The organism is Aeromonas veronii (assembly GCF_040215105.1).
GTDB lineage: Bacteria > Pseudomonadota > Gammaproteobacteria > Enterobacterales > Aeromonadaceae > Aeromonas > Aeromonas veronii_G.
Genome location: NZ_CP157875.1, coordinates 4,376,379 through 4,432,672, shown reverse-complemented (window position 1 = coordinate 4,432,672; position 56,294 = coordinate 4,376,379). Strand labels below are relative to the sequence as shown.

Here is a 56,294-nt window from a genome sequence, read left to right as displayed (position 1 = left end):
CTCTCCACCGTCTGCTGACGGAGTGGGGGCTGGGGCTCTGCTACAGCGAGCAGGTCTGCACCCTCGGCAATCTGGAGCGGGATCCCCGTGGCTGGTCCACCACCCTGGTTTATCTGTGCCTGGTGGAGCCCGAGGTGGAAGTGGTGCGTGGTCGCTGGCACCCGCTCTCTGCCCTGCCGGGGCTGGGTCTCGCCTTCGACCATGTCCAGCTCATCGCCAAGGGGGTGGAGCGACTGCGGATCAAGAGCCGCTACAGCACCCTGCCGCTGCAACTGCTGGGGAGCGAGTTCACCCTCTCCGAGGTGCAGCGTGCCTTCGAAATCATCCTGCAGACGCCCATGAACACGGCGGCCTTTCGCAAGCGGATCCACCGGGCCGACGTGCTGGTGGATACCGGCCGCAAGCGCACCGGCAAGCAACGCCCCGCCATCCTCTACCGGCTGGAGAATCCTTGCTGCGTGATGTTCGATCAGGTGATGCACGGAGCGGAAGCATGAGTGAAGCCGGAGTGCAGAAAGTGCAGAAAGTGCTGGTGAGTGCCTGCCTGCTGGGGCAGCCGGTGCGTTACGACGGCCAGAGCAAGGGGATCCTCAGCGACTGGTTGACGGCCCTGGGGGCCGAGGGGCGAGTGCTGTCGTTTTGCCCCGAGGTGGCGGGCGGCCTGCCGACCCCGCGTCCTCCTGCCGAGCGGCAGGGAGAGCGGGTGGTGACCGCGAGCGGGCTGGATGTGACGGCCGAGTTCGATGCAGGCGCCGAGCTCGCGCTGCGGCTCTGCCAGGCCCAGGGCATTCGCTTCGCCCTGCTCAAAGAGGGGAGCCCCTCCTGCGGCAGTGGCCGCATCTACAACGGCCGCTTCGAGGGCATTTCCGTGACGGGGGAGGGCAAGACCACGGCCCTGCTGCGCCGCCACGGGATCCGGGTTTTCAGTGAGGATCAACTGCCCGAGTTGGCCTCTGCGCTCTTGTCTGACGCCGCCTCGATGACGGGAACCGGTTCGGCCTGAGCCGCCTCTGCCCCCTGCCACTGGGCCAGCACCTGATCTTTTTCCTGCCAGCGCTGATTCAGCCATTGCTGGAAGCCACGCTTGAACTGCTTGTCGTTGAAGTAATCCCCCACCAGCTCCTCGTCCACCGGCAGCTCCTCGATGCGCACCCGGATACGCTTCATCCGGCCCATCAGGAAGTCCTTGAACGGCGTCTCCATGTTGTCCGGGTAGCTGATGGTGACATTGATCAGGCTGTCGAACTGATCCCCCATGGCCGCCAGCGTGAAGGCAAGCCCCGCCGCCTTGGGGGGCATCAGGTGGTGGTAGGGGGAGCGCGCCGCATCCCGCTTGGGTTCGGTAAAGCGGGTTCCCTCCACGAAGTTGATGACGGTGGTGGGAATATGGCGGAATTTTTCACAGGCGCTGCGGGTTGTCTCGATATCTTTTCCTCTCAAATGAGGATTTTTCAGCAGGAATGACCGTGAATAGCGGCGCATGAAGGGCATGTCCAGCCCCCAGCAGGCGAGCCCCAGCAGCGGTATGTAGATGAGCTCGTGCTTCATGAAGAACTTGGGCACCGGCAGCCTGTCCCGGAACAGGTGGCCCAGCACCACGATGTCGGTCCAGCTCATGTGGTTGCTGACGATGAGATACCAGCCATCCTTGCGCAGGTGGGTGTCGTCCTCCACCTGCCACTCGATGCGGGTGGTGAGGCGGATCACCAGGGCGTTGCAGGCCAGCCACAGACGCATGAAGCGGTTGTTGAGGCGGCTGCAGGCGCGGCCGAAGGCCGGGATGGGCAGCAGCAGCTTCGCCAGGGAGACCAGCAGGATCAGGCTGGCGCACAGGGCGGTGAAGAGGATGGTCAGGCCGGCGCTGATGAGCAGCACCAGCGGGCCGGGGAGCAGGCTTAGCATGGCGTCCTTGAGGGCGTCTCGTTCGCCAGCAGCTGGTTCAGGGTCTGATCCTTCTCGTGCCAGATCCCGTTCAACCACTGCTGAAACTCTTGTTGGAACTCGGGGTCATTGAAGTAATCCCCCACCAGATTGCGTTCGATCGGCAAGAAGCGGACCCGAACCTTGACCTCCCTGACTCGACCGCACATGAAATCCCAGTAACTGGGGACGCCGCCCGGGTAGGCGATGGTGACATCCACCAGCTTGTGCAGCTGATCCCCCATGGCGGCCAGGGTAAAGGCGACGCCGCCAGCCCTCGGGTGCAACAGATGACGGTAGGGGGCGGCCTGCTTGTCATGCTTGCGGGGGGTGAAGCGGGTGCCCTCCACGAAGTTCATCACACTCACCGGAATGTGGCGGAACTTGGCACAGGCCTTGCGGGTTGTCTCTATGTCTTTTCCCTTCAGATGGGGGTGCTTTTCCAGAAATTTACGGGAATAACGCCGCATGAAGGGAAAATCCAGCGCCCACCATGCCAGACCGAGAAAAGGTACCCAAATCAGTTCTTTCTTGAGGAAAAACTTCAGGAAGGGGATTTTTTGATTAAAAATCCGCTGCAATACCAGTATGTCGACCCAGGATTGATGGTTGGCGATGACCATATACCACTCATTCCGGCTCCCTTTGTCCACTCCGACCACCTCAAAAGGGGTTCGGATGATGACTTTCTGGATCAGATTGTTGAAACCTATCCAGCAGCTGGCGCTGCCGTCCAGCAGTGCATTGCACAGGGTGCGCCACCCCTTGAGCGGCAGCAGCAGCTTGAGCAGACCGAGCAGCAGGATGGGGACAAACCAGAACAGGGTGTTGAGGAAATAGAGCAGGGTCGAGAGGCTGCCGCGCAGCCCCTCAATCAGCTTGTTGGCCATGAGTCGGGTCCGTTTCTTGTCGGTGGAAGACCAGCAAGTGGTCAGATCTGTGCCCATATTATCAGCCGTCGACCTGTTAAACCATGGAGAGGCACCTCCCGAACGGAGCCCTCGTCGCCGTCTCCTGCCTGGTTCAGCCGCTGCGCAGGCGGGACAGCAGCCTGTCCATGGCCCGGTAGCCGAGCGCCTCGATCAGGTGCTCCTTGCCGATATCGGGCTGGCCGGCCAGGTCGGCAATGGTGCGGGACACCCGCAGGATGCGGTGCCAGGCCCGGATGCTGAGGCCGAGCCGCTGGATGGCATTCTCCAAAAACTCGGCATCTTGCGCCGATAATCGACAAACGACTTCGATTTCACGACTATCCAGCAGGTGGTTGAGCTTCCCGCCGCGAGCCAGCATGCGCCCTCTCGCCCCCAATACCCGCTCTCGGATCTGCCGGCTCGATTCGCCGCGCTCCGCCTTGCCGGTGAGGCTCCCCTTGGGCAGCAGCGGCACCTCCACCGTCAGGTCAAAGCGATCGAGGAAGGGGCCGGAGAGCTTGCCGAGGTAGCGCAGGATCTGATCCGGGCTGGCGCGGGTCTGGCCGTCCCCATAGTGGCCGCAAGGGCTGGGGTTCATGGCGCCAATCAGCTGGAAACGGGCGGGAAAATCCACCTGTCGCGCCGCCCGGCTGATGGTGATGTGGCCGGTCTCCAGCGGCTCGCGCAGGGCATCGAGCACCTTGCGCTCGAACTCCGGCAGTTCGTCCAGAAACAGCACTCCGTTGTGGGCGAGGGAAATTTCCCCCGGTCTCGGGTGACTGCCACCGCCGACCAGGGCCACGGCGGAGGCGCTGTGATGAGGGGTTCGATAGGGCCTGTGGTGCCAGTGACCGGCCCGCGGGGTCAGGCCGCCGATGGAGTGGATGGCGGCGGTCTGCTGCGCCTCCTGCTCGCTCAGCGGTGGCAAGATACCGGGCAAGCGGCTCGCCAGCATGCTCTTGCCGGTGCCGGGTGGCCCGATAAACAGCAGATTGTGGCTGCCGGCGGCGGCGATCTCCAGCGCCCGCTTGGCCTGGGACTGGCCGATCACATCCTGCAGATCCGGGATATCGGGCAAGCTCTCCGTACTCTGGGGCTCGGGCAGGGGCAGCTCGTACTGGCCTGCCAGCCAGGCGGTGACCGCCAGCAGCTGGTGGGCGGTGCGCACCTCGGCATCCTGGATGAGGGAGGCCTCTTGGCCGTTTTCCCGCGGCACCAGCAGGGTGCGACCCGCATCCCGGCAGGCCAGCACCGCGGGCAACACTCCCAGCACGGGGCGGATCTCGCCGGTCAGGGCCAGCTCCCCCAAAAATTCATGATCAAGAAGGTATTTAGCAGGTATCTGCTTGGAAGCGGCAAGAATACCGATGGCGATGGCCAGATCGAAACGCCCTCCCTCCTTGGGCAGGTCGGCGGGGGCCAGGTTGACCGTGATGTGCTTGGAGGGAAACTCGAAGTTGCCGTTGAGCAGAGCGCTGCGCACCCGATCCCGCGACTCCTTCACCGAAGTTTCCGGCAGCCCCACCATGTTGAAGGCGGGCAGGCCGTTGGAGAGGTGGACTTCCACCGTTACCTGAGGGGCAGAAATACCCAGGCTGGCACGGCTATAAACCACAGCTAATGACATAAATACCGTCCTTGGTTTGATGTATATGCTGGCCAACCGTTTTTTATTAGTTTTTTGTTCCAACCCGGGCGCGGTGACCAGCTGGAAATCAGAGTCTTGTCAGGTAAAAAGTGCTTGCCCAATAAAAATCACCGTGCTAGTTCTAATAGCCATTCGCGGTAAGCACCGCTCCGATTTCACAGGATTTCCGGTTGTAACTATGAACATGGCCTCCCGTTTCGTCAGCATTATTGTGGTCCTAGTGGTGATTATTATCTCACCGCTCGGGGCTCGTTTGGCTGCACGGAACAAGGGATAGACCCAACACCGGACAGAACGAAACAAAGCGACCCCCGAGCCTCACGGCCCGGGGGTTTTTTTTCGACCAAAGGACAGGATTTTCCACATGAACGGCGCGCAGTTTTTGGTACAGGCTCTCAAGAAACAGGGTGTGACCCAGGTGTTTGGCTACCCGGGCGGGGCCATCATGCCGGTCTACGATGCCTTGTATGACGGCGGCCTGGCCCATCAGCTGTGCCGCCACGAACAGGGGGCCGCCATGGCCGCCGTGGGTTATGCCCGCGCCTCCGGCCAGGTGGGGGTCTGTATCGCCACCTCGGGCCCGGGGGCCACCAACCTGGTGACAGGTCTGGCGGAGGCGCTGCTCGATTCCGTCCCCCTGGTCGCCATCAGCGGCCAGGTGCCCTGCGCCGCCGTGGGCACCGACGCCTTCCAGGAGGTGGACGTACTCGGCATGTCGCTCTCCTGCACCAAGCACTCCTTCATGGTCACGGATGCAGCCGAGCTGGGGCAGGTGTTGGCAGAAGCCTTCGCCATCGCCACCTCCGGTCGCCCCGGCCCCGTGCTCATCGATTTTCCCAAGGATATCCAGCTGGCGGCCGTGCCGAAACAGAGCCCGCTGTTTGCGGTGGAAGAGCCAGGTGCCCTGGTTCTGGCCGAGATCAACGCCGCCCGCGCGCTGCTGGCCGCCGCCGAGCGCCCCGTGCTCTACGTCGGCGGCGGGGTGGGCATGGCGAATGCCGAACGTCAGCTGCGCGACTTTGCGGCTGCCACCGGCATGCCGGCGGTCACCACCCTCAAGGGCATAGGGGCGCTGGATCCCGACAGCGACGTTTACCTCGGCATGCTCGGCATGCACGGCACCAAGCCCGCGAATCTGGCGGTACAGCAGTGCGATCTGCTGGTGGTGGCCGGGGCCCGTTTCGATGATCGGGTGACTGGCAAGCTGGACGAGTTCGCCCCCCACGCCAAGGTGATCCATCTCGATGTAGACGCCGCCGAGTTTGGCAAGCGCCGCGCCGCCGAGGTGGGGATCACCACGGATCTGACCCTGGTGCTGCCGGCGCTCGCCATGGACCTCGACATCACCCCCTGGCGCGAGCACTGCGCCGCCATGGCCCGGGAATACGCGTTTCGCTACGACCACCCGGGCCAGCCCATCTATGCCCCGGCCTTGCTCAAAGAGCTCTCAAACCGCCTGCCAGAGAGCAGCGTGGTGGCCTGCGACGTGGGTCAGCACCAGATGTGGGTGGCCCAGCACATGCGCTTCACCAGCCCGCGCAATCACCTCTCCAGTGCCGGTCTCGGCACCATGGGCTTCGGTCTGCCCGCCGCCATCGGCGCCAAGATGTCGCGCCCGGAGGATGAGGTGGTGCTGGTGAGCGGGGATGGCTCCTTCATGATGAACGTGCAGGAACTCGGCACCATTCGCCGTGCCCAGCTCAAGGTGAAGATGGTGCTGCTGGACAACCAGCGCCTCGGCATGGTGCGCCAGTGGCAGGAGCTGTTCTTCGACGGCCGCTACAGCGAGACCATCCTCTCCGACAACCCCGATTTTGTCGCCCTGGCTGCCGCCTTTGGCATCCCTGGCGAGAGCATCACATGCAAGGAACAGATAGCACCGGCCCTGGATCGCCTGCTGGCGAGCGAGAGCGCCTACCTGCTGCATGTGGCGATTTCAGAGGAAGAAAACGTCTGGCCCCTGGTGCCCCCGGGAGTCGCGAACCACAAGATGATGGAGCAACGCCCATGAACCAGCACAATCAGCACCAGCACACCCTGCATATCCACGCCCAGCCCAGGCCCGAAGTGATGGAACGGGTGCTGCGGGTGGTGCGCCACCGCGGCTTCGCCCTCAATGCCCTGCACATGGAGCAGGATTGCCAACAGCTGCGGATCACGGTTACTGTCGAGTCGGAGCGTCCCATCCAGCAGTTGTGGAGCCAGCTGGTCAAGCTGGTGGATGTCTCCCGGGTCGATGCACTGGAACAGCAACCCCGGATCAGCGCTTAAAGGAGCCAAGCCAATGTCACAGCCTTCTCATCCTCAATACATCTGGTTCAACGGCAAGATGGTGCCCTGGCAGGATGCCCAGGTCCACGTCATGAGCCATGCCCTGCACTACGGCTCCTCCGTGTTTGAGGGGGTCCGAGCCTACGACACCCCCAAGGGGACCTGCATCTTCCGTCTGCAGGAGCACACTCGCCGCCTGTTCGACTCCGCCAAGATCTATTGGATGGACGTGCCCTATAGTGAAGCCGAGGTGAACGAGGCCTGCCGCGCCGTGGTGCGTGAGAACGGCCTGAAGAGCGGCTATCTGCGCCCGCTCGCCTTCATCGGCAACGTGGGGCTGGGGCTGCATCCGCCGCTCGATGCCAAGGCCGACCTCATGGTCGCCGCCCTGCCCTGGGGCGCCTATCTGGGGGAAGAGGGGCTGAAAAACGGGGTGGATGTGTGCGTCACCTCCTGGAACCGGCTCGCGCCGAACACCATTCCCACCGGCGCCAAGGCTGGCGGCAACTATCTGTCGTCCCAGCTCATCAGCCGGGAGGCCAAGCGCAACGGCTTCGCCGAAGGGCTAGCGCTGGACGTGAATGGTTATCTTAGCGAGGGGGCGGGGGAGAACCTGTTCCTGGTGAAGAACGGCGTGCTGTTCACCCCGCCCGCCACCGCCGCCATCCTGCCCGGCATCACCCGCGACACCATCATGACCCTCGCCCGGGATCTCGGCTATGAGGTGCGCGAACAGGCGCTGCCGCGCGAAGCCCTCTATGTGGCGGACGAGATCTTCATGACCGGCACGGCGGCCGAGGTGACCCCGGTGCGCTCGGTGGATCGGATGCAGATAGGTGCTGGTCGTCGTGGCCCGGTGACCGAGCAGTTGCAGAACGCCTTCTTCGGCCTGTTCAATGGCCAGACTGAGGACAAGTGGGGCTGGCTCACCCCGGTCAAGGATTGATGACGACGGGGAGGCCAGGCCTCCCCGAGTCGCTTCTGCTCAATGGCGCCAGCGTGCATTGAGCAGAGTCGATTGCCGACTCGCGAGTCACACATTCATGTTTCAAAGATAATGAGCCCCATGGGCATTCAGGGAGTAGAGACAATGCCGAAGTTGAGATCCGCCACCACCACCCACGGACGTAACATGGCCGGGGCCCGCGCCCTGTGGCGTGCCACCGGAATGACCGATCAGGATTTCGGCAAGCCCATCATCGCCGTGGTCAACTCCTTCACCCAGTTCGTGCCCGGTCACGTCCACCTCAAGGATCTGGGCCAGCTGGTCGCCCGCGAAATTGAGGCCGCCGGCGGGGTCGCCAAGGAATTCAACACCATCGCCGTGGATGACGGCATCGCCATGGGCCACGGCGGCATGCTCTATTCCCTGCCGTCCCGGGAGCTCATCGCCGATTCCGTGGAGTACATGGTCAACGCCCACTGCGCCGACGCCATGGTCTGCATCTCCAACTGCGACAAGATCACCCCGGGGATGCTGATGGCTGCCCTGCGCATCAACATTCCGGTGATCTTCGTCTCCGGCGGTCCCATGGAGGCGGGCAAGACCAAGCTCTCCGATCAGATCATCAAGCTGGATCTGGTGGATGCCATGATCCAGGGGGCCGACCCCAAGGTCTCCGACGCCCAGAGCGAACAGGTCGAGCGTAGCGCCTGCCCCACCTGCGGCTCTTGCTCCGGCATGTTCACCGCCAACTCCATGAACTGCCTGACCGAGGCGCTCGGCCTCTCCCAGCCGGGCAACGGCTCCATGCTGGCGACCCACGCGGATCGCGAACAGTTGTTCAAGCTGGCCGGTCAGCGCATCGTGGCCCTGGCCAATCGCTACTACCAGCAGGACGACGAGAGCGCCCTGCCGCGTAACATCGCCACCAAGGCGGCCTTCGAGAACGCCATGGCGCTGGACATCGCCATGGGCGGCTCCACCAATACCGTGCTGCACCTGCTGGCGGCCGCCCAGGAGGCGGGAGTCGACTTCACCATGGCCGACATCGACCGTATGTCCCGCAAGGTGCCCCAGCTGTGCAAGGTCGCCCCGTCCACTCAGAAATACCACATGGAAGACGTGCACCGCGCCGGTGGCGTGGTCGCCATCCTGGGCCAGCTGGAGAAGGCCGGTCTGGTGCACGGGGACACCCGCAACGTGCTCGGCACGTCGCTGGTCGAGCTGCTGGCGCAATACGACGTGAGCCGCTGCGACGACAAGGCGGTGCACGACTTCTATCGCGCCGGTCCGGCGGGCATCCGTACCACTAAGGCATTCAGTCAGGACTGCCGCTGGCCCGAGCTGGATCTGGACCGTGCGCAGGGTTGCATCCGCTCCCTGGACAACGCCTACAGCCTGGAAGGGGGCCTGGCCGTGCTCTCCGGCAACCTCGCCATCAACGGTGCCATCGTCAAGACAGCAGGGGTGGATGAAGAGAACCTCTGCTTCCGCGGCCCGGCCCGGGTGTTCGAGAGCCAGGACACGGCGGTCGCCGGCATTCTGGACGGCACGGTCAAGGCCGGTGAAGTGGTGGTGATCCGCTACGAGGGCCCGAAAGGCGGCCCCGGCATGCAGGAGATGCTCTACCCCACCACCTATCTCAAGTCCATGGGGCTCGGCAAGGCCTGCGCCCTCATCACCGATGGCCGTTTCTCCGGCGGTACCTCCGGGCTCTCCATCGGTCACGTCTCTCCGGAGGCGGCGTCCGGCGGCACCATAGGGCTGGTGGAAGACGGGGACATCATCAACATCGACATCCCGGCTCGCAGCATGGTGCTGGAAGTGGCCGACAGCGTGCTGGCTACCCGCCGCACCGCCGTGGAAGCCCGTGGCTGGAAGCCGCTCAACCGTCAGCGTCAGGTCTCCTACGCCCTGCGTGCCTACGCCATGCTGGCCACCAGTGCCGACAAAGGTGCGGTGCGCGATCTCAGCAAGCTGGAGGAGTGAGTCATGGTCTCTGCGGCGGATTATCTACGCAAGGTGTTGCTCTCCCCCGTTTATGAGGCGGCGCGAGTGACACCGCTGCAAACCCTCAAGAAGTTGTCCGAGCGTCTCGGCAATCAGGTTTCCCTCAAGCGGGAGGATCTGCAGCCGGTTCACTCCTTCAAGTTGCGGGGGGCCTATCACAAGATCGCGACCTTGAGCGCCGAGCAGAAGGCGCGCGGTGTGGTGGCGGCCTCTGCCGGCAACCATGCCCAGGGGGTCGCCCTATCGGCGGCCAAGCTTGGTATCAAGGCCATCATCGTCATGCCCACCACCACGCCAGACATCAAGATCGATGCGGTGCGCCGCCAGGGCGGCAATGTGCTGCTGTTTGGCAACAGCTTCGACGAGGCCTATGGCGAGAGTCGCCGTCTGGCCCAAACCGAGGGCTACACCCTGATCCCGCCCTTTGACGATGTCGAGGTGATCGCGGGCCAGGGCACCATCGGCAAGGAGCTGCTGGAGCAGGACACCCACCTCACTCACGTGTTCGTGCCGGTGGGGGGCGGTGGTCTGGCTGCCGGGGTGGCGGTCTATATCAAGCAACTGCTGCCGGACGTGAAGGTGATCGGGGTGGAGGCGGAGGGCTCCGCCTGCCTCAAGGCGGCTCTGGCGGCCGGCGAGCCGGTCAACCTGGAGCGGGTCTCCCTGTTTGCGGACGGGGTGGCGGTCAAGCGCATCGGCGAGGAGACCTTCCGCCTGTGCAACCAGTATCTGGACGAGGTGGTGACCGTCTCCAACGACCAGATCTGCGCCGCGCTCAAGGACATCTTCGACGACTGCCGTGCCATCGCCGAGCCGTCAGGGGCTTTGTCACTCGCGGGCCTCAAGGCCTACAGCGAGCGCGAACAAATCAAGGGCGGCCGGATGGCGGCCATCTTGTCCGGCGCCAACGTCAATTTCCACAGCCTGCGCTACGTGTCGGAGCGCTGCGAGATCGGCGAGAAGCGCGAGGGCATGCTGGCGGTGACCATCCCCGAGCGCAAGGGCGCCTTCCTGGACTTCTGCCGCCAGCTCGGGCCGCGCATGGTGACCGAGTTCAACTACCGCTACGCCGATGCCGAGCAGGCCTCCCTGTTCGTCTCGGTGCGCCTGAGCGGTGGTGACGAGGAGCTCGGCCAGATCATCGATCAACTCGGTGGCAACGGCTACCCCGTGGTCAACATGACCGAGAGCGAGCTGGCCAAGAATCACGTGCGCTACATGATTGGTGGCCGTCCGGCCCGGCCCCTCGGCGAGCGGCTCTACAGCTTCAAGTTCCCGGAGCAGCCGGGGGCCCTGATGCGCTTCCTGGAGACGCTCGGCTGTCGCTGGAACATCAGCCTGTTCCACTACCGCAACCATGGCGCCGACTATGGCCGGGTGCTGTGTGCCTTCGAGCTGCCGGACGAGGACGTGGCCGCCTTCCACGACTACCTGCACGAGCTGGGCTACGGCTGGAAAGAGGTGAGCGAGGATCCCGCCTACAGGTTGTTCCTGGCAAGCCAGAGTCGAAGGGACTGAACGCTCGACCTTGGTCCACGACCGGAGAGCCTCGCTCTCCGGTTTTTTTATGGCACGTTGCACGAGGCCTGCGATGGCTGGCAGGAGATTAGCGAGGATCCCATCTACACGGTTGTTCCTGGCGAGCTAGACTAGGTTGCTGGCAACCGTCTGAAAACGAAGGGCTTTGCCCTTCTTTTTTATGGGCGGTGCGGGGAAAGGGCTATGTCTGTCGATAATGTCGCCAACATCACACTCCTGAGTCCCTGGTCATTTGAGGCTGGTCACAGATGGGATAATCTGGGCACGGGGCTTGCGTTCAGGGCCCCGTCAGGGAAGAGAGGCGCATCCAGCGCCATAACAATTCATTGCAGGGGCTCATCATGAACAAGTCTATGCTCGCCGCCCTCATCGGCGGCCTGATGGCATCGGGGGCGGTGCAGGCTACCGCCCAGGACAACACCTGGTATGTCGGCGGCAAGGCCGGCTGGTCCAATTTCTATGGGGTGGATTACAACGCTCAGGTGGAAGAGCTGTTTGACGCGACCAAGGTCAACGAGAACAGCGACGACCTGGGGCTGGGGGCCTTCGCGGGCTATCAGATCAATCGCAACCTGGCCGTCGAACTCGGCTATGACTGGCTCGGCAAGTACCAGGTCGACAAGCATTACTCGGGTAATGGCGTTGATTTCGGGTTGGAGGGCGAGGCCAAAGCCCAGATGGTGCAAGCCACCATGAGGATCATCCTGCCCGCGACTTCGGCCCTGGATATCTATGGCCGTCTGGGAGGGGCTTACGCCTGGACCGAGAGTTCTCTCAACGTCAGAGCCAGCGATGGCACCAACTATCTTTCCGAGTCCCATGATGGCAACAAATACCACGGCGCCGCCTTTGTGGGCGCACTCGGGGTGGAGTATGCCATCGACAAGGATTGGGCTGCCCGCCTCGAGTATCAGTACACCACGCCGCTTGGCAAAACCTCCCTCGACGAGTCCGGTATCGAGATGGACAACGGCCTGCTGTCGGTGGGCATGCTCTACCGCTTCGGCCAGGTCGGTGACGAACCGGTGGCGCCGACCCCGGCCCCGGAACCCGCCCCGGCTCCCGTGCTGGTGGAGAAGCAGTTCAGCCTGGATTCCGACGTGCTGTTCGAGTTCAACAAGGCGACCCTGAAACCGGCCGCGAGCCAGGCGCTGGACAACCTGTTCGCCCAGATCCTGGCCGCCAATCCCAAAGACGGGGTGGCGACCGTCATCGGTCACACCGACCGTCTGGGGTCTGACGCCTACAACCAGTCTCTGTCCGAGCAGCGCGCCCGCACGGTGGCGGATTATCTCATCGCCAAGGGACTGTTTGCCGACAAGGTACGGGCAGAAGGGCGAGGCGAGTCTTCCCCGGTGACCGGCGGCACTTGCCCGGACGGCGCCAAGGCGCAGATGATCGCCTGCCTGGCCCCGGATCGCCGGGTCGAGGTGCGGCTGAGCGGGGTCTCCCAGGCCGCCGAATAAGCCATGTTTTCCTGGCGATCAAACAACGAGGGGGCCAAGGCCCCCTCGTTGTTTTCTGACTATTCCCTCATCCCCAACCCTTCTCCCGCGAGGGGAGAAGGGAGCAAACCCACCATGGCGGGTGTCCACTATCGCTAGTTCAACTCCGTGGGGTCGATATCCAGGCTCCAGCGCACTTTTTTGGTTTCGGGCCAGCCGTCCAGCTCCTTGACCGCCCAGTCCAGCAGTTGGGAGAGCGGGGCCCGGTTTGGCCCCTGCACCAGCAACTGCATGCGGAACTTGCCCGCCTTGCGCTCCATGAAGCCGCTGATGGGCCCCAGCACCTGTACTTGGGGGTAGCGGGCACTGCGCAGGGTGTCGGCGAGGCGGCCGAGGAACAGCTGCACCTCGTCGCGGCCGTTGGCCTCGGCCCGGAACAGCCCCTGGTAACTGAAGGGGGGCAGCCCCAGCAGGCTACGCTCCTTGAGCGCCGTGTCGGCGAAGTGGCCATAGCCGTTCTGAGTCAGATCCTGTAGCAGGGCGTGTTCCGGGTGGTGGCTCTGCAGCACCACCAGACCCGGCTTGCTGGCGCGCCCGGCGCGACCCGCCACCTGGGTGTAGAGCTGGGCCAGCTTCTCGGCGGCGCGAAAATCGGCGGAAAACAGGGCCCCATCCACATCCAGCAGGCCCACCAGGGTCACATCCGGGAAGTGGTGTCCCTTGGCCAGCATCTGGGTGCCGATGAGGATCTTGTACTTGCCCGCCTTGATATCGCCGAGATGGGTCTCCAGCTCCCCCTTGCGGCGGGTGTTGTCCCGGTCGATTCTCACCACAGGATATTGCGGGAAAACGGTGGTCAGCAGTTGTTCCAGCTGCTCCGTGCCCACGCCGGAGCCGATCAGTTCGCTGCTGCCGCATTCCGGGCAGTGGTGGGGCAGGGGCCGCACGCTGTCGCAGTGGTGGCAGTGCAGCCGTCGCCCGGCCTGATGCCAGGTGTACCAGGCGTCGCAGCGCTCGCAGGCGGCGCTCCAGCCGCACTGGTGGCAGATGAGGGCCGGCGCATAGCCGCGCCGGTTGAGAAACAGCATCACCTGATTGCCCGCGGCCAGGTGTTCCGCCATCAGCTGTTCCAGCTGGGGGGAGAGACCGGCCTGCAGCCGCACGTTCTTGATGTCCAGGATCACCTGGCGGGCGGTCTGGGCGTTGCCGGCACGCCGGGTCAGGTGCAGGTGGTGATACTTGCCGCTGCGGGCGTTGTGCAGGGTCTCCAGGGAGGGGGTGGCCGAGCCCAGTAGTATGGGGATGCCGGCACGATGGGCCCGCATCACCGCGAGATCCCGGGCGTGGTAGCGGAAGCCGTCCTGCTGCTTGAAGGAGCCATCGTGCTCCTCGTCGATGATGATGATGCCGAGATCCTTGAACGGGGTGAACACGGCGGAGCGGGTGCCGATGAGGATGGCGGCGCCGCCATCGCGGCAGGCGAGCCAGGCATCGAGCCGCTCCCTGTCGTTCATGGCGGAGTTCATGGCCACCACCGGCACCTGGAAGCGGCGCCGGAAGCGGTTGATGGTCTGGGGGGTGAGGCCGATTTCCGGCACCATCACCAGGGCCTGCTTGCCCGCCTTGAGCAGGGGCTCGAGGATGCTCAAGTACACCTCCGTCTTGCCCGAGCCCGTGATGCCGTCCAGCAGGAAGGCGCCGAATTTGTCGCTCTGGCTGGTGACGGCGGCCACCGCCAGCGCCTGCTCGCCGTTGAGGCGCAAGCCTTCACCCGCATCGAAACGGGTCGCCCAGTCCCCCTGCACGCTCGGCTCCAGGCTGCGCTTCTCCAGCAAGCCTTTCTTTTTCAGGGCGGTGAGGGTCGCGTTCGAAATCTCTTCCAGTTTTAGGGCGGAGGGGGTCTGGGGCCCCTTGCGCAGGAAGGCGAGGGCCTGCTGCTGCTTGGCGGCGCGCTTGAGTTCGTTGAGATCGATTTCCATCCCGGCGTCTGTGGCAAACCAGAACTCCAACTCCCGATAGGCGGCGGGTTCCCCCTTGCGCACCAGCACCGGCAGGGCGTGGGGCAGCACTTCCCCCAGCGGATGCTGGTAGTAATTCGCACTCCAGGCCATCAGCGCCAGTATGTCCGGGCCGAGCACGGGCTCGGCATCCAGCACTCGCTTCAAGGGCTTCAACTTGTTGCGCGGCACCTGGCTTTCGGTGGGGTGGGCCACCACCAGGCCGACCAGGGTCTGGGGGCCGAAGGGGATCTCGACCCGGCAACCGGGGGCAGGCAAGGGCAGGGGGGAGAGATAGTCGAAATGACGGCGCAAGGGCACCGGCACAGCGACACGAACCAGATCCAGGGTTTGGGAAGAATTCACCAGAGATTGCCTATTTTTTCTGCGAAGCCACTTGCCTGAACTCAGGCATTTCCTATATTATTCGCAGCCTTTGAAACTGTGTTCAACAATCGTGTGGTGTCCGACAAGAGATCGGATGGCGACACGGCCTATTATCGAGGTTGTCCATGAAAGCTGGTATCCATCCTGACTACGTAGCCATCACCGCCAAGTGCTCTTGCGGTAACGTCATCAACACCTTCTCTACCCTGGGTAAAGATCTGAACCTGGACGTGTGCTCCGAGTGCCACCCGTTCTATACCGGCAAGCAGAAAGAAGTTTCTAGCGGCGGCCGCGTAGACAAGTTCAACAAGCGTTTCGGTGCGATGACCACCAAGAAGTAATCATACTTCTAAAGCATTCTGAAAAAGGTGCCCAATGGGCGCCTTTTTTGTTGCTCGGCGTTCTGTATTGCCTCGCTTTGCCCTATGGTGGACGTTCCCTTCTCCGCGTGCCGTGAAGGGGTGGCCAATGGGAAATAGGGAGTGTGTACATGCGTGATTGTCTGGTGATGGGAGCTGCGGGTTACCGTATGGATTCTTACCTGGTGCCCGGTTTGCCGGTAGTGGGTTTCTAATGCTTGGCTCGAATAAAACAGGGAAAATACCGATGAGAAACTGTCTGGTGATGGGGGCGGCGGGTTATATCGGTTCTTACCTGGTGCCTCACCTGCAGGGGTTGGGTTATCGGGTGATCGCCGGGGCCCGGCGCCCCTGCCGCCTGCCACAGGGGGTGGAGTTTCGCCTCGCCGACAGCCTCAAACCCATCACCCTGCTGCCCGCCCTGGCCGGGATCGATACCGTCTTCTACCTGGTGCATGCCATGGGGGCCGGCGCCGGTTTTCACCGGTTGGAACAGCAGGGGGTGAAGAACTTCGCCGCCGCCGCCCGTGCCGCCGGGGTGCGGCGCATCATCTACCTCGGTGCCATCCAGCCCGAGCCCTGCAACAGCCGTCACCTCAACTCCCGCCGTCACTGTGGTGAACTGTTTCGCGAGGCGGGGGTGCCCACGGTGGAATTGCGGGCCGGCATCATCATAGGCCCGGGCTCGGCGGCCTTCGAGGTGATGCGGGATCTGGTGTTCAACCTGCCCATGATGGTGACGCCCAAGTGGGTGCGCTCCCGCACGCCGCCGATTGCGCTGTCCAACCTGCTGCACTACCTGGCGGGGCTGGTGGAGGCCGACGGGGTGGATGGTCAGGTGTTCAACGCCGCCGGCCCCGAGCTGCTCAGCTACCAGCAGCAGTTGCAGAAGTTTGCCGCCCACATCGGCAAGCGCTGCCCCATCGTTCCCATCCCCTTCCTGAGTCCGCGCCTGTCGGCCTGGTGGTTGCAGTTCGCGACCTCGGTGCCCCAACCCATCGCCAAGGCGCTGGTGGGGGGGCTCAAGCACGACATTCCGGCGGATGACGGCCCGCTGCGTGCCTTGCTGCCCCAGCATCTGCTCAGCTTCGACGAGGCGCTGAGCGAGAGCCTGGCTCTGGAGCAGAAACTGGGTGCCGAGCAGCAGGGAGAGGAGACGCCGCTCGGCCTGCGCTGGCGCCATCCGGAATACGGCTTCTACGATCGCACCGCGAGCGGGGAGGCGGTGTGTCTCGCCACCCCCGAGGTGGTGTGGCAGGTGTTGCAACAGCTCGGGGGGGAGCAGCGCTACTTCTACATGAACGAGCTCTGGGCGGTGCGCGAATGGATGGATCACCTGATAGGCGGCCCGGCCCTGACCCGGGGACGCACCAATCCGGCCCGGTTTGTGAAGGGCGACATGCTGGACTCCTGGCAGATCCTGGGGGTGGACGAGGGGCGCAGGCTGGATCTCTTGTTCAACATGAAGGCCCCCGGAGTGGGGCGGCTCGAATTCAACATACAGCCGCTGGAGTCCGGCCTGACCCGGCTGAGGGTCACGGCCCACTGGCATCCGCAGGGCGCCTGGGGGCTGGCCTACTGGCTCGCCATGCTGCCATTCCATCTGTTCATATTCCAGGGGATGACGGAGGCGATCGCTCGCCAGGCGGAGGTGCGGGCGGGCATACCCGTGATGGATTGAAACCATATCTATAACTAAATAGGTATGGTTGGGTGGTGTGACATGCTGCCAATCTCTTTGTCAGTAGTGAAAGGCGATAGTTTATGCTGTGAAAGCCAGATGGTTTTCTTTATGATCCCGAGCCCTCGTCCCTGGCGAGTCACGCACCACTCAATTCACTTCCGTATCGGGGTCCCCCATGTCCGATCTGCGTCAACAAGCGCTCGATTATCACGCCCAACCCATTCCCGGCAAGATTGCCATCGCCCTCACCAAGCCCGCCGAGACCGCCCGCGATCTGGCGCTGGCCTACAGTCCTGGGGTGGCCGAGCCGGTGCGCGAGATAGCCGCGGATCCGGACAACGCCTACCGCTATACCGGCAAGGGCAACCTGGTGGCCGTCATCTCCAACGGCACCGCGATTCTGGGGCTGGGCAACCTGGGGCCGCTGGCCTCCAAGCCGGTGATGGAGGGCAAGGCCCTGCTGTTCAAGCGCTTCGCCGGCATCGACGCCATCGACATCGAGGTGAAGCATGAGACCAGCGCCCAGTTCATCGACACGGTGGCCGCCATCGCCGACACCTTCGGCGGCATCAACCTGGAAGACATCAAGGCGCCGGAGTGCTTCGAGATAGAGCAGGCGCTGATCGAACGCTGCGACATCCCGGTGTTCCACGATGATCAGCACGGCACCGCCATCGTCACCGCCGCCGGCCTGCTCAACGCCCTGGAAGTGCAGGGCAAGACGCTGGCCACCAGCCGCATCGTCTGCATGGGCGCCGGCGCCGCCGCCACCGCCTGCATGGACTTGCTGATCACCTGTGGCGCCGCGCCGCAGAACATCTTCATGCTGGACCGCCAGGGGGTGATCCACACGGGGCGCACCGACCTGAACCAGTACAAGCAGCGCTTCGCCAACGACACCCCGTTGCGTACCCTGATGGAGGTGATCGAAGGGGCGGACGTGTTCGTCGGCGTCTCCGGCCCTGACGTGCTGCCCGCCGAGGCGGTGGCCCTGATGGCGCCCAACCCGGTGATCTTCGCCTGCTCCAACCCGGATCCCGAGATCAAGCCCGCCCTGGCCCACGCCGTGCGCGGCGATCTCATCATGGGCACCGGTCGCTCCGACTACCCGAACCAGATCAACAACGTCATCTGCTTCCCCTTCATCTTCCGCGGCGCCCTGGACGCCCGCGCCAGCCGTATCAACGATGCCATGAAGGTGGCGGCGGTGGAGGCCATCCGCGCCCTGGCCAAGGAACCCGTGCCCGCCGAGGTGTTGACCGCCGCCGGGGTGAGTGAACTGAGCTTTGGCAAGGATTACGTCATTCCCAAGCCGATGGATGCCCGTCTGCTGCCGCGGGTGGCCCGCGCCGTGGCGCTGGCTGCCGTGACATCCGGGGTGGCCCGCATCGCCCTGCCGGCGGACTACATGCAAGGCTGAGCCCGGGTTTGACGATGAGCCGATGAAAACAGAAGGGGCCCCGTGATGGGGCCCCTTTTTCATGGCTGACGCGGATCAGGCGCTCTTGGGGGTGACCTTCTTGGCGTTGGGCGCCACCTTGGCGTGGGCCGCCTGGTGGTGTTTCTTCACCACCTTGGTCTGGGTGGCGTGAGGGGCGGCGGCCTGGGTCGGAGTGGCGGCCAGGGTGAAGCCGGAGGTCAGGGCGAAGACGGCGGCAAGGCTCAGGGGGATCAGCTTGTTCATATTCACTACCTCGTGGAAGTCATGGAGCGCTTCTCCATGACTTCATTCTGGGGGGAAAGCCGATGGACTTCAGTGAGCAGTGGGTGACGGCTTGTATCCGTATGTACGACCAGCGGGCCTGTCTGGCGAGGGGCAAAAACAAAGGGGCCCTGTCGGGCCCCTTGGCAGTGAAATCTCAACGCGCTTACTTGGTTTTGGGGGCGACCTTGACGGCCGGCGCCTTGGCGGTCTTGTGATGTTTCTTCACGACCTTGGTCTGGGTAGCCTTGGGAGCGGCACCCTTGGTGGGGGTGGCAGCCATGGTGAAGCCGGAGGTCAGGGCGAAGACAGCGGCCAGGCTCAGGGGGATCAGCTTGTTCATATTCCAGTTCCTCATTCGGGTTGATGTTATGGAGTTCAGCTCCATGACCTTCATCCTAGGGGGATCCGGCCCCGGCTTCAGTGAGTGGCTGGTGACGGCTTGTATCCAAATGTACGGGCAGGGTCAGGCAGAAACGGGCCCCCGTTTCGCCAGGCAGCAGCTGCACCTCGCCGCCGTGGTGACGGGCGATGCTGCGCACGATGGCGAGCCCGAGACCGGCACCGCCGGTACGCCGGTCCCGGCTCTGGTCGAGGCGCACGAAGGGCTCGAAGATCTGGGGGGCCAACGCCGGATCGATGCCGGGGCCGTCGTCGCTCACCGTCAGCAGATAGTGTTCCCCCGCTCGTGCCATGGTCAGGGTCACCCTGTGCTGCGCATGGCGCAGGGCGTTGCCGATGAGATTCTCCAGTGCCCGCGCCAGCAGCCGGGCATCCCCGCGCCAGGGCAGGGGCTCGACGGGGGGCGTGAAGCTGAGGGACTTCTGTGGCTGCAGGGCCTGCCAATCGCTCAGGTGCGCGTCGGCCCAGCGCCCGAGCTCCAGGTCGCTGCACTGCAGCGGCAGTTCGGGTCTATCGAGCCGGGCATAGGTCAGCATCTCCTCGATGAGGGAATCCAGCGCTCCGAGGTCGCGCTCAATCCCCTGTCTGTCCGCCTCTGCGGGTTGCGGCTCCAGCATGGCGAGCCGGTAGCGCAACCTGACGAGGGGGGTGCGCAGCTCGTGGGCGATGGCGTCGGTCAGCTGTTTGCGGCTGGCCAGCATGGCCTGCAACTGCTCGGCCATCAGATCGAAGGTGCGGCCGACCCGGGCCAGGCTGCTGCCGGGGGACAGGCCGGTGCGGCTGGAGAGATCCCCGTCCCCGACGCGGCGGGCGGTCTGTTCGAGTTGTTGCAGGCCGCGCCAATGGGGCCGGAGCCAGAGCAGTATGGGCAGGCCGAGGGAGAGACCGATGAGCAGCAGCAACCCCACATCCACCCAGTGCAGCTCGTGCAGGTAGGAGAGGTAGGGGACGGGGCCGACGATCAGCACCTGATCGGTAGCGGGGATACGCTGCAGGAAGGTGTCGTCCTCCTCGACGATGACGATGTTGCCCGCCGCGAGGAAGGCCTGGTCCTCCCGGGCAAGAGGCTGGCTGCTGAGGGCGCCGATCTGCAGCGGCAGGTTGAGCTGACGGCTCTGCTCCCCCATGCGGGCGGGCCAGTGCTCCGGTGGCAGGCGCGCCAGCTCGCCGGTGAGCAGGCCGAGGGAGCCTTGCATCATGTGTTCGAGATAGCGATCCCCCGCCCGTTCGGCGCTGACCTGATAGACCAGGCCGATCAGCAGAATGGCGAGGCCGAAGCAGCCGATGAGCAACAGGTAGAACTGGATAAACAGGCGGCGCACGATGGCCCTCCTTGCGAGATGATGAGACCCCTATTCCCAGGCCAGGGAGACCGGCAGGCAGCCTTCCTGGCGCACCGCCATGAGTCTGCCGGGGTGGTCGGGGAACATCGCCCGGGATGCGGGTGTGCAGGCGGGCGAATGGGGATTCATTCCCAGGCCTGGGGCACCAGCAGGTAGCCTTTCTGGCGTACTGTCTTGATCCGGCTCGGGTTGTTGGGATCATCGCCCAGCTTGCGGCGCAGGCGGGAGATGGCCACGTCCATGCTGCGATCCTGGCCGTCGTAGTCCCGTCCCCGCAGGCTGCGAAACAGCGCCTCCCGCCCCTGGATGTGGCCGGCGTGGCAGGCGAGCTCCCACAAGAGATCGAAGTCGGCGGTGGAGAGGGGAATGCTGCTGCCATCGAGGCGCACGTCCCGCGCCGGGCCGTCTATCTGCAGACGGCCGAACTGCAGACGCTGGGGCGGCGGGCTGGCCGGGGCGGCCTGCGACGCCTGACCCTGCTGGCGGAACTGGACCCGCAGCCGGGCCAGCAGCACGGAGGGCGGCGTGGTCTTGAGGATGTAGTCGTTGGCACCGAGCTCCAGACTCAGGATCTGGTTCATGTCGCTGTCGAGGGAGGTGAGCATGACGATGGGGCCGGCAAAGCGTGGGCGCAGATCCCGGCACAGGGAGAGGCCATCCTGACCCGGCAGCATGATGTCCAGCAGCACCAGATCCGGCTGTTCGGCCTCGACCCGGGCCAGGGCTTTGTCCCCCCGGGTCTCCAGCAGGACCTCGATATCGTGGCGGCCGAGCCAGCTGCTGATGAGCTGGCCAATCTCGGGATCATCTTCAACAAAGAGAACGCGTGGCATGGTGACATGGCACCCCGGCAATGGCGCGAATGCGCGTCCCGCCAGCATAACGGCTCCCGCCACGACCTGCACAGCGATAAATAATCAGACGGGGCCCTGGGCCCCGTCGTCATGTTGCTTTGAATATTGTTCGGTTTAGCTCGCCTTGCGTTTCAGATAGACCCCGGCTTCCATGTGGTGGGTCCAGGGGAACTGGTCGAACAGGGCGAAGCGGGCGATCTCGTGGGTCTCGCCGAGCACCGCCATGTTGGCCTGCAGGGTCTGTGGGTTGCAGGAGATGTAGAGGATGTTGTCGTACTCCTGCACCAGCTTGACGGTGGCATCATCGAGGCCGGCGCGGGGCGGATCCACGAAGATGGTGTTGCATTGGTAGCTCTGCAAGTCGACGCCCTTGAGGCGATTGAACGCCCGCTCGCCGCGCATCGCCATGGTGAACTCCTCGGCGGACATGCGCAGTATGATGAGGTTGTCCACCCCGTTGGCGGCGATGTTGTACTGGGCGGAGTCCACGCTCGGCTTGGCGATCTCGGTGGCCAGCACCTTGCGGAAGTTCTGGGCCAGGGCGATGGAGAAGTTGCCGTTGCCGCAGTAGAGCTCCAGCAGATCTCCCTCGCTCCCCTGGGTCACGTCCAGTGCCCAGCCCAGCATCTGTTCGTTGATGGCGGCATTGGGCTGGGTGAAGCTGTTCTCCACCTGCTTGTAGATGAGCTCGCGCCCTTGCACGTTGAGTCGCTCGATGACGAACTCCTCCCCCAGACAGATCTTCTGCTTGTGAGCGCGGCCAATCAGTTGCAGATCGAAGCCCTGGGCACGCAGATCAGCCTGCAGGGCCTCGGCGGCCTGCTGCCACTCGGCTTCCAGCTTGCGGTGATAGAGCAGGCTCACACAGATCTGGCCGGACTGGGTGGAGAGGTAGTCAATCTGGAACAGTTTGCGGCGCAGCACCGGGTGCGGACGCAGCCCCTCGACCAGCACCGGCATCAGGCGATTGATGAGCAGGCTGGCGGTGGGGAACTGATCGACCCGGATGATCTCCTTGGTGGCCGGGGCATACATGCAGTGGAAGAGATCATCCCCCTCGTGCCAGATGCGAAACTCGGCGCGCATCCGGTAGTGCTCGGCGGGGGAGGCATGCACTTCCAGGGCCGGCGGGTTGAAGCCGGCGAACAGCTCGGTGAGCCGAGAGTTCTTCTCGTCGAGCTGGGCCTGGTAGTCAGCAGGAGTTCGCTGGGATTGAGTCATGGATACCTCGCATGCGCCGGGCTGAGCCGGGTAAAAACCGGGGGAGGCCGAACAGCCAACCAAAGGGGCAAGATTGTAAAAGGGCGGCGCAGATTCTCCAAACTTTTATGGTCAAGAAGTGTTCACTCGGGCCGATAACCGATCTACCACCATTGGCGGGAGGAAGAGAGATGCAAATTGACGGCGTGGGCGCGGCCCAACCCAAGGGAGCGGGTGCCTCCCCCAAGGCAGTCCAGACCAGCGCGCAGAAACCGGCGCAGGAGGGGGATCAGGTCTCCCTCAATCAGCCACCGAAATGGGCGCAGCGGCTGATCCAGCAGGCGCTGCAGTTCTCCCTGGCGATCAACGGCCAGCATTATCAGGCGCCCAGGAGCCAGGAGTTCAAGCTGGAACCGGTAGAGGAGATTACCCCGGAGACCCTGTTCGACTACCAGTCGGTGGCGGACAACGTGTTGCAGTTCGTCACCGGGCGGTTGGGGGCGGCGCGGGCGGACGGCAAGAGCGACGAGGATCTGGCCGAGATGATGGCCCAGGCCCGCAAGGGGGTCGACATGGGCTTCGGCGGCGCCAGGGAGCAGCTCGGCAGCTGGGCGGACAACGAAGACATCAAGACCGGCATGGATCAGAGTTACAAGCTGATCCAGGAAGGGCTCGAGTCCTTCGAGAAGGAGTTCTTCGGCCAGCTCTCTCCCACCGAGCTCGGGGATGCCGAGATGGCGAGCCGCCGACAGGGGGCCCTCGAGATCGAGACCCGCGACGGGGACAAGGTGATCCTGCGCTTCAGCGACAGCTGGCAGTTCAAGTCCCGCCACGGGGAGGAGGGCAACCAGTTCAGCCTGGCGTCGAGCCAGGGGGTTGATCTGTCGGTGGAAGGGGAGTTCGGTGGCAGCGAGATCGACGCCATCATCAAGCTGGTGAAGGGGCTGGATGATCTGGCCAGCCACTTCTTCAACGGCGATGGCTCCACCCTGGCAGACAAGCTGAGCGGCTTGCCGCTGGATGACAGCCAGCTCGCTGCCTACTCCCTCAAGCTCAGGCAGTCGAGCCGGCTGAGCCAGACCTATCAGGGAGCCCACTCGCTGCAGGAGAGCCTCAAGCCCCTGGCGGACTACCTGCCGAGGCTCAGTCAGTGGCAGCAGCAGGCCGATGCCCTGCTGCCCGCCTCCCAGCAGCAGGCGCTCACCCCGGTCGTGCTGGCGGCGCGGGGCCAGAACGATGCCGCCCTGGGTGCCGGTTTCATGGGCTTCAACCAGCGGATGCTGGAGGCATCGCACCTGCTCGGCCAGCAGATGGCGGCCGGCTAGACGGCGTGGTCGCAGCCCCGCGAGCCGGGGCCGCGTGGATGGTTTGCCAGTCCTGTTTGCTCGGCAGTGACAGGGCTGGCACACTGCCCTTTTCCCCAAGACAGATGCGGCCATGAACCCCAAGAAGCCAAGAGACAAGCGCGAGCTCTGCTACCCCTTCATCTTCGAGACCCAGTTCCAGTGCGATTACGAGATCGCCACCGACGAGCTTTGCTGTCAGGTGGGGGCCGTGCTCGCCGCGCTGCCTGCCGAGGCCGAGACCCGCGAGATGGCGGCAGATCTGGCGACCCTGCAACGACTCATCTACAACCTCAACGGCTCGGTGCGCGGCAGGCTCGGCATCTTCGAGGAGGATCTGGAGTGGCTGAAGGGACGTTACGATCACTACAACGAGGCGAGCCGCGGCCGGGTGACCGGCTTCGTGCTGCCCCAGGGGCCCCAGCCCATCCCCACCCTGCACCTGTGCCGCTGCGGCAGCAAGAAGGTGGTGCGGCTGCTGGTGCGCCTCGAGGAGAGCGGGGTGCGTTTTGATCCCATTCTCTACCGCTTCGCCAACCTGCTGGCGAACTTCTTCTTCGTGCTGACCGTCTTCCTCAAGCTGCACTGGGACGTGCCGGAAGTGCCCTATGTCAGCATCAACTACTGACTGATCTGGTCGTAAAAGGCTTTTCATTATGCTGGTTTGCACAGGTCAGGGTGATGACGCAGTAAAGTGATGAAATGGCAGCGTTATCCACTGATGGCGATGCCAGATAAAAAAACCGGAGCCCAGGCTCCGGTTTTTTTATGGTCGCGACACTCAGCTCGACAGCAGCACCCTGGCCGAGTTGGCCGGGATGGTGAGCTGCACCTCCCCCTGCACCACTTCGAACTTGTCGCCGTTGAAGGCGTCGGTGAAACGGCTCGCCGGGCTTGCGGTCTGCCACAGGGGCAGGCTGATGGTGCGCGGCTCCGTGGGGTGGCGGTTGCAGGCGACCACCACCTGGTCGCTTTGCAGGGTGCGGGCGAACACATAGCTGTGGGGGCCGGCGTAGAGGGTCTGGATGTCCCCCCGGCGCAGGGCCGGGCGCTGGCGGCGCAGCTGGATCAGGCGGCGGTAGTGATCGTGCAGCACGTGATCCCAGTTCGTGGTCTCCCAGGGGAAGCAGCGGCGGCAGTCCGGATCGTTGCCACCGGAGAGCCCCACCTCGTCACCGTAGTAGATGGAGGGCACGCCGATGTAGGTGATGAGCAGGGTGGCGGCGAGGCGCATGCGCTGCTTGTCCTCCCCCAGCAGGTGCAGGAAGCGGGCGGTGTCGTGGCTGTCCAGCAGGTTGAACTGGGCCAGCTGGTTCTTGAACGGGATATGGGCCCGCGCCAGCTTGAGCCAGCGATCCAGCTCCTCGGCGCTGATCTTGATGGGGTGATAGGCGATGTCCAGCCCCGCCAGGAAGGCGCGGATGGGGTGGGCGAAGCCATAGTAGTTCATGGCGCCGTCCTCCTGATCCCCCTGCAGCCACTGGCTCGCCTCGAAGAAGTGTTCACCGAGCACGTAGGCGTCCGGGTTCTCCTGCTTCACGGCGCCGCGAATGGCGCGCACATGGCCGCTGTTGCCGATGGCCGAGCCCCGCTCCCCCAGCATGTGGATGACGTCGAAGCGCCAGCCGTCGATCTGATACGGCGCCCGCATCCAGTAGCGCAGGATGGCGTTATCAGCGCGGTAGACAGCGTCTTGCACCTGCTCGCTGGAGAAATCCAGCTTGGGCAAACTGCGGATCCCCTTCCAGCTGACATAATCCCCTTCCTTGTCGAAGGTGTAGAAGCTGCGCCAGGGAGAGTCCGGATTGCTCTGGGCACCCAGTGGCGGGCAGAACCAGGGGTGTTCGGTGGAGGTGTGGTTGACCACGGCATCCAGGATGATCTTCATGCCACGCTGGTGCAGGTTGCGGGTCAGCTCGGCGAACTGTTCGTTGGTGCCGAGGTGGGCGTCCACCTTGAAGTAGTCCTGGGTGTCGTACTTGTGGTTGCTCGGCGAGTCGAAGATGGGGTTGAGGTAGAGCGCCGTGATGCCGAGGGATTGCAGGTAGTGCAGCTTGGCGTCGATCCCCGCCAGATCCCCGCCGTAGAACTCGCAGGCACCGTGCCCCTCCTCGTGGCGGCTGACCGGCTCGCCCCAGGCCTTGCTGATGACCGCCTTGCCCTTGTACTCGTATTCATGATGACGAACGCTCAAGGACGGGTCGCCGTTGCAGAAGCGGTCGGGGAAGATCTGGTAGAACACCTGATCCTGTACCCAGGTCGGCGGCTGATGGCGGCTGTTGAAGCGAAAATGCTGCTCCCGCGGCGGCATGGCGGCACTGACGCCGGCCCCGTGCAGCCACCACTGCTCTTCGTCCGTGATGCACTTGAAGCAGTAGAGGTGGATCTCCTGGCCCCGGATGAGGGGCAGCTCGACCTGCCACACCTGCAGCCTGTCCCGGGTGGAAACGGGGCGCATGGCCAGCAGGTACTCTTCGTTGTCCGGTTCGTGGCGCAGCCACACCTCCCGAATGGGGGCGTCCAGCTCGCTGAACAGGGTGAGTTGCAGGGCGTCGGCACTCTCTTTGAACCAGGGTGCCACCTGGGGGTGAAACAGGAAGGGATGGGTCATGGTCTCTACTGCGTCAAAGGTCGGCCAGGGCAATATTACCCCGTTCGTTTTCTTGTGTATGTGCGGGTTGACCAGAATGGGACGCGGATCCTGTCCGTTCTGGCCACGCCGGTGTGAGTCTATTGGGTGAGCAGATCGGCAAGGGCATTGCCCTGCTCATGGAGCTGCTCGAGCTGGGAACCCAGGGTGGCGGGATCCAGTCCCAGTTCGTCCGCCAGCGGCTTGGGGAAGCGGCTGATGATGGCCTGGGCCGGTACCCTGGCATGCCAGGCGAAGGAGACGAAGACGGCGAGGCGGATCAGCACCGCCTCCTTGCTGACCGGCCGATAGGAGAGGGGATCCAGCTGCTGGGCGATGGCATCGACGAAGGATTCCGCCAGGTTCCAGCGCCGCGCCAGCTCGGCGCCGAGCTGGGCATAGTCGTACCCCAGCATCTCCCGCTGGGCATCGACCCGGCTGCTGCCCTTCTCCATGGCCAGATTGATGAGCTCGGCCTCTTCCGGCAGGGTGCTCTGGATCAGCAGTTCGCCGATGTTGTGGATGAGGGCGCAGGTGAAGGCGGTCTCCGCATCCACGACCCTGGTCTGCTGGGCCAGGGTGCGGGCTATGGTGGCGACCTGGAAGGTCTGGGTCCAGAAGTGGTGCTTGTCGAAACTGGGGGGAGCCTTGAAGCTGCTGATGATGCCGGAGGCCACCACCACGGAACGCAACCGGTTGAAGCCAAGCCGGATCACCGCCTGCTCGATGGAGGTGACCTCGTTGCCCCGGCGCAGGGCGGCCGAATTGGCCATGCGCAGCACCTTGACGCTGATCACCTGGTCCATGGCGATCTTGGCCGCGATCTCGTCGATGCGCGCATTCTCGTCGCTGAAGCTCTGCATCAGCTCGTGCAGCAGCTTGGGAATAGTGGGCAGTTGTTTGATCTTGTCAAACAGGCGATCCATCGACATGGCTGAGGCAGCCTCCATTGCGAACAGTGCCTCATATTGTGCCACAGCCTGGTCAGTTGTTCCTGTGAGGGGCTCAGATTTCGTGAGTGCGAAAGGCGGTTAGAACACCCAGTCCCGCAGCTTGTATTCCAAACGGTGCCGTTTTCCCTGCAGGATCAGAGCCTCCTGAGAACCGTCCAGGGTGGCCCCTTCTATCAGGGTGGCGAGGACGGCCTGCTCGATCAGATCGAGCTGGGGCTGGCAGGCCATGGCGGTGCTGCCGAGGCTGCTGACCCAGAACCTGTTGCCTTCGAGGTTGCCCTGGCCAAAGTAGCGGTTGCAACCGGCGATGCCGTTGACGGTGAAGTGCTCGCCAATCTCGATGTCGGGACGGTTGTCCGGGCCGCTGGCAACGGGTTGACCATCCAGCCTGTCGAGCACCCAGTGATGGTGCTGCAAGTCTTGCTGGGCGAAGCGAGGCGTACTGCTGCAGGCGCTGAGCAGGAGCAGGGCGAGCAGGAGTAACAACATTCTGGGCATTGCTGGGGCTCCGGTGATGGGAGTGACAAGCATACCTACACCCCGGGCCCCGGGGCAGGGCGGGCAGGGGGAGCACCGACCGCTTCTGTCGCCCCCTGTGCGGGAGGGGTGTCGGTAAATGGCAACACCCGCCCCGGCCGAGCCTCGTCGGACGAAAAAGGGGCCACAATGTGGCCCCTTTTGCTCTCATATCGCGCTTAGGCGCCGGCGAACAGCCGCTCGGCATAACGGGCCAGGCCAGATGCCACCGAGCCGAAGTCATCGCCCCCTTCCAGCGGGGTCTCGGGAAGCTTGTGGCGAATGAACGCCTTGATGAGGGGCGACTTGGCGCTGCCGCCGGTGATGAAGATCCGGTCCGGTTGCACGCCGGCGGCGGTGATGGCCTCATCCATCAACTCGCCAATCTTCTCCAGCAGCGGGGCAGAGGCAGAGGCCAGCTGATTACGGCTGAGTTCCGCTGCTAACCCTTTCTCCAGCTCGCTCAGGGATTGCTGATTGAGCTCGTGGTCGGAGAGGGCGATCTTGCCCTGCTCGGCACGCCACACCAGCTGGTGGCTCAGCTTGTGGGCCCGCAGGCTGGCGAGACGGGCGAGCTTGGTGCCGGGCTGGCTGTCGAGTTGCAGGTCTTGGAGCTGGCGAGCGGTATCCAGGCTGTAGAAGCGGTTCTGGGCGCTGACGTCGTTGATGGCGGCCGCGTCCCAGAACAGGGGGTGGGGCAGGGGCTTGCCGGTCTTGAGGGTCTCGTGCATGCCGAGCAGCGGCATCATGCCCTCCACCGTCAGCCGGATGTCGAAGTCGTTGCCGCCGATGCGCTGGCCACTGTGGCTGAGCAGATCGCCGCTGCGATCCAGCCGATCGCGATGGCTCGGGCCCATGCGCAGCATGGAGCAGTCGGTGGTACCGCCGCCGATGTCCACCACCAGCACCACGGCATCCTCGTCGAGGCGGGCCTCGAATTCGAAACCGGCCGCCACCGGTTCATAGAGGAACTCCACCTGCTCGAACCCGGCGAGGCGGGCCGCCTCGGTCAGGATGGCGATGGCCTGGCGGTTGCTCTCCTCCCCCGCCAGTCCCTGGAAGTTGACCGGACGGCCGATGACGGCGCTGCGCACCGGCTGGCCCAGCTGCTGCTCCGCCTCTTCGCGCACCTGCAGCATCATGGCGCAGACGATGTCCTCGAACAGGGCGATCTGGGGGGCCTTGAGACCGTAGGCGCCGAGGAAGGATTTCGGCGACTTGATGTAGTAGCCGTCGTCCGGCTCCTCCAGATAGCGCTCGAGGGCCGCGTTGCCGAAGCTGAGCTCGTCGTTCAGGCCCTCTTCGCGCATCTGGCGACGCACCGCCTGGGCCCGGGTGACCACGGGGCCACGCAGCTTGAGATATTCGCTCTGCCGGGCAGGGGTCAGCCGCTCCGCCAAGAGGCCTGCGATGGCATCTCTGTGGGGGGCATGCAGGGTGGAGGGGAGGTAGCGGGAGCCTGACAGGGTCAGCAGCCGGGGGCTGCCTTGCTCCATCACGGCAACGGCGCAGTTGGAGGTACCGTAATCAAATCCGATAAACATGGGCGGCCAGGCTCCTGTTCAAAAAAGGGCTGGTAGCCTACCCGAAGGCGCCGGGTCTCACAACCCGGCGCGGCTGAATGGCGGGTGGTTTATTCCACTTCGTTGTCGCAGTGGCCCTGGCGCTCGATGGCCTGGATGTTGCTGAGGGTGGTGTCGGCGATGGCGTGCAGCGCCTCCCGGGTCAGGAAGGCCTGGTGGCCGGTGAACAGCACGTTGTGGCAGGCGGACAGTCGGCGGAAGACGTCGTCGGTGATCACCTCGTTGGACTTGTCGGAGAAGAAGAGATCTTCCTCCTCCTCGTAGACGTCCAGCCCCAGGGCGCCGATGCGGGCGGTCTTGAGGGCCTCGATGGCGGCGTTGGAGTCGAGCAGGCCGCCGCGGCTGGTGTTGATGATCATCACCCCGTCCTTCATCTTGGCGAAGGCCTCCTTGTTCAGCAGGTGGTAGTTCTCCTTGAACAGGGGGCAGTGCAGGCTGATGACGTCGGACTGGCGGAACAGGGTGTCGAGATCCACGTATTCGGCACCGAGATCGATGGCTGCCTGGTTCGGATAGGGATCGCTCACCAGCAGGCGCATGCCGAAGCCCTTGAGGATGCGCAGGGTGGCGATGCCGATCTTGCCGGTGCCGATGATGCCGGCGGTACGGCCGTGCATGTTGAAGCCCACCAGCCCTTCCAGGGAGAAGTTGGCGTCGCGGGTACGCTGATAGGCCTTATGGATGCGGCGGTTGAGGGTCATCATCAGCCCCACCGCGTGCTCGGCCACCGCCTCCGGGGAGTAGGCGGGCACGCGCACCACTTTCAGCCCCAGCTCCTTGGCGGCGACCAGATCCACGTTGTTGTAACCGGCGCAGCGCAAGGCGATCACTTTGGTGCCGTTGGCGGCCAGATCGGTCAGCACCTCCCGGTCGGCATCGTCGTTGACGAACAGGCAGACCACGGGGAAGTGGTGGGCAAGACGGGCGGTCTTGGCCTCCAGCCGCACGTCGAAGAACTCCAGCTCGAAGCCGTACTGGCTGTTGGCCTGATGGAAGTGTTCCTTGTCATAGCTCTTGGTACTGAAAACGGCGACTTTCATGGTGCGCTCTCCGCAGATATCGATGTGGTTAAATTACAACAACCGTCGGCCTTCATCACGGGATAAATCGTGGGGAATTAGCCCCAGGGCATGATGGGAACCGCGCTCACCGCACTCTTGTAAGAACCATCCACTAGCTTGGTGCTGTAAGTCAGATAAACCAGGGCGTTGCGTTTTTCGTCGTAAAAGCGCACCACTTTCTGCTCCTTGAACACCAGGGAGGTGTTGACGTCGAACACCTCCTCCCCGGCTTTCAGCTTGGCGGGCAGGGTGATGGGGCCTGTCTGGTGGCAGGAGAGAGACGCGTGAGAGGGATCTTCCGCCAGCCCGAGCCCGCCCTTGACGCCCCCGGTCTTGGGCCGCGCCAGATAGCAGGCGATGCCGGCAATCTTGGGGTCGTCGAATGCCTCGATCACTATCTTGTGATTGGGGCCCACCAGCTTGAAGGCGGTGCTCACCTCGCCGATGGGGTCGGCCTTGTCCGCGAGGGCGGGACCGGTGATCAGCAGGGTCAGCAGCAGGGACAGGATGCGGTAGGACATGTGATTTCTCCTGGCCTCAATAGGGGAGGCCCAAGCGGCGATAGAGGCTGGCCAGCACCCAGGCGGGGCCGATCAGCAGAAATTGCAGGTCGGCGAGGAAGGAGGGCCGCTTGCCCTCGATCTGATGGCCGACAAACTGGGAGATCCAGAGTACCACGAAGCCGATGAGCGCCGGCAGCAAAAGAGGCCCTTGCCACCACTGGCAGGCCAGCAGACCGAGGCCGGTGAGGACCGCCATGCCGAAGAACAACGGAAGTGAGAGACGCAGGTAGAACAGCAGCACCGGGATGGCCGCCACCATGGCCCAGTTGATGCCAAAAGGCAGTGGGCCAACGGGCAGGCACCAGAGCAGGGCCAGCCCGCACAGATAGATGCCGGGCACCGCCACCTTGTGGATGGCGATGTTGACCGGATGGCGGTGGCTCTGACCGTAGTCGCTGAACCATTGTTCGAGTCGTTTCATGGCACCTCCCTGGTGCTGTGGTGACGCGGGTCTGCCATCCATCCTGGATGGCTCTGGTTCCCTGAGCCGCCCCGAGCCCGGGTGTGCGGCAGGGGGGCGGTCATGGCTGTCAGGGTGCGGGCGAAGGTGACTGCACCGGTGGATAATCCCAGTACTGGGCCGGAATGCTTCGGAGTAGCGGCGTCATGTCCGGGTTGGTCAGAGGGATGGTGAGGCGACCCTCCAGGTTCGCGCTGGCCAGGGCCTCGCGGATCTTGGGATTCTCGCGGAAGAACTTCATGAAGCTGCCATCGGCATAGGCGCGCTCAAGGCCGGTCTGGATCGCCTTGGCCAGCTTGGGGCTCTCTGGACTGACGAAGAAGAATTCGGCGAAGGGGTAGCGCAGCAGCAGGTGTTGCTCGACGGCGAGGTTGGGGTACTGGGCGCTCAGTTCGGCCCGCTCGGCGAAGATCTCCACCACATTGCGGGGGAAGAAATCGAGCTTGTCACCGTCATTGATGAGGCGGAATAGATTGTTGTAGCGGCCGGCATAGGTGGGGATCCCCGCCAGTTCCAGGATCTTGTTGTCGGCCCAGCCGACCCCCTGCGCCGCCTTCAGCTTCTTGAGGTCGGCGAGGCTGTTGACCTGGTTGAACTTCTCCTGGGCATCGGCGTGGATGAAGGAGAGCCGCAACCCCTCCAGCCCGCGAAACAGCGGGATGGGGACCGGAATGAGGGAGGATTCGAGGGCACTGGAGGTTCCCATCCAGTACACATTGATGTTTTTGCCCTTGCTGAGTTCCTGCTGCAGGCTGAACTGGTTGAGATTGAGCTCGACCTGCTCAAGTTTGAACGGCTGGTCGGCACGGGTGAGCGCCAGCTCCAGCAGCTTGAGCTGATAGTCGTTATCGAGTTGATTGACGGGCCGGCTGGGGACCTTGACGGTGAGGGTCTGTGCTTGTGCCAGCAGTGGCAGGCACAAACACAGCCTGATGAGCCATTTCACTCTCTGCGCTCCTGTGAGATTCCAAGACTTGCCCGGAGTCTAACAGAACTTGCCACGCTCTGGCTGTGATGCCGTGAGTGAACTGCTGGCGCCGCCCGCATCCTGATACGCCTGCATGCACACCGGTCGCTCGGCGTCTTGGCGATGCAGGGATGCTCCGGGCGGCATCAGGCCGAGTCAGGCGACCCGGCGGAACACGTGGGTATCGTTGAATTCCTTGGTGCTCTGACACTCGACGCAGAAGCGGGATTCAGGGCGAGCCTGCAACCGCTTCAGGGAGATCTCGTCACCGCAGGATTCGCAGTAGCCAAAGTCCCCTTCGTTGATGCGTTTCAACGCCCCTTTCAGTTTGCGCAGGTGCAACTTGTCGTGCTCGATGCGGTTCAGCTCCAGACGGCGGGCCTCCTCGACGCTGGCACGGTCAATTTCATCGGCCATCTCGTTGGTATCGGTGGCGATGGCCTGGCTGGCTTGAGAGTTGAGACGCTCCTCGAGCTCGATGATTTGGCGCTCGATCTGACCCTTGTAGAAGGTCAGCTGGTCTTCAGTCATGAAATCACACATATGGTTTTCTACCAGTCAGTTTCCCAATTTTTCCCATTTATGGGGGCTGTCTGTCTGCAGACCAAGCCCTTGTATCCCGTTTTGCACCAATTCCATGCAGGAGAGTGCAAATCAGGGCGGGCCTTGTACCAAAAAAATGCAGGCATGCAAAGTAAATCGGATAAAGAGTGTGCGTCCCTACAAAGAAATGGTCCTCATCTGACAAGGTATGACTGAGAAGCCGGGCTGTAGCGGCGGTCGTTGGCATCGCCTTTGCAGTAAGCTGATCGCGACACAAGGTGTTTAGTATTTGGTGTCGACATGGTCATTATATAGGCCATTGTTTATAGTTTTTTAAACACCATCGCTTGACAAAGGGCTTTGTCACGGGCTTTTATGGTGTTACTGATTACATTTTCTTAACAAGGGTGTTCCTTATATTAGACACCCTTGCCAATGGCAACCGTAGAGTCGGGGTTTAACATGGACAGTATCAAGGGCTGGATGGAGAGCAATCGCATCACCGAGGTGGAGTGTTTGTTTCCGGATTTCACCGGCAATGCCCGAGGCAAGATCATCCCAGCCAACAAATTTCTGCGCGAAGGGGGCATGCGGCTACCCGAGGTCATCTTCACCCAGACGGTGACCGGGGAGTATCCGGATGACGACAGCATGATTGACCCGCTGGAGCGGGACATGCAGCTCTACCCCGATCCCAATACCATTCGTTTCGTGCCCTGGGCCCTTGAGCCGACTGCTCAGGTGATCCACGACTGTTTCGACATCAATGGCAAGCTCATCGACATCGCGCCGCGCTCCGTGCTGCGCCGGGTCCTGTCATTCTATGAGAAGCAGGGCTGGAAGCCGGTGGTCGCTCCCGAGCTCGAATTCTACCTGGTCAAGCGCAACGAAGACCCCGACTATCCCCTGGTACCGCCGGTGGGCCGCAATGGTCGTCCGGAAACGGCCCGCCAGTCCTTCAGCATCGATGCGGTCAACGAATTCGATCCCATCTTCGAGGACATGTACGACTACTGCGAGGCCCAGGAGCTGGAGGTGGACACCCTGATCCACGAGTCCGGTGCCGCCCAGATGGAGATCAACTTCCTGCACGGCGATGCCATCGACCTCGCCGACCAGGTGTTTCTGTTCAAGCGCACCATGCGGGAAGCCGCCCATCGCCATGGCATCTATGCCACCTTCATGGCCAAGCCCATGAGCGACGAGCCGGGCTCCGCCATGCACATCCACCAGAGCCTGGAGGACATGGACGGTCACAACCTGTTCGGTACCAGCGAGGGGGGCAACTCCGCCCTGTTCATGCACTTCATCGCCGGTCTGCAGAAATACACCCCGGCGGTGACCGCGCTGCTGGCGCCGAACGTCAACTCCTACCGCCGTCTCACCTTCGGTGAGAGCGCTCCGCGCAACGTGCAGTGGGGAGTGGAGAACCGGACCTGCGGCCTGCGGGTACCCTTCTCCGAGCCGAGCGCGCGACGGGTGGAGAACCGCTTCGCCGGGGCGGACGCCAACCCCTATCTGGCGCTGGCGGCCACCCTGGCTTGCGGCTACCTCGGCATGCTGGAGAAGCTCGAGCCCATGCAGGAGATGAAGGCGAGTGCCTATGACCTGCCCTACAGCCTGCCCCGCTCCCTGGAGGAATCCCTGAGCCATCTGGAGCAGTGCGAGCCCATCAAGGACATGCTGGGGGAGCGTTTCATCCGCGCCTTCGTCGCGGTCAAACGCAAGGAGTACGAGACCTACTTCGGGGTGATCAGCCGCTGGGAACGGGAATTCCTGTTGCTGAACGTGTGACCCCGCCTCAGGGGAAGCCGGCGCCGGCTTCCCCTGTCAATCACCAGCCGTCAAGGCTGACGCCGTGACCCGTGTGCGAAAGCGCCATCGCCCCGTCACAGCAGCACAATAATATATCGCTTCAGAATGATGGAACCGGGGTGCCGTCAGCGCAGCCGAGCGCCTGTGCTTTGCTGCCCACCTCATTGATCCATAACGAACATCGTCTAAATCGCTAAATCGAAGGAACCGAGGAGCAAGCAATGCAGCACAGTACCCGTGAGTGGCAACAACTGGACGCCAGCCACCATCTGCACCCCTTTACCGATTTTCAGGCCCTGAACAAGAAGGGCAGTCGCATCATCACCAAGGCTGAGGGGGTCTATCTGGAAGACTCCGACGGGCGCCGCATCCTGGACGGGATGGCGGGCCTGTGGTGCGTCAACATGGGCTATGGCCGCCAGGAGCTGGTGGATGCCGCCACCCGGCAGATGCAGCAACTGCCCTATTACAACCTCTTCTTCCAGACCAGCCATCCGCCCGCAGCCGAGCTGGCGACCCTGCTGGCCGAGGTGGCCCCGGCCCATCTCAACCACGTCTTCTTCACCGGCTCGGGTTCCGAATGCAACGATACCGTGCTGCGCATGGTGCGCCATTACTGGGCCAGCAAGGGCCAGCCGGACAAGCAGGTGATCATCAGCCGCCACAATGCCTACCACGGCTCCACCGTGGCCGGTGCCAGCCTCGGCGGCATGAAGGGCATGCATGCCCAGGGCGGCCTGCCCATCCCCGGCATAGTCCACATCGATCAGCCCTATCACTTCGGTGAGGGGGAGGGGATGAGTGCCGAGGCATTCGGATTGGAGCGTGCCGGCCAGCTGGAGAAGAAGATCCTCGAACTGGGCGTGGACAAGGTGGCCGCCTTCATCGGTGAGCCCATCCAGGGCGCCGGTGGTGTCATCATCCCCCCCGCCAGCTACTGGCCCGAGATCCAGCGCATTTGCGACAAGTACGGCATCCTGCTCATCGCGGACGAGGTGATCTGCGGCTTCGGGCGCACCGGTCACTGGTTTGCGAGCGAAGGCTTTGGCATCAAACCGGACCTGATGTGTCTGGCCAAGGGCATCACCTCGGGCTATCTGCCGATGGGTGCCGTGATGGTGGGAGACAGGGTCGCCAAGGTACTGGTGGAAGAAGGGGGAGAGTTCAATCACGGCTTCACCTACTCCGGTCATCCGGTGGCCTGTGCCGTGGCCATTGCCAATATCCAGCTTATGCAAAGTGAGAGCATAGTTAAGCGCGTTCATGATAACATCGGCCCCTATTTGCAGCGCCGCTGGAGCGAGTTGGCCGATCACCCGCTGGTGGGGGAAACCCGTGGCAAGGGTCTGGTCGCCGCGTTGGAAATAGTGCAGGACAAACAGACGAAACGCCGTTTCCCGGCTGAGCTTCAAGCCGGGATGACCTGTCGGGAGTTCTGCTTTAACAATGGCTTGGTGATGAGGGCGGTCGGCGATACCATGATCATATCGCCCCCCTTGGTGATCACCGAGGAACAGGTGGATGAATTGGTCAAACTGGCCAGGATCAGTCTGGATCTGACAGCGGCAAAGCTGCGGGAATAGGCTGTGACCGGGCAGATTGGCTTACGCATACAATTTGCTTAGGAGACAAGGACTATGTCTTTTAAAAAGGGAATGATGGCTGCTTCCGTGGCGCTGGTCATGATGAGTACCGGGGCGATGGCCGACGAGAAGGTGCTGCACGTCTACAACTGGAGCGATTACATCGCGCCGACGACGCTGGAAGATTTCCAGAAAGAGACGGGCATCAAGGTGATCTATGACGTGTTCGACAGCAACGAGGTGCTGGAAGCCAAGTTGCTGGCGGGCAGTTCAGGTTATGACATCGTGGTGCCGTCGAACCCCTTCCTGGCCAAGCAGATCAAGGCAGGCGTCTTCCAGAAACTGGACAAGTCCAAACTCTCCAACTGGAAAAACCTGGATACCGCGTTGCTGAAGGCGCTCGAGCCGAGCGACCCGGGTAACCAGTACTCCATCCCTTACCTGTGGGGCACCATCGGTTACGCCTACAACCCAGAGAAGGTGAAAGCCGTACTGGGTGCGGATGCGCCGGTGGACTCCTGGGATCTGGTGTTCAAGCCGGAAAACATGGCCAAGTTGAAGGAGTGCGGTGTCTCCTTCCTCGACTCACCGACCGAAATGCTGCCAGCCGCCCTGCAATACCTGGGCTTCAAGCCGGATAGCCAGAAGCCGGACGAGTTGAAGAAGGCTGAGGAGCTGTTCCTCTCCATCCGTCCCTATACCGCCTATTTCCACTCCTCCAAGTACATTTCGGATCTAGCCAACGGCAACCTGTGCGTGGCGGTCGGTTACTCCGGTGACTTGCAGCAGTCCAAGTCCCGGGCGATTGAGGCCAAGAACGGCGTCAATCTGACCTATGTGATCCCAAAAGAGGGGGCAGGCAGCTTCTTCGACATGCTGGCTATTCCGGCAGATGCGAAGAACGTGGAATCGGCCCATGTGTTCCTGAACTATCTGATGCAGCCCGAGGTGATCGCCAAGATCTCCGACGCGGTCAGCTACCCGAGCGGGAACAAGGCGTCCGTGCCGCTGGTGTCCGAAGCGATCCGCAACGATCCGGGCATCTACCCGAGCGAGGCGACCCTGGCGAAGATCTACACCTTCCCGGATCTGCCGGCCAAGGTGCAGCGTCTGATGACCCGCAGCTGGACCAAGATCAAATCAGGTAAGTAAGTGACGAGTACCCCTCCCGGTCCGCAGTTCGGCCGGGAGGGTGGTGACCCACCCGACAGGTTGGACGGCGCGTAAGGATGCGCGACGGATAAATCACACAATGAGAGGACTGAACAAGTGCACATGACCAAGATAGCGACGCTGGCCCTGACCCTGGGGTTTGCAAATCTGGCCCAGGCAGCCCCTGTGGTTCATTTTTACAACTGGTCCGACTATATCGGCGAGACCACCCTCAGTGACTTCCAGCAGAAGACCGGGATCAAGACCGTCTATGACGTGTTTGACTCCAACGAGACGCTGGAAGGCAAGCTGCTGACCGGCCGTACCGGTTACGATCTGGTCGTGCCCTCCAACAATTTCCTGGCCAAGCAGATCAAGGCGGGGGCATTCCAGAAACTGGATCCCGCCCTGCTGCCCAATATGGTCAATCTGGATCCCCTGCTGCTCAAGCAGCTCGACAAGGTGGATCCGGGTCATCAGTACGCCGTGCCCTACCTGTGGGGTACCAACGGCATCGGCTACAACGTCGAGAAGGTCAAAGCCGTGCTGGGGATCGACAAGATCGACTCCTGGGCGACCATCTTCGAGCCGGAAAACATGAAGAAGCTGTCCAGTTGCGGCGTCGCCTTCCTCGACTCGGCGGACGAGATGATCCCGGCGGCCCTCAACTATCTGGGGCTCAACCCCAACAGCCATGATTCGGCTGACATCAAGCGGGCCGAGGCGCAACTGCTGAAGGTGCGCCCTTATATCGCTTACTTCCACTCCTCCAAGTACATCGCGGATCTCGCCAACGGCGACATCTGCGTGGCCGCCGGCTTCTCCGGTGACATCTTGCAGGCGGCGGCCCGTGCCAAGGAAGCGGGCAAGGGGATCAATATCGCCTACAGCATTCCGAAAGAAGGCGGCAATCTCTGGTTCGACATGATGGCTATCCCGGCGGATGCCACCAATGTCAAAGAAGCCCATGCCCTGATCAACTACATTCTCGATCCGCAGGTGATCGCCAAGGTGAGCGACTACGTGGGGTATGCCAACCCCAACACCAAGGCGGGCGAGTACATGGACAAGCAGGTGCGTGATGATGAGTCAGTCTATCCCCCCCAGGCGGTGCTGGAGCGGTTGTATGTGCAGGAAGCCCATCCCCGTTCAGTGCAGCGCCTGATCACCCGGAGTTGGACCAAGATCAAGTCCGGAACCTAACCTTGGCGCCCATCCCGGGGCGCCAGATTGTATTGATGGATCGGCCCCGGCCGGTAACACGTTTGGGAGTTTGGTGATGGCGATAGCCTCCAGTGCCTACAAGAAAGCCCTCGAGGGCAGCCAGCAGCGTAAAGAAGTGCTGGTCAAAATAGACAGGGTAAGCAAGCAGTTCGACGAAACGCTGGCGGTCGACAACGTGTCCCTCAACATCCACAAGGGCGAGATCTTCGCCCTGTTGGGGGGCTCTGGCTCCGGCAAGTCCACCTTGCTGCGGATGCTGGCCGGGTTTGAACGCCCCACCGAGGGACGGCTGTTCCTGGATGGCGTCGATATTACCGACATGCCACCCTACGAGCGTCCGATCAACATGATGTTCCAGTCCTACGCCCTGTTCCCCCACATGACGGTGGCGCAGAACATCGCCTTTGGCCTCAAGCAGGACAGTCTGCCCAAGGCCGAGATCGATGCCAGGGTCGAGGAGATGCTCAAGCTGGTGCAGATGACCCAGTACGCCCGTCGCAAGCCACACCAGCTCTCCGGTGGCCAGCGTCAGCGGGTAGCGCTGGCCCGTTCGCTGGCCAAGCGTCCCAAGCTGCTGCTGCTGGACGAGCCCATGGGGGCGCTGGACAAGAAGCTGCGCTCCCAGATGCAACTCGAGCTGGTGGAGATCATTGAACGGGTCGGCGTGACCTGCGTCATGGTGACCCACGATCAGGAAGAGGCCATGACCATGGCCGAGCGGATTGCCATCATGCACCTCGGTTGCATCGAGCAGATTGGCAGCCCCATGGATATCTACGAGACTCCGGCCAGCCGGCTGGTGTGCGAGTTCATCGGCAACGTCAACCTGTTTGACGGCCTGCTGGTGGAAGATGAACAGGACCATGCCACCATCGCCTGTGCGGATCTGGAGCAGCCCATCTACGTGGGCCACGGCATCAGTTCTCGCGCCGAGAACAAGAAGGTGACCTATGCCCTGCGGCCAGAAAAGCTGCTGATGAGCCTGCAAAAGCCGGTGGAGATAGAGCATCCGGACTTCAACTGGACCAAGGGGCAGGTCTACGACATCGCCTATCTTGGCGGACACTCCGTTTACCACATCCAGTTGCCCTCGGGCAAAATCGTGCAGGCCTTCATCGCCAACGCCGAACGCCACGGCAAGCGGCCGACCTGGGATGACCAGGTGTTCCTCTATTGGGAAGATGACAGCGGCGTGGTGCTGCAATCATGAAGTCATTGCGAAGACTGAAGAAACTGGGCGGGCGCCAGCTGGTGATCGGCATCCCCTTCTTCTGGCTGTTCCTGTTCTTCCTGCTGCCCTTCATCATCGTCGTGAAGATCAGCTTCGCGGAAGCGGACGTGGCCATCCCGCCCTACACGGACGTGGTAAGCTGGGCGGATGAGCAGCTCACCATATTGCTACACATGGGCAACTATCTGTTGCTGCTGGACGACGAGCTCTATCTTGCCGCCTATCTGGGCTCCCTCAAGATGGCCTTCGTCAGCACTGTTCTCTGCCTGCTGATCGGCTACCCCATGGCCTACTCCATCGCCCGGGCGAAGAAGGAGACCCAGACCGTCCTGCTGCTGCTCATCATGATGCCGACCTGGACGGCGATCCTTATCCGGGTTTACGCCTGGATGGGGATCCTCAGCAACAACGGCTTGCTCAACAGCCTGCTGATGGGGATTGGCCTCATCAACGAGCCGCTGACCATCCTCAACACCAACCTGGCGGTCTACATCGGCATCGTATACTCCTACCTGCCGTTCATGGTGCTGCCGCTCTATGCCAACCTGGTGAAACATGACCAGAGCCTGCTGGAGGCAGCCTCCGATCTCGGCGCCCGCAACCTGACCCGGTTCTGGCAGATCACGGTGCCCCTCTCCAAGAACGGCATCATCGCTGGTTGCATGCTGGTGTTCATCCCGGTGGTGGGGGAGTTCGTCATCCCCGAGCTGCTTGGCGGCCCCGAGACCCTGATGATCGGCAAGGTGCTGTGGCAGGAGTTCTTCAACAACCGCGACTGGCCGGTGGCGTCCGCCCTGGCGGTGGTGATGCTGGCGGTGCTGATCGTACCGATCATTCTGTTCAACCGTAACCAGGCCAAAGAGCTGGAGGGCAAGGTATGAAGCGTTTCAGTTTTGCCACCCTGATGTTGTGGCTGGGGTTGCTGTTCATCTACCTGCCCATGGTCATCATGGTGATCTACTCCTTCAACGCCTCCAAGCTGGTGACGGTCTGGGGTGGCTGGTCGTTGAAATGGTACTTCGGCCTGCTCGACAACAAGCAGTTGATAGGCTCTGTGCTGCGCTCTCTCGAGATCGCCTTCTACACCGCCATCGCGGCGGTCGCGTTGGGGACGGTCGCAGCCTTCGTGCTGACCCGGATCCCGCACTTCCGCGGCCGGACCCTGTTCGGCGGCATGGTGACGGCGCCTCTGGTCATGCCGGAGGTGATCACCGGTCTCTCCCTGCTGCTGCTGTTCGTGGCCATGGCCCAGCTGGTAGGCTGGCCGGCGGAGCGGGGCATGGTGACCATCTGGATAGCCCACACGACCTTCTGTACCGCCTATGTGGCGATCGTGGTGTCGGCACGGCTGCGGGAGCTGGATCTCTCCATCGAGGAGGCGGCCATGGATCTGGGGGCCAAGCCCTGGAAGGTGTTCTTCCTGATCACCATCCCCATGATTGCGCCATCGCTCGCGGCGGGGGGCATGATGTCGTTCGCCTTGTCGCTCGATGATCTGGTGCTGGCGAGCTTCGTCTCCGGCCCGGGGGCGACGACGCTGCCGATGGAAGTGTTCTCGGCGGTACGCCTCGGCGTGAAGCCCGAGATCAACGCCGTGGCCAGCCTGATCCTGCTGTCGGTATCGCTGTTTACCTTCGGTAGCTGGTATCTGATGGCCAAGGCGGAGAAACGCCGCCGCGCCGAAATTGCCATGACCACCCAGATGCAGGCAGTCGCCTGACGTCGTGATAATATCCGCATTCTCTCATCCATCAGGAGGATAGAATGCGGATCTCCCTCTTCATCGGCCAGGGTGCCGAGTTGAATGCCGAACAAGCCCCCGGTCTCGTCAGCGCCATCCACAAGCAAGCCGTCACACACCCAGTTTGGTGTGGTTTCCTCGGTCTGGTTGGGGATGAGCAGAGCGATCAGCGCCACCACGGTGGCCCGGAACGGGCGCTGCATTACTATCCCGCCGATCACTATCCCTGGTGGCTGACCTGGCAAACCGCCTTGGGTCTGCCTGCTCCGCGAACTCCCTGGCAGCCGGCGGCTTTTGGCGAGAATCTCTCCGGCCTCGGGCTGACGGAAGCCGAGGCCTGCATCGGCGATGTGTTTCGCTTAGGCGATGCCCTGGTGCAGATCAGCCAGCCGAGATCCCCCTGCTTCAAACTCAACCAGCGCTTTGGCTATGCCCATTTATCCCAGGTGATGCAGCTCAGTGGTCGCTGTGGCTGGCTGTTGCGAGTGCTGGAGGAAGGGGAGGTGGCACCGGATGCGGAGTTGCAACTGGCAGACAGGCCCTATCCCGAACTGACGGTGAAGCGGGCCGCCGACATCCTGTTCAACCAGGCTCGCAACGAGGATGATCTGCGACTGATGCTGGACAACCCGGCTCTCTCGCCAAACTGGCGCCAGCATGCGGCGCACTGGCTGGAGCATGGCGTGGTGGCGGATTGGCGACGCCGGTTGCTGGGGCCAACCGAATTCCAGCTGCCGACAAAATGACCTCGTTCCGGAAGAGGGAGCCATCGTCTTGCCAAACCTTGCACAATTCGCTGAATTGTTGAGCGCAAAGCCATTTTTTTCTGCTGAACATCAAAAAAGGCTTGTGTCATGTCTGGGCTTTCGGTAAATTCTCGCCCCGCAGACATCGGTGTGTAGCGCAGCTTGGTAGCGCACTTCGTTCGGGACGAAGGGGTCGGAGGTTCGAATCCTCTCACACCGACCACATTAGAAAAGGCCGCTCAATGAGCGGCCTTTTCGCATTTGTCGTTTGTCAGTCAGCGCGGTGGGGAATCGCTATGGTGGTTTGGATCCCATGGATGATCGCCATGAAAAGGGCCACCGCTCGGTGGCCCATGGGTGGAGTCTGATCCTGACTCCGGCACGGCTTAAGTTGTGGCAATCTCGTTGTGGCTCTGCTTTATGGTGCCCTCCTTGCGCCTTGGGCGCTTGCTCAGATGTGCCAGTGTTGATGGCACAATGCCTTGAAGCCACGTTGAGTCTGCAGAGTCGCATGCTTGGGGTACTCGCTGATGAAGTGGCCGAGACCCTCCACCAGTTGTGAGCGCAACGAAGACACGGGCTCATGCCAGGCTTGCAGGCAGAGATGGCCGGGGATCAACTGCTCTCGATACGCTTCCAGCAGATGTTCTGGCCAGGGTTCGATACCGGAATCATGTCGCAGTAGATAGTGGGCGGCGGGTTGGCGGGCATAGATGAACTGAACTTGGGCCAGGTCGCGTTGGCTAAGCGTTTGACTGCCGATGTGGCAGGTCAAATATTTTCCCGTCTTCAGATCCAAGAAGTGACCGCGTTGCCGACAGGCGATGATGCGATACCAAGGCAGGGGTGAACACAGAGAATACCCCTCCAGCTCCTGTTCCAACCAGTGACGACACTCGGGAGTGTGCACCTCGTCGAGCATGCACTCGATCTGTGTCAGCAAGGCTCTGGATGGTTTGGTCGCCAGTATCGCGCTCATGGTCTGCAATCCTCCCTCTGCACATGATCCCGACTACCAGTATGGACCTCAGCGGGCGGAGGGGGTAAGGATTCTAATGATTAAAATCGGCTTAGAAGTGCAGTTTTTATGCAATAAAGCCCTTAGCCGACGAGATAAGTACCGGTTCCGAAGGCGATGTGAGTCCCTTCTTCGTTGTGCAGTTCCATGCGGGCAACGGCCACCTTGCTGCCGGCGCGGATGATGTGGGCGGTGGCGATGAACTCGTTGCCCCGGCCCGGGCGCAGGTAGTCCACTCGCAAATCGATGGTACCGAGGCGGGAGAAGCGCTCCTTGAGGTAGCTGGGGGAGAAGTCTTCCAGCTCGTCGATGCAGGAGGCGGCGACTATCATGCCCCCCGCCACATCCAGCAGGCTGGCGGTGACGCCGCCGTGCAAGATGTGATGGAAGGGGTTGCCGATGAGCTTCTCCTCCATCTTGATGCGCAGCTCCACCTTGTCGAAGTCGTAGTGGGTCACCTGCATGCCGATCAGCTTGTTGAACGGCATCCTTTCGGCAAACAGGTTGGCAATGCCACTGAGCGCCATCTTCTTCAGCATGTCTTTCATGTCTCGATCCCAATCCCTGGCGGTTCAACCGAGTAAAAACTCCAGCCAGTCTGCAACACTTCCTTAACACTCGCAATGGCAGGTTTATTGTGAACGGCGGCTGCTTTAGAATGACGACCCCAAAGGAGAGCCCATGACCGCCATTGCCGACATCCAGCCAGACTCTCAGCCCGATGCTGTGCCAGAGACGCCCCTTGCCCTGTTGCAGGCGGTGTTCGGCTACCAGCAGTTTCGGCCGGGTCAGCTCGAGATCATCGAGCAGATAGTGGTGGGGCGCGATGCCCTGGTGCTCAAGCCCACCGGCGGCGGCAAATCCCTCTGCTACCAGATCCCGGCCCTGCTGCGTCCCGGACTGGGGGTGGTGGTCTCGCCCCTCATCTCGCTGATGAAGGATCAGGTGGACAGCCTGCGCGCCAACGGGGTGGCGGCGGTCTACATCAACTCGGCGCTGAGCCGGGAGGAGATGATCCAGAACTTCGCCGCCATGCGTCGCGGCGAAATAAAACTGGTCTATGTCTCACCGGAGCGGCTGCTGCAGCACGAGTTCATGGATCGGCTGGCAGAGCTGCCGCTCGGTCTGTTCGCCATCGACGAGGCGCACTGCGTCTCCCAGTGGGGGCACGATTTTCGGCCGGAATACGCGGCGCTCGGGCGACTCAAGCAGTGGTTCCCCCAGGTGCCCGTGGTGGCGCTCACCGCCACCGCCGACGAGGCGACCCGCAGCGACATGCTGCATCGCCTCGAGTTGCACGACCCCTTTATCCACACAGCCAGTTTCGATCGGCCGAACATCCGCTACAGCCTGGTGGAGAAGTTCAAGGCGGCGGAGCAGCTGCTGCGCTACGTGCAGAGCCAGAAGGGCAACTGTGGCATCGTCTACTGCTCCAGCCGCAACCGGGTGGAGGAGGTGGCGGAGCGGCTCTCCCGCCACGGCTGCAAGGCGGCCCCCTATCACGCCGGCCTGCCGCTGGCCCAGCGCCAGCAGACCCAGGAAGCCTTCCTCAAGGATGACATCGAGATCGTGGTGGCGACGGTGGCGTTCGGCATGGGTATCGACAAGCCGAACGTGCGCTTCGTGGTGCACTACGACATCCCCAAGAATATCGAATCCTACTATCAGGAGACGGGCCGCGCCGGTCGTGACGGCACCCCGGCGGAGGCGCTGCTGCTCTACGATCCCGCCGACATCGGCCGGGTGCGCCGGTTGCTCGACAACATCGAAAACCCCCAGCAACTGCAGGTGGAGCAGTACAAGCTGAATGTGATGGCGGCCTTCGCCGAGGCGCAGACCTGCCGCCGCCAGGTGCTGCTGAACTACTTCGGCGAGTACAACGACAAGCCCTGCGGCAACTGCGACATCTGCCTGGATCCCCCCAAGAGCTATGACGGCACCGAGGACGCCCAGAAGGCGCTCTCCTGCGTCTGGCGGGTGGGGCAGAACTTCGGGGTGGGTTATGTGGTGGAGGTGCTGCGCGGGTCGCTGAACCAGCGCATCAAGGATCACGGCCACGACAAGCTGTCCACCTACGGCATCGGCAAGGAGCAGAGCCACGAGTATTGGATGAGCGTTATTCGTCAGCTGATCCACAAGGGGCTCCTGACCCAGAACATCACCCGCAACCTGGTGCTGCAGCTGACCGAGGCGGCCCGCCCGGTGCTGCGCGGCGAGCTGGCGCTGGAGCTGGCGGTGCCGCGGCTGCAACCCATCTCCAGCCGCAAGGAGAAGCGCAGCGGCCTGCTCGACAGCGCCAACTATGACAAGCGGCTGTTCAAGGAGCTGCGGGCCCTGCGCAAGCAGATCGCCGAGGAGGAGGAGGTGCCGCCCTACGTGGTGTTCAACGACAGCACCCTGGTGGAGATGGCGCAGCTGATGCCGATGACCGAAGACGAGCTGCTGGCGGTCAACGGCGTGGGTCACCGCAAGCTGGAGCGCTTCGGCGAGGCCTTTATGGACCTGATCATCGAGTACTGCCGCCGCTAAGAGTGGCTGCAGGTGGAGATGGGGTTGCGACGATGCCCATGATCGAAGACGAGCCACGGATGCCGACCATCTTGCCAAGGGCAGTTTAACGAACTGCCTTTGTTGTATTTGATGAATTAATTCACCATAAGGACGATATTTTTCACTGCTGCAGGCTGGCGTAATAAGCCGCTAGGTTCTCCATATCCGCCTCGGTCAGTGCCGCCATAAAGGGGGCCATCATGGGATCCTTGCGCTGACCCTCCTTGAACGCCTTCAACTGCTTGACGAGGTAGGGGGCGTGCTGTCCCGCCAGATGGGGATAGAGAGGCACGCTGGCCTTGCCCTCGGGACCATGACAGGCGGCGCACAGCACGGCCTTTGCCTTGCCCGCGGCCACATCGGCGGCATGAGCGGGGTGGCCGGAGAGCAGTGCCAGCAGGGGCAGGACATAGACCCATTTTTCCATCTTCCACTTCCTCGAATTGAAATAGCAGTATCGACCGTTGGCCCGAGAGGGGCCGGTGGCGGTATAAAGAGTGACACGAGCATACGCAGGGACGATCCCCATCACCATGAAGCTGATCAACACTTTCGCCACCGAGCTGCCCTGGGCCTGTGAACCCGTGGCCCCCCAGCCCCTGCAGGGGGCCAGGCTCTTGCACCTGAATCACGGCCTGCTCGGCGAGCTGGGGCTGACGGATGTCACCGAGGCAGACTGGCTTGCCTGCTGCGGCCAGGGTCAGCCCCTGACGGGCATGCAGCCGGTGGCCCAGGTCTATGCGGGCCATCAGTTCGGCGGCTACAGCCCGCGTCTCGGCGATGGCCGCGCCATGCTGCTGGGGGAACAGCAAGCCCCGGATGGCAGCCATTGGGATCTGCACCTGAAGGGGGCGGGCAAGACCCCCTTCTCCCGCTTCGGCGACGGTCGCGCCGTGCTGCGCTCCAGCATCCGCGAATACCTCGCCTCCGAGGCGCTGCACGCCCTCGGCATCCCCACCACCCGCGCCCTGGTGCTGGTGGGCAGTGATGAGCCCATCTATCGGGAGCAGGCCGAAAGCGGCGCGACCGTGCTGCGCACCGCCCCGAGCCACCTGCGCTTCGGCCACTTCGAGTATTTCGCCTGGAGCGGGCAGGGGGAGAAGATCCCCGCCCTCATCGACCATGCGCTGCGCCACCACTTCCCCGACCTGGCAAACGGCGCCGAGCTGTTTACCGAGGTGGTGCGCCGCACCGCGCGGCTCATCGCCAAGTGGCAGGCTGCCGGTTTCTGCCACGGGGTGATGAACACCGACAACATGTCTTTGCTCGGACTGACCCTGGATTACGGCCCCTACGGCTTTATCGACGCCTATGTGCCTGATTTTGTGTGCAACCACTCCGATCCGGGAGGGCGCTACGCGCTGGATCAGCAGCCGGCGGTCGGTTACTGGAACCTGCAGAAACTCGCCCAGGCGCTGGCGGATCACGTGGATGGTGAGGCGCTGGCGGCGGCGCTGGCCCAGTATGAGCACCAGCTGATGCTGCACTACTCGGAGCTGATGCGGGACAAGCTCGGCCTGGAAACCTGGGAAGATCAGGATCCGGCGCTGTTTCGCGAGATGTTCCAGCTGTTGGCGAGCCAAGGAGTGGACTACCACCTCTTCCTGCGTCGGCTGGGCGAGCTGACCGCCCAAGGCGACTGGCCTGCACCCTTGCTGGCCCTGTTGCCGGATCCCGCCAGCTGGCAGGGGTGGCTCGAGTCGTATCGGCAGCGCCTCATCCGTGAAGGGAGCGACGATGCGGCCCGCAAGGGGCGGATGGATGCGATCAATCCCAAGTACGTGCTGCGCAATGCCCTGGCCCAGCAGGCGATAGAGGCCGCCGAGCGGGGCGACATGGCGCCGTTCGAGCGGTTGTTTGCGGCCCTGCAGCGCCCCTATGACGAACAACCTGAATATGACGAGCTCGCCACCCCGGCCCCCGCCTGGTATTGCGGCGGCGAGCTCTCCTGCAGCAGTTGAGGACCCGGATGAAAGAGATGACGTGGCAAGTGACGGCGATGGACGAGGAGGCAGGTGTGCTGACTCTGGACTGCCCCGGGCTCTGCTGGGACAACTTCCCCACCCTGGCAGAGGCACTGGTGCAGGGGTGGGAGCTGACAGCCCTCGAGCGGGATTGGGGCGCCGATCGTCACAGCTGGCTGCTGGAGTTTGAAGGCAGCCCGCTGCGGCTGGAGTTCGAGCACCATGGCGGCTGCTGGCTGGAGGTGGTGCATCCGGTCGATCGGGAGGTGGTGCTCTGGCTGGGCCGCCAGCATCGGGGGTGATCCCTCGCGGATCTGCGGGTCGCGCCCTCTGCCCGTGGCGGCTGGGGTTGCCCTTTCCAGGGCGCCGTGACCACGCTCATCCGCCGCATAAAGATTGAACTATCGGTCGCGGGGCGTATAATCTCGCCCCTCAATTATCGCCAATGGTGGCGGTATGGGTTCCCTAACCCCATTAACCAAAAAGGTCACAACATGAATCTGACCCCTGCTCAGCACCAGACGGCGCTGGTGCGTCTCGCTTTGTTCCACATCCTGATCATCGCCAGCAGCAACTATCTGGTGCAGCTGCCGATCACCATCTTCGGCTTCCACACCACCTGGGGCGCCTTCAGCTTCCCATTCATCTTCCTGGCCACCGACTTGACGGTGCGGATCTTCGGTGCCGGCCTCGCCCGCAAGATCATCCAGACGGTGATGCTGCCGGCGCTGGCGGTCTCCTACGTGCTCTCCGTCCTGTTCTTCGAGGGCAGTTATCAGGGGCTGGGCCACCTTGCCGAGTTCAACCTGTTCGTGGCACGTATCGCCCTGGCCAGCTTCATGGCCTATCTGGTGGGCCAGTTCATGGACGTGGTGGTGTTCAATCGCCTGCGCCTGCTCAGGGCCTGGTGGGTGGCGCCGGCGGCCTCGACCCTGTTCGGCAACCTGGTGGACACCATCGCCTTCTTCAGCATCGCCTTCTGGCGCAGCACGGATCCCTTCATGGCCGAGCACTGGGTCGAGATAGCGACCGTGGATTATGTATTCAAGCTGCTGATTAGCCTGGGATTATTCGTGCCACTCTACGGCGTCTTGCTGCGCTATCTCAGCCGCAAGCTGGTGGGAGAGGTCGGATTGGACGGCCTGCGAACCGCGCCCCGTCAGGCATGACGATGATGACCACCTCCGGGTGGTCATTTTTTTCGCTTTTTTTGCAAATAAAACTTGCACAGTTAAATGAGAATGATTATTGTTAACTTGTTTTCCGGGAAAGACTTCATTCGTTCCAACGTGATGGACTTCTTGTGAAGGCACGACATTGCTCACATTGCTTCCAGTTAAGGGGCCAGTAGTTTACTGGCCCTCTTTTTTTGTATTTTTTCAGCCACTTGTCGCCAGATTACGGGCATAAAAAATGGGAGCCAAGGCTCCCATCTTCAGTCTGTGTCTGCTTACTCGATGTCGAGGGCATCGGGGGAGAGGATCACCCCGGTGGTGTCGGCATAGAGGTGATCGTCCGGCAGGAAGGTGACGCCGCCGAAGTTCACCGGCAGATCCGTCTCACCCACGTCCTTGCTGTCGGCGCCGACCGGGATGGCGGCCAGGGCCTGGATGCCGATGTCGAGATCTTCCAGGATGTCGACCTCGCGCACGCAGCCATAGCAGACGATCCCTTCCCACTCGTTTTCCGCCGCCGTGGTAGCGATCTCGCTGTCGATCAGGGCCCGGCGCATGGAGCCGCCGCCGTCGATCAGCAAGACGCGACCGGCGCCGTTCTCTTTCACGAGTTCACGGATAAGGCCGTTGGATTCGAAGCATTTGACCGTGGTGATGACGCCGCCGAACGAGGCGCGGCCGCCGAAGGAGCAGAGCATGGGCTCGAGCACATCCACCATGTCCTGATAGATGTCGCACAGTTCTGAAGTGTTGTATTCCATTGTGTCAGATCCACCGCTGGAAACAGGTGGAACCAGTATAAGGAGTGAGGGTGGCATTTCAATGAATATTCCTTGAACGGACATATGGATGTCGTATTCTGCCCGCGATCGATGCAGTCCACCCCAGCGCCCCAGAGGTTTACCATGCTGATCCGCCACAAGTTGATACTGAATACCGCCCTGGTCGCCACGGCCATGCTGACCCTGAGCGGGCTTTTCTTTTACGCCAGCAAGGAGAGCCGGCACATGATGGAGGCGCAGCGCCGGGTCGATGGACTCGAGCTCTCCATGGTGCAACTGAGGCGCGCCGAGCAAGACTTCTTGCTGCACAAGGATCTGGCGGTCATCGACAGATTCAACATCATGCTGGCGCAAACCCATGCGCTCGATCAGGCCCTGAGTGCCGATGACAGCCTGGATGCTGCCCGGGCGGGCTTGATGGGGCTGGATACCCAGGTCAGCGCCTATGGCAAGGCCTTCAACGAGCTGGTCGCCCAGCAGCAGAAGATAGGGCTGGGACCCGAGGATGGCCTCTATGGTCAGCTGAGGGCGGCGGTACACAAGGTGGAGGAGGCGCTCAAGGCACAGGATCAACAGGCTCTGCTCATCACCATGTTGCAATTGCGGCGGGCGGAGAAGGACTTCATGCTGCGCTCCGATATCCAGTACCTCGCGCGTTTCCAGACCCTGCATGCCGACTTCCAGCAGGGGCTCGGCAACCTGCCACAGGAGCAGCGCGGCGTGCTCGAACAGGCCAGCGAACAGTACCGAAATGACTTCGTTGCCCTGGTTCAGGGGATGCAGGTGCTGGGGCTGGACGAGGCCTCCGGACTGCGTGGCCAGATGCACACCCTGGTGCAAGAGGCCGAACAGGCACTCGAAAGCGTCGGCCAGCAGATCGAGGATGAACTGGCCAGCCAGACGGCGAGTTTCAACCGGCTGATGCTGATCTGCGGCGTCCTGATCATCATGGTCATCGGCTTCATGAGCGTGCTGCTGGGGCGCAGCATCGGCAGACCCATCGCCCGGGTCAATGACACGGTCAATCGCATCCGTCAGGACAACGATCTGCGCCTGCGCATCGCCCTCAAAGGGGATGACGAGATGGCGCAACTGGCGGGCAATCTGGATGTGATGCTGGATGGCTTCCGTCAGCTGATCGGGGATGTGAAGCAGAGCGTCAACACCCTGACCGGTGCGGCGGATCACCTCTCGGACAACGTGCGCCGAACCAGCGAGGGGGCCCAGCGCCAGTTGCTGGAGACGGATCAGGTGGCGACCGCCTCCACCGAGATGGGCTCCACCATCGAGGAGATCGCCCGCAGTACCGAGCAGGCGGCCAGCGATGCTGCCGCCACCAACCACAAGGCCGATGAGGGGCGCGGAGCGGTCGAGCAGACCGTCAACCAGATCCACAGCCTCGCGGAGCAGCTGGAGCAGGCCTCCGGCGAGGTCGCCCAACTGCAGAAGGAGAGCGAGACCATTGGCTCTGTGCTTGGGGTGATCCGGGGCATAGCGGATCAGACCAATCTGCTGGCCCTCAATGCGGCCATCGAGGCGGCGCGGGCGGGGGAGCAGGGCCGTGGTTTCGCGGTGGTGGCGGACGAGGTGCGCAACCTCGCCATCCGCACCCAGCAGTCGACCCAGGAGATCGCCGCCATCATCGGCTCACTGCAACAGCAGACCGACAACATAGTGGGTAGGATGGCGCTCTGCCGGGAGCAGGGGGGCAACAGTGCACAGCAGGCGACCCAGGCCGGTGAGCTGCTCGGCCAGATCACCCAGGATGTCACCCGCATCATGGACATGAGCACCCAGATCGCCGCCGCCATCGAGCAGCAGAGCTTGGTGGCCAACGAGGTGAACCGCAACGTCAGCAGCATCCGCGATATCGCAGAGGCATCGAGCCAGATGGCGCAAGACAATGCCCAGTCCAGCCAGGGATTGAGCGAGCAGGCCAGGCTGCTCAACCGGGCGGTGGAACAATACCGGGTGTGATGCATCGACCTGCCTGAATTGAAAAGGGAGCCTTAATGGCTCCCTTTTTCATGGGCGACGGGGAGGGTCAGAGCAGGAACAGGGTCGCCAGCCCGAGGAAGATGAAGAAGCCGCCGGTGTCGGTGATGGCGGTGATCATCACACTGGCACCGAGGGCGGGATCCCGTCCCAGCCGGGTCATGGTCATGGGGATGATGACCCCCATCAGGGCCGCCACCAGCAGGTTCAGCACCATGGCGAGGGTCATGACGGCGCCCAGCGCCGCGTCCTGATAGAGGAAATAGGTGACGACCCCCATGGTCCCCCCCCACACCAGGCCGTTGATGAGGGCGACGCCCAGCTCCCGCCACAGCAGGAAGGAGACGTTGCCGGTCTGGATCTGCTGCAGTGCCAGCGCTCGCACTATCATGGTGATGGTCTGGTTGCCGGTGTTGCCGCCGATGCCCGCGACGATGGGCATCAGGGCCGCCAGCGCCACCAGTTGCGAGATGCTGTGCTCGAACAGGCCGATGACCCGGGAGGCCATGAAGGCGGTACAGAGGTTGATGGCGAGCCAGGCCCAGCGGGTCTTCACCGCCTTGGTGACGGGGGCGAACACGTCTTCATCCTCGCTGATCCCCCCCATGCGGCGCAGATCGGTATCGCTCTCCTCATAGACCAGGTCCACCACCTCGGCGACGGTGAGGCGTCCCATCAGCTTGCCCTTGGCATCCACCACGGCGGCGGAGACCAGATCGTCCCGCTCGAAGGTGCGGGCCGCCGCCTCATCGTTGTCTTCCGGGTCGAAGGTGACGGGATCTTTCTCCATCACCTCCCCGACCAAGGTCTCTGGTTTGTGCAGCAGCACAGTGGTGAGGGGCAATTCCCCCTGCAGCCGGTTGCGCTTGTCGGTGACGAACAGTTTGTCGGTGTTGGGGGGGATCTGGCCGCGCAGGCGCAGGTAGCGTTGTACCGCCCCCAGGCTTATCTCGGCGCGCACCGTGACGAGATCGAAGTCCATCATGGCGCCGACCGTGTGCTTGCCGTAACGGATCACCTCCCGTACCCGATCCCGCTGCTCGGGGGCCATGGAGGTGAGCAGCCGTCCCATCAGGTTGCGGGGCAGGTATTGGCCGAGATAGATCTGGTCGTCGATGTCGAGGCTGCGCAGAGCGTGCAGCAACTCTTTGTCGCTCATGCCGCTGATGAGGCTGTCCCACACCGTCTCCGACGCCTCCACCAGGATCTGGCCGTGGCGCTCGGGGTTCACCTGCTGCCAGAGTACGTGGCGCTCGTCCGGGGGGAGGGACTCCAGGGCATCGGCAACGTCGGCGGCGGGCAGGCTGTTGACCAGCTGGGTCAGTTCGCGGGTCTGGTCCCGCAGCTCGGCATCCTGCCCCCCTTGGGGGTCGAGCAGACTGTCGGTGAGCGCATCGTCGGCCAGCAACAGGGTGAGGATGCGGGATCTGTCTTGTTCACGCTGTTTGGCGTTGTTCTTGGCGGGGAGAGACATGCAACAAGATTCCTGAATTCGAATTCGGTGGGCCGGATGACCATGCCCATAGGATACCAGACTCAAAACAAGAGGTTATGACAGTCGGCGCAGTAAAAAAGAGACCACCCTGGGGTGGTCTCTCACATTGGTCTGTGCTGGCGGGCTCTTCAGGCAGAAACCTGGGCCTGCTCCGGGCCGTTGGCCTGGCCGAACCAGGCGAGTTGATCGGCCAGGGTGACGACAGATCCCACCATGATGAGGGCAGGGCTCTCGACGCCGACCGCCAGCTCCGGCAGTTGGTCTAGCGTGCCGCGAATGACCCGCTGGCAGGGCTGGGTGCCGCGCTCGATGAGGGCCACCGGAGTAGAGCCGTCCTTGCCGTGGGCCATCAGCTGCTCGCGGATGGTGGTGCAGGACGAGAGCCCCATGTAGAACACCAGCGTCTGTTTGTCTCTGGCGAGCAGGGGCCAGTCGAGATCCTGGGTGCCCCCCTTGCCGTGGGCGGTGACGAAGCGCACGCTCTGGGCGTGATCCCGGTGGGTCAGCGGAATCCCCGCGTAGGCGGCGCAACCGCTCGCCGCGGTGATCCCCGGCACCACCTGGAAGCCCACCCCGCTGCCGACCAGGGTCTCCAGCTCCTCGCCGCCCCGACCGAAGATGAAGGGGTCGCCCCCTTTCAGCCTCACCACTCGCTGCCCTTTCCTTGCCTCATCCAGCAGGAGCTGGTTGATCCCCTCCTGGGGCACGCAGTGGTTGCCCGCCAGCTTGCCGACGAAGATGCGTTTGGCATCCCGGCGCACCAGGGCCATCACCTCGTCCGATACCAGCCGGTCATGGACCACCACGTCCGCCTGCTGCATCTGACGCAGGGCATGCAGGGTGAGCAGACCGGGATCGCCGGGACCGGCACCGACCAGGATCACTTCTCCCTTGGCGGCAGCATCATTGGCAAACAGGTGGTCGGCGAGCTGGTTGGCGGCAGCCTTGTCGCCCCGGGCCAGGGCCTGGCCGAGGCGATCGGTGCCGAGCAATCGCTCCCAGAACTGGCGCCGTTCCCCCATGCTGGCGAAGCGAGCCTTGACCCGCGCCCGCAGGCCACCGGCGAAGGCTGCGACGGCACCCAGATGCTGGGGCAGCAGGGCTTCGAGCTTCTCCCGCAGCAGGCGGGCCAGCACCGGGGCCTTGCCGCCGGAGGAGATGGCGACCATCAGCGGCGAGCGGTCGATGATGGACGGCATGATGAAGCTGGAGCGCTTGGGGTCATCCACCACGTTGGCAAAGATGCCGGCCTGGTTGGCGCTCTGGTAGACCAGGGCATTGACCTCACGCCTGTCGGTAGCTGCCACCACCAACCACTTGCCAGCCAGCTGATCCGGTTCGAATTCACCAGCCAGCCAGTGGATTGTTCCGTTGGTAGCCAGGGTAGCCAGCTCGGGATCGAGCTTGGGGGCCACCACCGTCAGCCAGGCACCGGCGTCCAGCAGCAGGCGCGCCTTGCGCTCCGCCACGTCGCCACCGCCGACCAGCAGCACGGGTTTGTTGTCGAGTCTGCAAAAGATGGGCAAGTAGTCCATGGGGCCTCCTGATCAGGCGGTCTGGGTCTGGCTGACGGTGTCAGCGGTGTCGGTCACGGCGATCGGGCGCTCGGCCTTGGGGGTGGCATACCAGTAGCCCAGACCCATGAAGAGGGCGCCGGAGACGGTGTTGCCCAGGGTCACCCACAGCAGGTTGTGGCCGATGCCGCCCAGGGTGTAGGCGTCTGAGTGGGCGCCAAACCAGGAGAGGGCGAACAGGGTCATGTTGGCGACCGAGTGCTCGTAGCCGGAGGCGATGAAGGCCAGCAGGCACCACCAGATGGCGATGAACTTGGCGGCGCCCTCGGTGCGCAGCGCCATCCAGATGGCGAGGCAAACCAGCCAGTTACAGAGGATCCCTTTCATGAACAGGGTCAGGGCCGGGGCCTGGGTCTTGGCCAGCGCCACCTTGTGGGCCAGGCTGCCCGCGTCCGGCAGCAGGCTGCCGCCGTAGGAGTAGATCAGCGCCACCGCGATGGAGCCGAGCAGGTTGCCGGCCCAGGTCTGGGGCAGGATGCGCAGCAGATCCCCCATGGAAATCTTGCTGGTCTTCACCCCGAAGGTGAGGAACATGGTGTGGCCGGTGAACAGCTCGGAGCCGGCGATGATCACCAGGGTCAGGGCGATGCCGAAGGTGGCCCCCATCACCAGCGGACGCACGCTGGCATCCACCAGGTTGCCCAGGGTGAAGATGAGGATGATGCCAAGGCCCACATAGGCTCCCGCCATGGCGGCGCTGAGCCAGAAGCCGAGCTTGTCGCTGCGCTCGAAGCGGTTGATGCGGGCCGCGTTGGCGGCGCACTTGTTGATGGTTTCGGTATACATGTTTGTTTCCTTCAAGAGGGCCGCCCGTGGGCAGCCCTGATATGCACGGTGTTAGACGGCGACCCAGACCTGTTGGTCGCGGACTTCGACGGGGTAGCTCTGCACCGACATGGCCGCATTTTCGAGGCAGTGACCGTCGCTCAGGCGGAAGTGCTGCTTCTTGAGCGGACTGGCGACCCAGAGTTCCCCCTCGTGTTCGCAGATGATGCCCCGCGACAGCACGCTGGCGG

Annotated in this window: 52 protein-coding genes and 1 tRNA gene (2 of these 53 cut by a window edge); 27 read left to right on the top strand and 26 right to left on the bottom strand. The window is 63.0% G+C overall.

Features of this window, described 5'->3' with window-relative positions:
* Positions 1–497 carry the 3' portion of an NUDIX hydrolase gene (locus ABNP46_RS20485; protein ID WP_349920296.1) on the top strand. Its footprint begins 154 nt before the window's first position, so the window shows 497 of its 651 coding nt (coding positions 155–651); its start codon lies off the left edge, out of view; the stop codon is at positions 495–497.
* Positions 494–1,003 (top strand): DUF523 domain-containing protein, encoded by a 510-nt coding sequence (locus ABNP46_RS20480; protein ID WP_349920294.1) that lies wholly within the window; start codon positions 494–496, stop codon positions 1,001–1,003. The genes ABNP46_RS20485 and ABNP46_RS20480 overlap by 4 nt, the downstream gene beginning before the upstream one ends.
* On the opposite strand, the gene ABNP46_RS20475 is transcribed toward ABNP46_RS20480, so the two are convergent.
* From ABNP46_RS20475 to ABNP46_RS20465, 3 genes are all read right to left on the bottom strand, one after another.
* Positions 934–1,902, bottom strand: coding sequence for an acyltransferase (locus ABNP46_RS20475; RefSeq protein ID WP_349920292.1), 969 nt, complete (start codon positions 1,900–1,902; stop codon positions 934–936). The genes ABNP46_RS20480 and ABNP46_RS20475 overlap by 70 nt on opposite strands.
* Complete coding sequence (locus ABNP46_RS20470; protein WP_349920290.1) at positions 1,896–2,810, bottom strand: acyltransferase; 915 nt, start codon at positions 2,808–2,810, stop codon at positions 1,896–1,898. Before ABNP46_RS20470 ends, ABNP46_RS20475 begins: the two co-directional genes overlap by 7 nt.
* 133 nt (positions 2,811–2,943) lie before the next feature.
* Entirely contained in the window at positions 2,944–4,458 is a 1,515-nt protein-coding gene (locus tag ABNP46_RS20465; RefSeq protein WP_349920289.1) for a YifB family Mg chelatase-like AAA ATPase, read from the bottom strand.
* A gap of 385 nt (positions 4,459–4,843) precedes the next feature.
* Here ABNP46_RS20465 and ilvG point away from each other — a divergent pair, with 385 nt between their 5' ends.
* The 6 genes from ilvG to ompA all read left to right on the top strand — a co-directional run bounded on the left by ilvG (position 4,844) and on the right by ompA (position 12,708).
* Positions 4,844–6,490 carry an acetolactate synthase 2 catalytic subunit gene (gene ilvG, locus ABNP46_RS20460; RefSeq protein ID WP_349920287.1) on the top strand — a complete coding sequence of 549 codons (1,647 nt, stop codon included), beginning with the start codon at positions 4,844–4,846 and terminating at the stop codon, positions 6,488–6,490.
* Complete coding sequence (gene ilvM / locus ABNP46_RS20455) at positions 6,487–6,750, top strand: acetolactate synthase 2 small subunit (protein ID WP_349920285.1); 264 nt, start codon at positions 6,487–6,489, stop codon at positions 6,748–6,750. The genes ilvG and ilvM overlap by 4 nt, the downstream gene beginning before the upstream one ends.
* Positions 6,751–6,763: 13 nt before the next feature.
* Positions 6,764–7,696 carry a branched-chain amino acid transaminase gene (locus ABNP46_RS20450; protein WP_349920283.1) on the top strand — a complete coding sequence of 311 codons (933 nt, stop codon included), beginning with the start codon at positions 6,764–6,766 and terminating at the stop codon, positions 7,694–7,696.
* 144 nt (positions 7,697–7,840) lie between these two features.
* Positions 7,841–9,682: a dihydroxy-acid dehydratase gene (gene ilvD, locus ABNP46_RS20445; protein ID WP_349920282.1), complete on the top strand. Its 1,842-nt coding sequence runs from the start codon at positions 7,841–7,843 to the stop codon at positions 9,680–9,682.
* Positions 9,683–9,685: 3 nt separating this feature from the next.
* Positions 9,686–11,221 (top strand): threonine ammonia-lyase, biosynthetic, encoded by a 1,536-nt coding sequence (gene ilvA, locus ABNP46_RS20440; protein ID WP_349920280.1) that lies wholly within the window; start codon positions 9,686–9,688, stop codon positions 11,219–11,221.
* A gap of 362 nt (positions 11,222–11,583) precedes the next feature.
* Complete coding sequence (gene ompA, locus ABNP46_RS20435; protein ID WP_349920278.1) at positions 11,584–12,708, top strand: porin OmpA; 1,125 nt, start codon at positions 11,584–11,586, stop codon at positions 12,706–12,708.
* Positions 12,709–12,842: 134 nt separating this feature from the next.
* On the opposite strand, the gene priA is transcribed toward ompA, so the two are convergent.
* Positions 12,843–15,050, bottom strand: coding sequence for a primosomal protein N' (gene priA / locus ABNP46_RS20430; RefSeq protein WP_349920276.1), 2,208 nt, complete (start codon positions 15,048–15,050; stop codon positions 12,843–12,845).
* 146 nt (positions 15,051–15,196) lie between these two features.
* Here priA and rpmE point away from each other — a divergent pair, with 146 nt between their 5' ends.
* The 3 genes from rpmE to ABNP46_RS20415 all read left to right on the top strand — a co-directional run bounded on the left by rpmE (position 15,197) and on the right by ABNP46_RS20415 (position 18,534).
* Positions 15,197–15,412, top strand: a complete 216-nt coding sequence (gene rpmE, locus ABNP46_RS20425) for a 50S ribosomal protein L31 (protein WP_016352348.1) — start codon at positions 15,197–15,199, stop codon at positions 15,410–15,412.
* A 265-nt stretch (positions 15,413–15,677) separates the two neighbouring features.
* Positions 15,678–17,111 carry a DUF2867 domain-containing protein gene (locus ABNP46_RS20420; RefSeq protein ID WP_349920273.1) on the top strand — a complete coding sequence of 478 codons (1,434 nt, stop codon included), beginning with the start codon at positions 15,678–15,680 and terminating at the stop codon, positions 17,109–17,111.
* 178 nt (positions 17,112–17,289) lie between these two features.
* Entirely contained in the window at positions 17,290–18,534 is a 1,245-nt protein-coding gene (locus ABNP46_RS20415) for a malic enzyme-like NAD(P)-binding protein (RefSeq protein ID WP_349920271.1), read from the top strand.
* 75 nt (positions 18,535–18,609) lie between these two features.
* On the opposite strand, the gene ABNP46_RS20410 is transcribed toward ABNP46_RS20415, so the two are convergent.
* The 5 genes from ABNP46_RS20410 to trmA form a co-directional block, all read right to left on the bottom strand.
* A complete protein-coding gene (locus tag ABNP46_RS20410; protein ID WP_349920269.1) occupies positions 18,610–18,798 on the bottom strand; it encodes a hypothetical protein in 189 nt (62 codons plus the stop codon).
* 184 nt (positions 18,799–18,982) lie between these two features.
* Positions 18,983–19,159, bottom strand: coding sequence for a hypothetical protein (locus tag ABNP46_RS20405; protein ID WP_349920267.1), 177 nt, complete (start codon positions 19,157–19,159; stop codon positions 18,983–18,985).
* Between the two features lie 55 nt (positions 19,160–19,214).
* Positions 19,215–20,540: a two-component system sensor histidine kinase RstB gene (rstB, locus tag ABNP46_RS20400; RefSeq protein WP_349920265.1), complete on the bottom strand. Its 1,326-nt coding sequence runs from the start codon at positions 20,538–20,540 to the stop codon at positions 19,215–19,217.
* A 146-nt stretch (positions 20,541–20,686) separates the two neighbouring features.
* The gene (rstA, locus tag ABNP46_RS20395; RefSeq protein WP_349920264.1) at positions 20,687–21,394 is read right to left on the bottom strand and encodes a two-component system response regulator RstA; all 708 of its coding nucleotides are present in this window, start codon (positions 21,392–21,394) and stop codon (positions 20,687–20,689) included.
* 135 nt (positions 21,395–21,529) lie between these two features.
* Entirely contained in the window at positions 21,530–22,636 is a 1,107-nt protein-coding gene (gene trmA / locus ABNP46_RS20390) for a tRNA (uridine(54)-C5)-methyltransferase TrmA (protein ID WP_349920263.1), read from the bottom strand.
* A 170-nt stretch (positions 22,637–22,806) separates the two neighbouring features.
* Here trmA and ABNP46_RS20385 point away from each other — a divergent pair, with 170 nt between their 5' ends.
* Together ABNP46_RS20385 and ABNP46_RS20380 are read left to right on the top strand one after the other, a co-directional pair.
* The gene (locus ABNP46_RS20385; RefSeq protein ID WP_349920262.1) at positions 22,807–23,940 is read left to right on the top strand and encodes a DUF5610 domain-containing protein; all 1,134 of its coding nucleotides are present in this window, start codon (positions 22,807–22,809) and stop codon (positions 23,938–23,940) included.
* A gap of 112 nt (positions 23,941–24,052) precedes the next feature.
* The gene (locus tag ABNP46_RS20380) at positions 24,053–24,586 is read left to right on the top strand and encodes an ATP--cob(I)alamin adenosyltransferase (protein ID WP_349920260.1); all 534 of its coding nucleotides are present in this window, start codon (positions 24,053–24,055) and stop codon (positions 24,584–24,586) included.
* 153 nt (positions 24,587–24,739) lie between these two features.
* On the opposite strand, the gene malZ is transcribed toward ABNP46_RS20380, so the two are convergent.
* The 9 genes from malZ to ABNP46_RS20335 all read right to left on the bottom strand — a co-directional run bounded on the left by malZ (position 24,740) and on the right by ABNP46_RS20335 (position 33,233).
* Positions 24,740–26,569 carry a maltodextrin glucosidase gene (gene malZ / locus ABNP46_RS20375; RefSeq protein ID WP_349920257.1) on the bottom strand — a complete coding sequence of 610 codons (1,830 nt, stop codon included), beginning with the start codon at positions 26,567–26,569 and terminating at the stop codon, positions 24,740–24,742.
* Between the two features lie 119 nt (positions 26,570–26,688).
* A complete protein-coding gene (locus ABNP46_RS20370; RefSeq protein WP_349920255.1) occupies positions 26,689–27,537 on the bottom strand; it encodes an HDOD domain-containing protein in 849 nt (282 codons plus the stop codon).
* Positions 27,538–27,618: 81 nt separating this feature from the next.
* The gene (locus ABNP46_RS20365; RefSeq protein ID WP_349920253.1) at positions 27,619–28,038 is read right to left on the bottom strand and encodes an META domain-containing protein; all 420 of its coding nucleotides are present in this window, start codon (positions 28,036–28,038) and stop codon (positions 27,619–27,621) included.
* 197 nt (positions 28,039–28,235) lie between these two features.
* The gene (yegD, locus tag ABNP46_RS20360) at positions 28,236–29,600 is read right to left on the bottom strand and encodes a molecular chaperone (RefSeq protein WP_349920251.1); all 1,365 of its coding nucleotides are present in this window, start codon (positions 29,598–29,600) and stop codon (positions 28,236–28,238) included.
* An 89-nt stretch (positions 29,601–29,689) separates the two neighbouring features.
* Positions 29,690–30,679 carry a 2-hydroxyacid dehydrogenase gene (locus ABNP46_RS20355; RefSeq protein WP_349920249.1) on the bottom strand — a complete coding sequence of 330 codons (990 nt, stop codon included), beginning with the start codon at positions 30,677–30,679 and terminating at the stop codon, positions 29,690–29,692.
* 77 nt (positions 30,680–30,756) lie between these two features.
* Positions 30,757–31,221 (bottom strand): CreA family protein, encoded by a 465-nt coding sequence (locus tag ABNP46_RS20350; RefSeq protein ID WP_349920247.1) that lies wholly within the window; start codon positions 31,219–31,221, stop codon positions 30,757–30,759.
* A gap of 16 nt (positions 31,222–31,237) precedes the next feature.
* Complete coding sequence (locus ABNP46_RS20345) at positions 31,238–31,684, bottom strand: DUF962 domain-containing protein (protein ID WP_349920245.1); 447 nt, start codon at positions 31,682–31,684, stop codon at positions 31,238–31,240.
* Between the two features lie 109 nt (positions 31,685–31,793).
* Entirely contained in the window at positions 31,794–32,669 is an 876-nt protein-coding gene (locus tag ABNP46_RS20340) for a hypothetical protein (RefSeq protein WP_349920243.1), read from the bottom strand.
* A 177-nt stretch (positions 32,670–32,846) separates the two neighbouring features.
* Positions 32,847–33,233, bottom strand: coding sequence for a TraR/DksA family transcriptional regulator (locus tag ABNP46_RS20335; protein WP_349920241.1), 387 nt, complete (start codon positions 33,231–33,233; stop codon positions 32,847–32,849).
* A 462-nt stretch (positions 33,234–33,695) separates the two neighbouring features.
* Here ABNP46_RS20335 and ABNP46_RS20330 point away from each other — a divergent pair, with 462 nt between their 5' ends.
* From ABNP46_RS20330 to ABNP46_RS20290, 9 genes are all read left to right on the top strand, one after another.
* Complete coding sequence (locus ABNP46_RS20330; RefSeq protein WP_349920239.1) at positions 33,696–35,027, top strand: glutamine synthetase family protein; 1,332 nt, start codon at positions 33,696–33,698, stop codon at positions 35,025–35,027.
* Between the two features lie 242 nt (positions 35,028–35,269).
* Positions 35,270–36,631 (top strand): aspartate aminotransferase family protein, encoded by a 1,362-nt coding sequence (locus ABNP46_RS20325; RefSeq protein ID WP_349920237.1) that lies wholly within the window; start codon positions 35,270–35,272, stop codon positions 36,629–36,631.
* A 54-nt stretch (positions 36,632–36,685) separates the two neighbouring features.
* A complete protein-coding gene (locus ABNP46_RS20320) occupies positions 36,686–37,783 on the top strand; it encodes an extracellular solute-binding protein (protein WP_349920235.1) in 1,098 nt (365 codons plus the stop codon).
* Between the two features lie 123 nt (positions 37,784–37,906).
* Complete coding sequence (locus ABNP46_RS20315; protein ID WP_434476164.1) at positions 37,907–38,986, top strand: polyamine ABC transporter substrate-binding protein; 1,080 nt, start codon at positions 37,907–37,909, stop codon at positions 38,984–38,986.
* Between the two features lie 76 nt (positions 38,987–39,062).
* Positions 39,063–40,217, top strand: coding sequence for a polyamine ABC transporter ATP-binding protein (potA, locus tag ABNP46_RS20310; protein WP_349920231.1), 1,155 nt, complete (start codon positions 39,063–39,065; stop codon positions 40,215–40,217).
* Entirely contained in the window at positions 40,214–41,119 is a 906-nt protein-coding gene (locus ABNP46_RS20305) for an ABC transporter permease subunit (protein WP_349920229.1), read from the top strand. The genes potA and ABNP46_RS20305 overlap by 4 nt, the downstream gene beginning before the upstream one ends.
* A complete protein-coding gene (locus tag ABNP46_RS20300; protein WP_349920228.1) occupies positions 41,116–41,958 on the top strand; it encodes an ABC transporter permease subunit in 843 nt (280 codons plus the stop codon). The genes ABNP46_RS20305 and ABNP46_RS20300 overlap by 4 nt, the downstream gene beginning before the upstream one ends.
* Before the next feature lie 44 nt (positions 41,959–42,002).
* The gene (locus ABNP46_RS20295) at positions 42,003–42,725 is read left to right on the top strand and encodes an MOSC domain-containing protein (RefSeq protein ID WP_349920227.1); all 723 of its coding nucleotides are present in this window, start codon (positions 42,003–42,005) and stop codon (positions 42,723–42,725) included.
* A gap of 146 nt (positions 42,726–42,871) precedes the next feature.
* Positions 42,872–42,948: transfer RNA gene (locus ABNP46_RS20290), tRNA-Pro, on the top strand.
* A 228-nt stretch (positions 42,949–43,176) separates the two neighbouring features.
* Here the strand turns inward: ABNP46_RS20290 and ABNP46_RS20285 are convergent.
* Together ABNP46_RS20285 and ABNP46_RS20280 are read right to left on the bottom strand one after the other, a co-directional pair.
* Positions 43,177–43,704 carry a hypothetical protein gene (locus ABNP46_RS20285; RefSeq protein ID WP_349920226.1) on the bottom strand — a complete coding sequence of 176 codons (528 nt, stop codon included), beginning with the start codon at positions 43,702–43,704 and terminating at the stop codon, positions 43,177–43,179.
* 122 nt (positions 43,705–43,826) lie between these two features.
* On the bottom strand, positions 43,827–44,291 hold the full coding sequence (locus tag ABNP46_RS20280) for a thioesterase family protein (RefSeq protein WP_349920225.1): 465 nt from the start codon (positions 44,289–44,291) through the stop codon (positions 43,827–43,829).
* A 133-nt stretch (positions 44,292–44,424) separates the two neighbouring features.
* Between ABNP46_RS20280 and recQ the strand changes: the two genes are divergently transcribed.
* Positions 44,425–46,272: an ATP-dependent DNA helicase RecQ gene (gene recQ / locus ABNP46_RS20275; RefSeq protein ID WP_349920224.1), complete on the top strand. Its 1,848-nt coding sequence runs from the start codon at positions 44,425–44,427 to the stop codon at positions 46,270–46,272.
* A 142-nt stretch (positions 46,273–46,414) separates the two neighbouring features.
* On the opposite strand, the gene ABNP46_RS20270 is transcribed toward recQ, so the two are convergent.
* Positions 46,415–46,720, bottom strand: a complete 306-nt coding sequence (locus tag ABNP46_RS20270; protein ID WP_349920222.1) for a c-type cytochrome — start codon at positions 46,718–46,720, stop codon at positions 46,415–46,417.
* Between the two features lie 106 nt (positions 46,721–46,826).
* Here ABNP46_RS20270 and ABNP46_RS20265 point away from each other — a divergent pair, with 106 nt between their 5' ends.
* The 3 genes from ABNP46_RS20265 (at position 46,827) to ABNP46_RS20255 (ending at position 49,426) form a co-directional block, all read left to right on the top strand.
* On the top strand, positions 46,827–48,254 hold the full coding sequence (locus ABNP46_RS20265) for a protein adenylyltransferase SelO (RefSeq protein WP_349920221.1): 1,428 nt from the start codon (positions 46,827–46,829) through the stop codon (positions 48,252–48,254).
* A gap of 17 nt (positions 48,255–48,271) precedes the next feature.
* Positions 48,272–48,559 carry a DUF3630 family protein gene (locus ABNP46_RS20260; protein ID WP_349922599.1) on the top strand — a complete coding sequence of 96 codons (288 nt, stop codon included), beginning with the start codon at positions 48,272–48,274 and terminating at the stop codon, positions 48,557–48,559.
* A gap of 192 nt (positions 48,560–48,751) precedes the next feature.
* A complete protein-coding gene (locus ABNP46_RS20255) occupies positions 48,752–49,426 on the top strand; it encodes a 7-cyano-7-deazaguanine/7-aminomethyl-7-deazaguanine transporter (protein WP_349920220.1) in 675 nt (224 codons plus the stop codon).
* Positions 49,427–49,707: 281 nt separating this feature from the next.
* Here ABNP46_RS20255 and rraA read toward each other — a convergent pair whose 3' ends face one another.
* On the bottom strand, positions 49,708–50,193 hold the full coding sequence (gene rraA / locus ABNP46_RS20250) for a ribonuclease E activity regulator RraA (protein ID WP_349920219.1): 486 nt from the start codon (positions 50,191–50,193) through the stop codon (positions 49,708–49,710).
* Between the two features lie 144 nt (positions 50,194–50,337).
* On the opposite strand from rraA, the gene ABNP46_RS20245 reads away from it, so the two are divergent.
* Positions 50,338–52,191, top strand: a complete 1,854-nt coding sequence (locus ABNP46_RS20245; RefSeq protein ID WP_349920218.1) for a methyl-accepting chemotaxis protein — start codon at positions 50,338–50,340, stop codon at positions 52,189–52,191.
* A gap of 67 nt (positions 52,192–52,258) precedes the next feature.
* Here ABNP46_RS20245 and mgtE read toward each other — a convergent pair whose 3' ends face one another.
* The 4 genes from mgtE to nirD form a co-directional block, all read right to left on the bottom strand.
* Positions 52,259–53,683: a magnesium transporter gene (mgtE, locus tag ABNP46_RS20240; RefSeq protein WP_349920216.1), complete on the bottom strand. Its 1,425-nt coding sequence runs from the start codon at positions 53,681–53,683 to the stop codon at positions 52,259–52,261.
* A gap of 149 nt (positions 53,684–53,832) precedes the next feature.
* The gene (gene cysG, locus ABNP46_RS20235) at positions 53,833–55,239 is read right to left on the bottom strand and encodes a siroheme synthase CysG (protein WP_349920215.1); all 1,407 of its coding nucleotides are present in this window, start codon (positions 55,237–55,239) and stop codon (positions 53,833–53,835) included.
* 12 nt (positions 55,240–55,251) lie between these two features.
* Positions 55,252–56,064, bottom strand: coding sequence for a nitrite transporter NirC (gene nirC / locus ABNP46_RS20230; protein WP_349920214.1), 813 nt, complete (start codon positions 56,062–56,064; stop codon positions 55,252–55,254).
* Between the two features lie 51 nt (positions 56,065–56,115).
* Positions 56,116–56,294: the 3' portion of a nitrite reductase small subunit NirD gene (nirD, locus tag ABNP46_RS20225; RefSeq protein ID WP_349920213.1), read on the bottom strand. Its footprint extends 139 nt past the window's final position; the window shows 179 of its 318 coding nt (coding positions 140–318); its start codon lies off the right edge, out of view; its stop codon occupies positions 56,116–56,118.

Coding starts and splice junctions, on each gene's coding strand:
- ABNP46_RS20470 (WP_349920290.1), bottom strand. CDS start 2,810: ATGGCCAACAAGCTGATTGAGGGGCTGCGCGGCAGCCTCTCGACCCTG.
- ABNP46_RS20405 (WP_349920267.1), bottom strand. CDS start 19,159: ATGAACAAGCTGATCCCCCTGAGCCTGGCCGCTGTCTTCGCCCTGACC.
- ABNP46_RS20350 (WP_349920247.1), bottom strand. CDS start 31,221: ATGTCCTACCGCATCCTGTCCCTGCTGCTGACCCTGCTGATCACCGGT.
- ABNP46_RS20295 (WP_349920227.1), top strand. CDS start 42,003: ATGCGGATCTCCCTCTTCATCGGCCAGGGTGCCGAGTTGAATGCCGAA.
- malZ (WP_349920257.1), bottom strand. CDS start 26,569: ATGACCCATCCCTTCCTGTTTCACCCCCAGGTGGCACCCTGGTTCAAA.
- ABNP46_RS20330 (WP_349920239.1), top strand. CDS start 33,696: ATGGACAGTATCAAGGGCTGGATGGAGAGCAATCGCATCACCGAGGTG.
- ABNP46_RS20280 (WP_349920225.1), bottom strand. CDS start 44,291: ATGAAAGACATGCTGAAGAAGATGGCGCTCAGTGGCATTGCCAACCTG.
- ABNP46_RS20305 (WP_349920229.1), top strand. CDS start 40,214: ATGAAGTCATTGCGAAGACTGAAGAAACTGGGCGGGCGCCAGCTGGTG.
- nirC (WP_349920214.1), bottom strand. CDS start 56,064: ATGTATACCGAAACCATCAACAAGTGCGCCGCCAACGCGGCCCGCATC.
- ilvG (WP_349920287.1), top strand. CDS start 4,844: ATGAACGGCGCGCAGTTTTTGGTACAGGCTCTCAAGAAACAGGGTGTG.
- ABNP46_RS20465 (WP_349920289.1), bottom strand. CDS start 4,458: ATGTCATTAGCTGTGGTTTATAGCCGTGCCAGCCTGGGTATTTCTGCC.
- ABNP46_RS20265 (WP_349920221.1), top strand. CDS start 46,827: ATGAAGCTGATCAACACTTTCGCCACCGAGCTGCCCTGGGCCTGTGAA.
- recQ (WP_349920224.1), top strand. CDS start 44,425: ATGACCGCCATTGCCGACATCCAGCCAGACTCTCAGCCCGATGCTGTG.
- ABNP46_RS20320 (WP_349920235.1), top strand. CDS start 36,686: ATGTCTTTTAAAAAGGGAATGATGGCTGCTTCCGTGGCGCTGGTCATG.
- ABNP46_RS20285 (WP_349920226.1), bottom strand. CDS start 43,704: ATGAGCGCGATACTGGCGACCAAACCATCCAGAGCCTTGCTGACACAG.
- ABNP46_RS20345 (WP_349920245.1), bottom strand. CDS start 31,684: ATGAAACGACTCGAACAATGGTTCAGCGACTACGGTCAGAGCCACCGC.
- ABNP46_RS20355 (WP_349920249.1), bottom strand. CDS start 30,679: ATGAAAGTCGCCGTTTTCAGTACCAAGAGCTATGACAAGGAACACTTC.
- ABNP46_RS20480 (WP_349920294.1), top strand. CDS start 494: ATGAGTGAAGCCGGAGTGCAGAAAGTGCAGAAAGTGCTGGTGAGTGCC.
- ABNP46_RS20420 (WP_349920273.1), top strand. CDS start 15,678: ATGAGAAACTGTCTGGTGATGGGGGCGGCGGGTTATATCGGTTCTTAC.
- ABNP46_RS20315 (WP_434476164.1), top strand. CDS start 37,907: ATGACCAAGATAGCGACGCTGGCCCTGACCCTGGGGTTTGCAAATCTG.
- ABNP46_RS20300 (WP_349920228.1), top strand. CDS start 41,116: ATGAAGCGTTTCAGTTTTGCCACCCTGATGTTGTGGCTGGGGTTGCTG.
- ABNP46_RS20325 (WP_349920237.1), top strand. CDS start 35,270: ATGCAGCACAGTACCCGTGAGTGGCAACAACTGGACGCCAGCCACCAT.
- rpmE (WP_016352348.1), top strand. CDS start 15,197: ATGAAAGCTGGTATCCATCCTGACTACGTAGCCATCACCGCCAAGTGC.
- ABNP46_RS20270 (WP_349920222.1), bottom strand. CDS start 46,720: ATGGAAAAATGGGTCTATGTCCTGCCCCTGCTGGCACTGCTCTCCGGC.
- ABNP46_RS20475 (WP_349920292.1), bottom strand. CDS start 1,902: ATGCTAAGCCTGCTCCCCGGCCCGCTGGTGCTGCTCATCAGCGCCGGC.
- ABNP46_RS20245 (WP_349920218.1), top strand. CDS start 50,338: ATGCTGATCCGCCACAAGTTGATACTGAATACCGCCCTGGTCGCCACG.
- ABNP46_RS20410 (WP_349920269.1), bottom strand. CDS start 18,798: ATGAACAAGCTGATCCCCCTGAGCCTTGCCGCCGTCTTCGCCCTGACC.
- ABNP46_RS20365 (WP_349920253.1), bottom strand. CDS start 28,038: ATGCCCAGAATGTTGTTACTCCTGCTCGCCCTGCTCCTGCTCAGCGCC.
- rstA (WP_349920264.1), bottom strand. CDS start 21,394: ATGCCACGCGTTCTCTTTGTTGAAGATGATCCCGAGATTGGCCAGCTC.
- ABNP46_RS20385 (WP_349920262.1), top strand. CDS start 22,807: ATGCAAATTGACGGCGTGGGCGCGGCCCAACCCAAGGGAGCGGGTGCC.
- mgtE (WP_349920216.1), bottom strand. CDS start 53,683: ATGTCTCTCCCCGCCAAGAACAACGCCAAACAGCGTGAACAAGACAGA.
- ABNP46_RS20380 (WP_349920260.1), top strand. CDS start 24,053: ATGAACCCCAAGAAGCCAAGAGACAAGCGCGAGCTCTGCTACCCCTTC.
- ompA (WP_349920278.1), top strand. CDS start 11,584: ATGAACAAGTCTATGCTCGCCGCCCTCATCGGCGGCCTGATGGCATCG.
- ABNP46_RS20370 (WP_349920255.1), bottom strand. CDS start 27,537: ATGGAGGCTGCCTCAGCCATGTCGATGGATCGCCTGTTTGACAAGATC.
- ABNP46_RS20415 (WP_349920271.1), top strand. CDS start 17,290: ATGTCCGATCTGCGTCAACAAGCGCTCGATTATCACGCCCAACCCATT.
- ABNP46_RS20260 (WP_349922599.1), top strand. CDS start 48,272: ATGACGTGGCAAGTGACGGCGATGGACGAGGAGGCAGGTGTGCTGACT.
- ABNP46_RS20450 (WP_349920283.1), top strand. CDS start 6,764: ATGTCACAGCCTTCTCATCCTCAATACATCTGGTTCAACGGCAAGATG.
- trmA (WP_349920263.1), bottom strand. CDS start 22,636: ATGACTCAATCCCAGCGAACTCCTGCTGACTACCAGGCCCAGCTCGAC.
- ilvA (WP_349920280.1), top strand. CDS start 9,686: ATGGTCTCTGCGGCGGATTATCTACGCAAGGTGTTGCTCTCCCCCGTT.
- ABNP46_RS20335 (WP_349920241.1), bottom strand. CDS start 33,233: ATGTGTGATTTCATGACTGAAGACCAGCTGACCTTCTACAAGGGTCAG.
- ilvD (WP_349920282.1), top strand. CDS start 7,841: ATGCCGAAGTTGAGATCCGCCACCACCACCCACGGACGTAACATGGCC.
- potA (WP_349920231.1), top strand. CDS start 39,063: ATGGCGATAGCCTCCAGTGCCTACAAGAAAGCCCTCGAGGGCAGCCAG.
- yegD (WP_349920251.1), bottom strand. CDS start 29,600: ATGTTTATCGGATTTGATTACGGTACCTCCAACTGCGCCGTTGCCGTG.
- ABNP46_RS20255 (WP_349920220.1), top strand. CDS start 48,752: ATGAATCTGACCCCTGCTCAGCACCAGACGGCGCTGGTGCGTCTCGCT.
- cysG (WP_349920215.1), bottom strand. CDS start 55,239: ATGGACTACTTGCCCATCTTTTGCAGACTCGACAACAAACCCGTGCTG.
- ilvM (WP_349920285.1), top strand. CDS start 6,487: ATGAACCAGCACAATCAGCACCAGCACACCCTGCATATCCACGCCCAG.
- rraA (WP_349920219.1), bottom strand. CDS start 50,193: ATGGAATACAACACTTCAGAACTGTGCGACATCTATCAGGACATGGTG.